We start from the raw sequence: 43,099 nt of genomic DNA on the forward strand, positions 1-43,099 counted from the left end.
GGGGTTTCCCCCTGTGAGAGTAGGACGTCGCTAGGCACTGAGAAAGGACCGTTACCAAAAAAGGTAGCGGTCCTTTTTGTGTTTAATTTATTAATTTAAAGCTTTCTATTTTCAATAAAAATATTGACGGGGGAAAGAACTGTTTCCAAAAAATGCATTTAAAAATTGACTCTATAAAATAATGTTGTTAATATTCAGTCTATTGTAGGTTTTTTTCTCTGTCATCCTCATCCCAATAGTCTACTAATTTATTGAAATTTTCTTCGCTAAGACGATTCTTGACTTTGGTGGTTATTTACTTTTTTTATTTGATATAGACCTCTTACTCGGCCTTTGTCATCTGATTGTAAAACGATAATATTTTATTCCTTTTTCAGTTAACTTCTACAACAAAAAAATCCTGCAAAATGCAAAATTTTTGTCCAAACCCATAATTCCATAACTAGTAAATATAGGTTTTTATTAAAGTAGTGTAAATCTTAATGTTGGCATGACACTGAGCCTTTGCGGCCTAATTCTACTCCCAAGAACCCTGTTTAAATTATCCGTATAAGGAAACAATGCCCTCCACATCATGTAAAGGCTGTTTTTTGACTTAATAAAATCTTTGAGTATTTTTTATCAATCAGTGCTTGACCAATTTCAAGTGAATTAAAGAATGATAAGTATTTGGGAACAACTTCAACTTGCTAGAAAACTATCAAATTTATTAAAAATTAGGGGGAAGTGAATAAGGTGCCGTTTCCTGTATTTTAGAAAAAGTGTTCTCGATGTGGTTGAACTAACGAATGTGTGTCAATTACTTACGAGAACATATCATCTCTAAGTATTATGATTATCGGCACAATTTGTGATACACAATAGATTACCTTCTTTAGATTTGTCACTATCCCATTTCTATCTTTAATAGCATTTCTTTAAACACACTCTCTTAATACTCCACACACTTATTAGCTCAAACAAATAGCATGAATAAAAAGTACTGACGAAGTGCTTTTTATGAATAAAATGATCGTTATAGGAAGCGATTACGATTCAAAAATCCAAATGGCCAACACATTACTGCATAATGCAGCTATTCATATTAGAAGTTCAATATGCGCGCTTGCGCATTCTTATGATCAAAGAGCATAAAATGAGGAACTATCGGGAAAATTGTAGATGATATAGGTAATTAATAATGAGGTGATTTGATGAATCCAAAAGTAGAAGTCAGGAATGTTTCGAAGATTTTCGGCAAATCCCCTAGAGCAGCAATTGATTTACTGAAGCAAGGTAAATCAAAGAAAGAAATTTTGAAAGAAACGGGACAGACAGTTGGTGTTAATAATGTTAATTTTAAGATTTACCCAGGTGAGATTTTTGTCATTATGGGTTTATCCGGAAGTGGTAAATCAACCTTAATCCGCATGTTTAACAGGCTGATCCATCCAACGCTTGGAGAGATTTTTATTGAAGATGAAGATATCGTTAAGATGAATGCCGCCAGACTAAGGGAAGTCAGGCAAAAAAAAATCAGTATGGTCTTTCAAAATTTTGCCTTATTTCCTCATAAAACAATAGTGGAAAACGCTGAATATGGTCTTGAAATCCAAAAACTCCCTGTTAATGAACGGCGAGAAAAAGCGATGAGTGCGCTTAATGCCGTAGGTTTAAAAGGCTACGAAAACCAGCTTCCATCACAGTTGAGTGGTGGGATGCAGCAGAGGGTAGGCCTTGCACGGGCTCTCGCTAGCGATACAGATATCTTATTGATGGATGAAGCTTTCAGTGCTCTTGATCCGTTAATTCGGAAAGATATGCAGGATGAATTACTTGAAATTCAAGAACAATACAAAAAAACGATTATTTTTATTACTCATGATTTAGATGAAGCTCTGCGCATTGGGGACAGAATTGCTTTGATGAAAGATGGCAGTGTCATTCAATTGGGAACACCTGAACAAATTATGATGAATCCAGCAAATGAATTTGTCGAGAAGTTTGTAGAAGATGTTGACCTATCAAAAGTACTCACAGCTTCTCACGTGATGAAACGGCCAGAAAAGGTCGGTGTAGATCGAGGCCCAAGGGTTGCACTGGAGATTATGCGGAAACAAGGATATTCCAGTATATTTGTCGTTGACCGTAAGCAAAAATTATTGGGAGCGCTGACTGCTGAACAGGCACGCCAGGCAATTGACCAGAACAAATCTATTTCTGAAGCAATGTCAACCGATATCCCGACTGTTACAGAGGATGCATTACTTGGAGATCTTATGGATGTGATGGCAACCTCAAGTTTGCCAATATCGGTAATCGATGAAGAGAAAAGAATAAAAGGAATTGTTATTCGCGGAGCGGTAATTGGTGCTTTAGCAGGCAATAAGGATTCTTTGAATGAAATGGAGGGTAATTGATTACGTGAATATGCCAAAAATCCCGCTAGGAGAATGGATCGATTCACTAGTGAATTGGATAACCATTACGTTTACTGGATTATTTTCATTTTTAAACAGTACAATTGAAGGGCTATTAAATATCTTAGTTGATGTATTAAGTGCAGGTCCTCCTGTCGTAATAATGATGATCTTAGCCCTTTTGGTTACATATACGAGCAAATGGCCATTAGGAATATTTACGATCATTTGCTTACTGTTAATTGATAATCTTGGTTATTGGGAATCAAGTATTCAAACACTTGCCATTGTTATATTATCAGGAATACTCACTGTCGTAGTAGGGTTACCGATTGGAGTATGGTGTGCTCAAAGAAAATCAGTGCGAAACATCATTACGCCTATTTTAGATTTTATGCAAACCATGCCAGCATTTGTTTATTTAATTCCTGCCATCTTATTCTTTGGCATTGGAGTAGTCCCTGGGATTATTGCATCGTTTATTTTCGCAATTGCTCCAACAATCCGTATGACCATTCTTGGAATTCAAGAAGTACCTAAAGATTTAATTGAAGCATCAGATGCGTTCGGTTCAAATAGCAGTCAAAAATTGTTCAAAGTCCAATTACCTTTGGCAACTCCAACGATTATGGCCGGGGTTAACCAAAGTATTATGCTCGCTTTATCGATGGTCGTGACTGCTTCATTGGTTGGAGCTCCTGGACTTGGGGCGGATGTTTACCGGGCAGTTAGTCAAATCAACGTGGGTCAGGGCTTTGAGGCTGGATTATCCATTGTCTTCATCGCGATCATTCTCGACCGCATCACGCAAAACTTACGTAAACCAGCGTATGAACGTATCGTTAGCCGGAAAATTGTTTTTTCAATTTTAGCTATTCTTGTGGTGTTCACTGCACTCATCTCGGAGGTTAAAAATGAAGAAGTTGAGGAAGGGAATCCAAGTGGTGTCGGTGCCCAAACCGAATATGAAATCATCGGAATTGAACCGGGAGCTGGAATCATGACGCAGGCTAGAAACGCAATGAAAGATTACGGGTTGGATAATTGGCAGCTTGTTGAGGGATCTTCAGCAGCGATGGTTGCAGAATTGAAAAAAGCCTATGATCAAAAAGAGCTCATTATTATTACTGGATGGTCACCACATTGGATGTTCTCTTCTTTCGATTTGAAATATCTTGACGACCCGAATGAAACCTTTGGTGGATCTGAAGAGATTCATACGATCGTAAGAAAAGGTCTTGATCAGGATGCTCCCGGTGCTAATACTATACTCGATCAATTCTTCTGGGAAACAATTGATATGGAAGAAGTAATGGTCCAGATTGAAGAAGGGACGGATCCGGCTCAAGCAGCTGAAGAATGGATTGCTGCTCATCAGGACAAAGTAGCGCAATGGACAAACGGAGCTCAAGAAGGAAATGGTAACCCGATCAAGCTTGTTTATGTAGCCTGGGACACAGAAATAGCTAGTACACATGTGATAGGCAAGGTTCTTGAGCAAAATGGTTATAATGTTACACTGAGTCAAGTTGAAGTTGGTCCAATGTTTGCAAGTGTAGCCAACGGGAGTGCAGATGCAATGGTAGCTGCATGGCTGCCCAGTACCCATCTCGAATATTACAATACCTATAAGGATGATATCGTTGATTTTGGACCAAACCTTCAAGGAACGAAGAATGGATTAGTTGTACCTGAATATGTCGATATTGATTCAATTGAAGACTTAAAATAAAAAAAACAGGACTGTCTTCTAAATGGACAGCCTTAAAAGGTCATTTCTGTTACAGAGGCTGCAGCAGCTTTTTTGCTTCCAAGAAAGTAACAGCAGCACAGAGGAGAGAGTTCTGGATTACAGGTTTATGTAATGGTAAAGTCGCAGAAGTAAATGATGTTAGAAAAGCTTAATTTAAATATCGAGCCTCACTTGGGTAAAGTGGTCAAAACCTCTGTCCAATACGTTAGGATGTAGGTCTTTGTATTATCCTTAATAATTCTTTATTCTCAAATTATTCCTTTTGGGTTTTGGATAAGTTTGATTGGGAAAAGAAATCACTATAAAACCAAAGTTCAAATCTACAGAGGGGGAAATTAAATAATGGCTAATAAAAAGGGAATAGGAACTCATGAAGAAACGGTAGTTATCCCGGAGAAAGGAGATGGATGTTTTGCAGCAGAAGCTAATTCATTACGAAATTGAAGAGAAACGTCAACTGATGATTGATATGACCAAGAATAATACATTCACGAGCGAATGTGTATTAAAGGTATCTCACGAATTGGACACTCTAATTCTGAAGGTTCAAAAATTATACGTTGGTGGAGAACGATGATGATGTGTTTTAATTTTTTCAGTATTAACTTAAGATATGTAAGGTATTATCTGAGTTCCTCCATTTCCTTCAGGCCTATCCGTATACTTTAGAAGGTCTGTCTGGCAACATGATTGATTGTATAATCCTTTTAAGGGGAAATTAGTAATTAATAATATAGGCTTTTTAAGCTTCTTTAGCCTGTCTACCTGAAAAATAACCAATTCATGAATTTTAATGTTACATCCTAAACATGGTGGTTGGGATTTTCATATATCTGGATTTCGATCAAATCTCTTTTTGGGAAGTAGAGAGAATGCTTCATAAATTCATTTCTACCAGTGCCTTTAATTCATTAGAGAAAATTTTGAAACTCTAAGAGGGTTTCCACCAATCATATTGGTTTGGGCATCCTTATTGTATGAGAGGGAAACAGTTATCCTCAGTAATAATAGTCTATGTCCTTCATTTAAATACCAAATAGGTTTTTTATTGAATTTATCGGGATAGAAAGTAGAGTAGAAGATATCAAATTAATTTGTGTTAAAGAGAGTGAAAAGCATAATTAATACCCTAAAGTAGGCGATCATATAGATAGATTTATTGACGTATGTGGTCAGCCTGCAGCCGAATCAACCGAGGATCTTTATGTTTTTGATATTCCAGGATTCAATGCACGTCCAATGTGTTCTGTAGATAGCATCAAAAAGGTTTTTAATATTTCAAGTGCTGTTGCAGCGGATGAACATACTGCGATGGGGCTAGGGAAAAGGTTTTTAACAGAAGATGCTAGACAGTTAGAACGAAACCCCAAAGAAATTTCGGATTTGGACGCAGATGTTCCAGGATCGATCGAAAATTATTGGGTTACCATTGGAGGAGAAGAAAGTACCATCATGCTTAATGCGGATGAGACGGGAGTATTTACTGTACATCACTATATTTTGAAGCAATAACACGGGGTGAAATATAAATTTAATTATGTTGCATTAAACCACCTTAGATTTTATTCATCTAAGGTGGTTTATCAATTTTACTAAGCTGAAAATAATTGTGTTTTTTAAAATGCACCGCACGATACTTATAGATCCTTGAGCTTATACTTTGTGTTCTAGTGTTAATCAGTAGATTATAAAATAATTAAAAACTTTTAAAGCTGAATCGAATACATAAACTGTAATTTAAAAATTATAAGGGACTTTAACACTTTGAAATTCTTTCTATTTAGTAGTAACTCCGATACGTCATATTGGCACTGGAATAACTTATCAAACCGTCCATAACGCATTTACTGCCAATTACGACAATGTGTTTCACATTAAGAATTATATAATTTATGCCATTTTAATAATTGTATTTTACATTCATTATTTATTATAATAAGCAGATATGACGAAAGTAGGTGGATGCTACTAATGTTGGATATTTTAGATAATGTGAATATCTATCAATTAATCAATAAAATCGATGAAAATATATTTATAGCAAATGCAGACCAAAAGATTGTTTGGGTTAATGCAAGTGCAAAAAAATTATTGCTTAAGGTTGGACCACATGTCAGCATAACTAATCCTGATGACTTTATAGGGATGAATATTTCTCGTTTCCATGGAGAAAGACAGACCAAGATTTTAAAAGAAGGTCCATTTCCGCATGCAGCCCACATCACATTATTTGAAAAGTTTTCTGCTAATATTTTGGTGGATGAAATAAAGGATATAAAGGGGAAGCCATGCGGATTCATCCTTACCTGGAAAGATGTGACGGAATATGATGAAACCATCAAGGAAGGGCAGGATCTATTGCAAGAGGTTGACACGCCCATCATTGAGTCGATTATAGACTCCGTTATTCTTGTGCCAGTTATGGGGAGAATGAAAAAAGACCGGTTAGAATCCATGCAAAAGAAAATCTCAACCTATTGTTCAGAACACCAAATAACCAATTTAATTATTGATTTTACCTCATTTAAGTATTCGCTTGCCCCCTACGAAGTTGAGGGTCTGAGTAATCTGATTAATATATTAGAATTAATGGGTGTTGAAGTTTTTTTTGTTGGCATTGGGCCGAATATGGCGCAATCCATAATTCTAAAACAAATCAATTTTAATGTAGTCACTTTTAATTCCTTTAAACAGGCACTGAAACATATTATGAAGCAGAATGGGTACAAATTTGTTAAAGAACCTGCCAAATAGTTAGATACTCCTTAGTTGCTTATTGTGGAAATAATGTAAATTGAAAATAATTTTCAGCAAAGGATGAGCTTTAGATGAAGAACGGCTGCCTTAACAGGGCAGCTTTTTCTAATTGAAATGAGGACATCCTTTTTTCTTGCTTTTTTTAAAGATAAAATATTTTAATCATTACGCCCCCATAAAGAAGATACCTCATTAGCCTTACTTTTCTTTGATCTGGACCGCTTTAAAGCCATAAATGATACCTATGGTCATTCTGTAGGAGATTCACTGTTGCAGAAAATTGAGAACGTTTGAAATCTGTTTCTAAAGGTCGTTTTTTATTTCGAGATTGGGCGGAGATGAGTTTACCGTTTTGTTGGGAAACGTCCAAGATAAAATGGAACTTGAAAGGATAGTCCAATCTATACAGCAGAATCTAGCTCACCCATTTTACGTCGAGGACATTGAAATAATTTTTTCAATTAGTATTGGTATATCTTTATTCCCATCTAATGCTTCCAGTGCAGAACAATTACTCAAGCAGGCTGATTCAGCCATGTATCAAGCCAAAGAAGCAGGTAAAAATAATTATCAGTTTTATTCACTTGATTTAGATCATGAGTACACACATAAATTAATGATTGAAAATGGGTAGAGGAAAGCATGGGAGTCTCATCAATTTATTCTTCATTATCAGCCTCAAATTAATATAAAAACAGGAAGAATATCTAGTATTGAAGCGCTGATCAGGTGGGAAGATCCAGAAGTGGGGATTATCGCATCCACCGAATTTATCCCGATTGTAGAAAAGACAGGTCTCATTATACCGACTGGGGAATGGGTTCTTCGTACAGCCTGCCAGCAAATGAAGAAGTGGCATGATGCAGGCATTCTTCGCTGTGAATAGCGGTTAATATCTCACCTAAACAATTTCAACATAATAATTTTGTACACCTTATTCAACAAATATTGAAAGAAACCGGGCTCGACCCACGTTGTTTGGACCTTGAAATTACAGAAACACTTGCGATAAATCATATCGAAGAAGTCATGGAAAAACTATTGTTGTTAAATGAAAACGGGATCCGTATTTCCATTGATGATTTTGGTACAGGGCATTCATCTCTTGCCTATTTAAAAGATTTTCCGATACAAACATTAAAAATTGCACGCGAATTTATCCTAGACTTCCAGGATCCTGCAAACCAGGCTATTATTACAACAATTATATCTCTGGCCAAAAACTTAAATTTAACCGTGATTGCCGAAGGTGTCGAGACAGGAGAGCAGATACAATTTTTAAAACAACAAGGGTGTGACGAAGTACAAGGGTATTATTTCAGCAAGCCTTCACCCTCTTATGTTTTAGAAGAATCCTTTATTAGGTTGAAGGAAGTAGCAGCTAGTCTTGATCAATAACGGTTTCTCATTTGATTGAACAAAAAGGAAGTTTACTAATGTTGCTTTTGAATAAAGTTTGATTAAATTAATACTAATAACCTTGATATATGAACAAACAGAATGAGCGGGTTTTGAAAAAAGATGAGAGTATAAAATATTTTGTGTAAATAACTAAAAACATAGAAAAAGGAAGACCTTTTCTTGGAAGAATCAAGTCACCACAAACAAGATATTACCGAAGTTTTTCGTGCGCATTTAGAAACAGCTGTGAATACGCTGCTGGAAACAGAACGAACAGAATTCCTAGATTATGAAAAATATGACCGCATCGGTTTTAACTCAGTCCACTCACGCAATGGGGCTTCTTCACGCACATTTCATACGGAATACGGCGATTTGAACATCCAAGTCCCTCGTGATCGCAATGGTGATTTCAAACAACAGACCGTGGCACCCTATAAACGTTCAAATGATACGCTTGAAGCAACGGTTATTCATCTTTTTAAAAAGGGAATCACGATGGCAGAAATCTCGTCATTAATCGAAAAAATGTATGGGCATCACGATACACCTCAGACGATTTCGAATAGGACAAAAGCTGTTTCTGAGACAGTTAAAGCTCTTAATAATCGTACTCTGCACCAACGCTATGTTTGCGCTTATTTAGACGCGACCTATATCGCAGTGCGTCGTGACACGGTTTCAAAAGAAGCTGTCTAGATTGCAGTTGGTATTCGTTAGGATGGCTCAAAAGAAGTACTAGCCTATACCATCTCTCCAACTGAATCTTCCTACAATAGGCACGAGCTAGTAGAAAAACTAAAAGAACGTGGTATAGAAGACGTGTTGTTATTTATTTCAGATGGTTTAAAAGGCAGTGCAGACGCCATTCAAACGGTTTTTCCAAAAGCCAAATACCAGACATGTTTCGTTCATGTTGCACGCAATATCTCGCACAAAGTTCGCGTGGAAGATCGCCAAGCAGTGTGTGATGATTTCAAAAAAATCCATCAAGCAGTGAGTCGTGAAGACGGTCAAAAAGCGTTTGATACATTTTGTGACACCTGGAAAAAGACATTCCAAAAGTCGTTAAATCATTAACAGAAAATGCATATCTACTTACGTTTTATAGCTTCCCAAAAGATATTTGGCGCAGTATTCACTCGACAAATTTAATTGAGTCTTTTAATTAACAAATCAAGAAATATACGAAACGCAAAGAACAGTTTCCGAACGAAGAATCACTAGGACGTTTCTTAGAAACGCAATTCGAGGACGACAATCAACGCCTTGCCACACGCTGCCACATCGGGTTTAATAAGGCCCGTGCAGCGTTAGCAGAGATGTTTGAGAAAATACATGAATCGGCAGAATAAGAGGGACGCTCCGGCGTGAAATGTTGATGTTTAGGAAAGGGCTAGCCCTTTCCTAAACATCAACAAAATCAATCCTTCGAACCAGCCCATTTTAAATACAGCGTGATGATCTACCTGAAAAGGTTGTAAAGTCATTTACACAAAAATATTGACACTATCTTTTTTCGATAATTAACATTAATAGTAAACAAAATAAATCCTATATAGATAGATTATTTTACTGGAATGTATTCACATACGAAAATATAAGACAAAAAATTGTCTGTTTCTCCAAAAGCATCTTTTCTTCTCTCATCAAATTTTAATGCGACACTCATTAAATACTAGTCTTTTAAAGGTATCCTCCTAAGTAACCACATATTACGAGGAGGAAATTTAAATGAAGGTTATTATGATACCATCCGGTTTTAAAGAATGTCTTGACGCGGAAGAAGTAGCTTGCGCAATGGGAGAAGGGGCGAAACGTTTTGACCCGTTTATTAAAACAGAAATGATTCCCATGATCGATGGAGGAGAAGGTTTTACGAAAGCGATCGTCAAGATTAAAAAAGGTGAACTGATTTATAAAGATGTCACGGGTCCTGTAGGTGAAAGAATCAATAGCTATTACGGTATTTTTGCAGAAGGACATACGCGGACTGCTGTGATTGAAATGGCAGCTGTGGCAGGATTAAAGCTGGTGCCGCGTCATCAAAGAAATCCATTGAAAACCACCACGTATGGTGTGGGAGAATTGATCCTGGATGCTTTAAACGTAGGGGTAGATAAAATTATTATTGGTTGTGGAGATTCTGGTACGTCTGATGGCGGTGCAGGTATGGCCGAGGCGCTCGGCGTTCGCTTTCTTGATGATCAACAGCATGTGGTTAAAGTAAGGTGTGGTGAAAATTTAGTAAAAGCAGCAACGATTGATCTAACGCATTTAGATAAACGACTGTGTGATGTTTCCATTGATGTTGCTTGTAACTGGAAAAATGTATTGTGCGGAGAGCGGGGAGTGGCAAGAGTTTTCGGTCCGCAAAAAGGTGCTTCTGCCGAGCAGGTCGATAGGCTTTCAATGGCACTGGAACATTATGCGGATCTGATTGAAAAGTCAACGGCGATGGATATCCGTCATTCTCCAGGAAGCGGGGCATCGGGAGGACTAGGAGCCGGACTGCTTGCATTTACGGGCGCCAAGCTGCATCCGCGTTTTGATTTAATCATGGACTTTATCCAAATTGAAGAAAAAATAGCTTCTGCTGACCTTGTCATCACGGCGGAAGGAAGTCTGGATTTTCAGACTCCCGATGGCAAAATTCCCTGTGAAGTCGCACGCATTGCCAAAAAATACGGCATTCCTGTCATTGCCATAACAGGAACAATTGGGCGAGGAGCTGCACTTAATTATGACAGGGGAATTGATGCGTATGTAAGTATTATCCAAAAACCCGTAACGTTAGAGAAAGCGATGTTCAAAGCACCTCAATGGATTGAAGAAAGTGTGGAAAGTATCCTTCGTCAAATTACCATTGGCTTGAAAATGGCCGATCAAAAAAATGCTGGAGAAAGGATTGTATCATATGGCAAAGAGAGTAGACCGATATGAGAGACAAGAGAAAAAACGGGTTCTTCTAATCAATAGATTTTCCACCAGAACTTTAGCTATTTTAGCCATTCATGTTCTATTTTTTCTCTTTATTGTCATGGCGGACGGTCTGAATTATTCAGCAAAGGTCTCGCTATTTGCTTTTCTTTCTGCCATGACGCTCTGGATCACCACAAAAATCCCGGCTGGTTTTGTAGCCATTTCGCTTATTGTTTTTATTGTGTTCATGAAGGCTGGGGAGCCGGAATTGCTGTATCATTCATTCGGTGAAGACGTGGTATGGCTTATGCTCGGTTCTTTTGTGATTGGAGAAGCGATTAAAGAGTCGGGACTCGCTGAGCGGTTTAGCCACGCTATGGTGAACCGGGCAAAAAATAAAAATTTTATTGTGAGAGCTTTTACATACACGTTAGGCATATCAGCTTTTTTTATTCCGTCTACTTCAGGAAGAGCTGCCCTATCCATGCCAATCATCAAACAGCTGGGTGTTTATTTTTCAGATAAAGAAAGAGAGGTACTGGCTGTTTTAGCACCCGTCATTATCTTAATGAGCACATCTGCCACCTTGATCGGCGCCGGTTCTCATTTAATCGGAGTCGGTCTTTTGGAAACTGCGTCTGGAGAATCGATCTCATTTATCCAGTGGCTAATATGGGGAGTCCCTTTTACCATTACGATTACCCTATTGACGATGTATATAATTAAGTTACTGTTGTGGCCAAAGACCGCTGCTACGGACAGACAGTTGACATCTTTAAATCAAACTGCTGCCCAACTAAAACGGCCTATGTCCCTAAAGGAAAAAAAGACTGTAGTGCTGTTAGTTGCTTTGATTATCGGATGGGTGGCTGAAAATGTCCATGGATATGAAATCGCGTTTGTTACCATTATCGGTTCTCTTTTATTTATGCTGCCTCATTACGGAGTAATCAGCTGGAAGAAGGGGATAAATGCTGTTTCCTGGAACTTGCTTTTATTTGTGGCTGCCGCTACAGCTCTCGGAAAAGTATTGGTGGATTCGGGTGTTGTTGGCTATATTGAAAAAGAAATGATCGGGGTTCTGCATTTATTTATGGGCGTACCAGAATGGGTGATTGTGCTGTTAATTTTATTTGTGACTGTGACAAGCCATTTATATATTACATCACACACAACACGTGCTATTGTTTTTGTGCCTAGCTTGCTATTATTTGGGCAGACAATAGGTGCAGAACCAGCTGCTGTTGTCTTTTTAAGTTTAATCGGCATGAATTATTGTGTGACATTCCCTGTCAGTTCAAAAGCGCTGCTTCTTTATTATGAAGAAGGTGAAATCACCTATGATGCCCGGCATTTGCTAAAAATTAGCATCGTTCTTATGCCGCTTTATATGTTGGTTATGCTTCTATTTTACTTTACTTATTGGAAATGGACAGGACTATCCATATAAATTAAGTTGGAAAGATGGATAGTCATGATTCTTGAAGATGACAACAGCATGGGACGTGTTATTCAGCTTACAACAAGCATTGCAAAAAAGCGGCAATGAATTCCAATAGGGAAGCAGAAAGAACGAGACTTTTATTAGTTGTTTATTCTATTAATGTTATGGAGCTAATGTTTTTTCCTTATTAATAACAATACCATTTTTAGCATTGTAGGAATCACGATATAAATAAAAACAATATCAACTACCTGATAGCTGGTGACAGTAGTTAAGTCGGCATTGACTTCATATGCAATGATGCCCATCTGATCCAATCCGCCAGGAGCTAAACTTAAAAAACTTGTAATAGGGGATAAATGATAGTGCTGAGCCAGAAAGAAGCTAAATATTTCGGGATTAGTAACAGAAAGAAGTTTATCTTACTTAGCTAGCTACGGAAGGTTAGTTCAATTCGGGAATGTAAGTGGTCAAAGCGTTACCATACAAACAATAGATTTACACTTTAGTTGTCGATCTGTTCTTGGATTCAGTTTGGGGACAACTCGAAAGTATCGACCGGATTTGTTGCGTCATACAGCATAGAAAGTACTGGGTTATATAGAAGCCGGTAGTCTAAAAATGGTTATCACCAAAAAATTTAATCTTTTGAAGCCAAAGAAGCACACGAATTAATCGAAAACAGAAAAAGCACAGGTAAGCTTATCTTGTCTCCTTTTTGAGTTGACAATAGTCTGAAACATCCAAAAGATGCTGACAAATTATTAAAGAAGGAAAATTGATGAGGATATACAACCACAGAGGGAGTTGTTCTTTTTTAGGAATTATATTCTAAAAAATATATTTGATTGTTAGAGAACGCGATGACAAGTTAAGAACTATTATTTAGAGAGAATTCATTCTTAAATAACTGTCCAGTTCGTTCAGTAAACTAAAAAGCCCATCGAAGCGGCTATAAGCTTTTGTTTAACTATTGCCCCGTTTAAGACGTGGAGAAAAGGCTGCCAAGTTATTAGGCAGCCAGTTTGTTATATTCAATTCAATCTAAGATCTAAGCTAGAGCTTCAGCAAGAGTAGATTTAATGGATATTTTATCAAATTGTAGCCCTAGCTGAACGATCGTTTGAGCTATTTCAGGTCTAATCCCTGAAAGGGTCGTTTTAACACCGATTAAACTTAATCCGTCGACAAGATGGAAAATTTGCTGCGCAACCATCGTATCAATCATGACGACACCGGATAAATCAATAATAAGGTTGTTAACCCTTTTTTGGGAACATTGCTCCAGGGTATGTTCTAGAATGAACACCGATCTTCGTGTATCAATGTCGCCTACAAGTGGAAGCAATGCTGTGTTTTTATTAAGTATAATGATTGGGGAACTTAACTCTTGTATCATTTCCTGTTGGGCTAATAATTTTTGTTCTGCAAATTTTTGATGCTCTTCTACAAATTTAACCATTACATTATTAAAGACTTTAATAATCATGCGATTCCATATATTGTAGGTTTTACCGCTAATTTCACCTTCATGCAACGAAACAAATTCCATAATAAAATCAAGGTACTGATCTTGGACCCTGAAAAATTCTCTTATAGTAAAATGAATGGGTGTATTGTAATGCTGCTCATCTTGTGCAATGGATAGGATCCATTGCTGAAAATCGTTAAAGAATTTTCTTTCCTCTTCTATAAAAACCCCACAAAGATGTAAGTGAAAATCATAGTTTTGTTTTTTTAGTGTACTGATTACTTCAGGATCTGTAGATGCATATACTCCAGACGGATCACTTTTATCTAGAGATTCATACCATGCCTCTGTAAGATTTTTTGCCCTATCTAATAAAAATACGTGTAATTCTTTACTTCTATGCAAATGGACTCCCCCTGTTATTTCTTATAAAAGTTTAGTTGATCTTTTATGAGCTAATTTTAACCTATCTATTACCTTAAAGTCTTGTTAAATGACTAATTTTTGTTGGTTATCCAACTTCGAAAGCAATGTTGAACGAACCTGACTTGTCTTTTTAGTGGAATGGGAAAATTAAGAATAAGTTTTTAGGTAGGGGGATATAGCACTATTCTCGGTAAGCCTATGCCCATATGCTCGTTATTTCAATCAGGAATACTTGTAGCTTTGATACTCAAAGGATGATAACCCCATTTCTGTGACTTGCGTCTACAGCTGTTGGGATCCTGTTCTGTTACCCTATAAACGTATTGAACGTAAGCATAAAAACTGAAGATCCAACCATGGAAAGCAGTCAAATGGCTGTTATTTTTATCTCCTTTTTTCTATTTTCTTCCGCATCGTAGCAATTACGTGTATATCATCGGTTTCTCGTTGGATTGGCCTCGTACTCTTCCAAACGATCTCCCGTGATATAACGTGCCCTTGAAAAGGGGGCATCAAAGCTAAGGCTGGTAAAAGAAAAGGGGGAAAAAAACATAACTAAAAAACGAAATGTATACGAGATCGTCACAAACCGAATGATGAACAGCTAGAAAAAGTTGTAATCCTTGGACCAATGAGAATGTAAGCCAATTGGAACACACATAATGCTTATAGAGGAATCAATATAAGGTTGTTAGACCAAGGAGAATATGAAACATTTATGCAATTAAAAGAAACAGGAGGAAAAGTGAAAAAAGGCGAAAAGAGCCGAATCGTTGTTTTTTGGAAGTGGATTGAAAAAGAAAATAGAGAAACAGAAGAAAAAGAAGTGATCCCATGTTTGCGCTATGATTAGTGGTTGATATTAATAATACACAGGTCGAGGGGCTAACGAGTACAGGAGAGTCAGAAGCGTTTGAGTATGATCCAATCGGAAAAGCGGAATGGTTAACGGTTCTTACATGGTCGGGATTATACGTTCAAACCGGTGAGAGCTGTTTATCTCCCAGTATTAGATCTAATCAATTGCCCTCCTATTTGTGATTTTAAGGTTGCTAAAGAGTATTACAGCACGGTATTCCATGAAATGATTCATAGTACTGGGCACTCATCAAGGCTAGCCCGTACAGGAATTACAACTGCAGGCGTAACTTTCGGGGATGAAGTGTATTCCAAAGAGGAATTAGTCGCTGAAATGGTCGCAGCGATGTTGTGCAGGGTTGCCGAAATTGATAACAATATTATCGAAAATAGCGCTAGTTATATAAAGTCATGGTTAAGATAAAGGATGATTGTCGCCTTGTCGTACAGGCAACAGCCCAAGCACAAAAAGCAGCTGATTACATCCTAAATATAAAAATCACATTTGAATGAAAAACAACACACAGAGGAGAGAACTCCTCTGTGTGTTTGTTCTAAGCCGCCTAATGGCACTACTTCAGTATATTGCAAAGGAGGGTAAGGAGATCCCCCCCTTACCTATTATTTTCAAAAAACCAAGTATCTGATTTATAAAAATCTTGATATTCACTGTGTTTAATTTAATGAAATAATTGATAGTTGGAAACAAATAAAAATAACAGTCTTACTGATAGTGAGAACTTGAAATATGGTATTAAAAATCCCCTTACTTTTCCTTAGGGAATTTGGATGTACGATCCATTACAACGAAATTTATGTTTAGAAAAAATACAGAATATTTTTATTTTAAGAATAATAGAATTACATTAATTTAACGCTAGTGATAGAATATAAAAACCTTCAGCTCTTTTTTAACGATATTAATGGCATTGACTTAAAGACATGGATAATGGACAGAAGAATCTGTTCAGATGATCACGTGTCTCGAACTTCCGGATGATTTGATAGAAATACTATTGAAGGTTTGGGGCACAATTCAAATTCAATACAAAGTTTAATAGGGGAGGAAATCATATGCGCTTCGCAACCATTAAAAGAAATAATAACGAGATGGGGGCAATTGTCGTAGAAAAAGGGATCATTCTTTTGAAAGCGGTTAATAACACATTAGGGAAAAATTGGCACACTTCTTTACTTGAAATAATTCAATCTCGTCAGCTAGAAGAGATCATAGACTGGTATCAGATTGAGGGGAAAAGAGAACTCGAAAAATGTGAAGCTATTGCAATGGATAATGTAGATTATGCACCTTTATACCGCTTTCCTCGGAAAATTTGGGGAATTGGCTTAAATTATGCAGAACATGCTTCTGATCTAAGTGAAACAGCACCGAACACAGAACCAGCAAGCTTCATGAAGCCAGATACGACTATTATTGGTCCAAATGACGTAATTAAAATCCCTCTACAATCTGAGAGAACAACAGCAGAAGCGGAATTAGGCATCATTATTGGCAAGGAATGCAAAAATGTCTCGGAGGAAAATGCAAAAGACGTAATTGCAGGTTTCACAACGATAATCGATATGACAGCAGAAGATATCTTACAACGGAACCCAAGATATTTAACTCGTTCAAAAAGCTTTGATACCTTCTTTAGCTTCGGTCCCGAACTCATGACGAAAGACGAGGTAGAGGAAGTACTAGACTTACATGTTTCTACCGTTATTAATGGACACTTACACCGAAAGAATGTGATATCAAACATGACCTTTCGACCATGGAATCTCGTGTCCTTCCACTCGAAAGTCATGACTCTCTTGCCAGGAGATATTATTTCTACAGGAACACCTGGTGCAGTCGTGATTCGTGACGGTGATGTAGTAGAATGTCATATTGACGGTTTCGCGAAGCTTGTTAACCGTGTTGAAGATTTAAAACTGAAGAACAGTTCAGCTTGAAGACGTATACGATGATACAAATAAAAAGGAAACAGCCATAAGATATAGGGTTAGTCACACTGAATCATTGACAAAGGCACAAAAAAGTATAACGTCTGCAATGCTCCATCACTGCAGCAAGCGGCGTTTGAAACTCATCGAAAGTAGAAAGATCTACCGGTAAAAGGTGATACATAAAAGTAAAAGGGAGCTGTAGAGAATGGATTTAGGACTAAATAGGAAATCAGTGTTAGGTGATTTTCAGTGCAAAAAGTGCCCCTTTTTCATCACCAGACTTAGGATTAAAGCATGGGAAGCAGGGTAAGCCGGATAGCTAGATGGGGGCGATAGCCAAATGATATGGTATTATTTTCTCTCATACGGGCATTGACATATCGGCATCCTTTCTTACTAAAGGACTATTTTCACCTGCAAGTTTACGTTCCAGTTCGTAAACATCTTCCCAAAATTAATATAAGTACTTAATTAAACTTTGCCCACAAAACTATATTAACTTTACAACCAACTTTGTTGTTAGTAGGGGGAGAAACCAATTAAACTTTTATCATTTCAGTAGGTTTGAGGATTTTGCTAAGACTACTTACGATATTGCTCTATCCATTGAATTGGATAGAGAGGAAAAAATGAAACAAGTCACCTAACTGCAGTTGAACTAACTATACTAAAACAACCAATTGCATCGAATGTGATTTAAAAAATTATAAAATTAATGATTGAAAATAAAAAATTTTTTAATTATTATAAAAATAATTATAATTTTTATAATAAAGCTTGAAAGATGGTGCGCGAAATCAAAAAAAATGTAAAGGCCGAAAACACACAACAGCAGATTTTAGATGATCTTGATTTTGAAATTATTACACGACTACAAAAAGACGGAAGAACTTCGTATACGGAAATAGCCGAAGAGTTGAGAATCACAGTAGGAACAGTGAGAAACAGAGTTCAAAGGCTTACAGAAAACGAAATACTTAAAATCGTAGGTGTTGTGAATCCTTTTAAGACTGGGAATCCTTCAGTGACAATGTTTGGAATAAAAGTTCAACTTCATTTACTTGAAGATGTTATAAGTGAACTTGTGAAAATTCCAGAAGTCCGTTTTGTCGCAGCAGCGACTGGTGTTTATGATATATATGCAGAAGTAATCACATCTTCAAATGAAGAACTGTATAAAGTTTTTAAATCACAAATGAGTAAAATTGAAGGTATTGAATTAATGGATTCTTCGTTGCTCCTTGCTATTTATAAACAAACATATGATTGGGAAGTAGGAACATAATCGTACCCGTTTTATACTACATTATTTCTGAATTTTCAGAAATATGTTAGCGACACTTTGATAGAAAAGGTTAAAAAATTTAAATTCGTTAATAAGATTTAGGAGGGAAAGGATGAGTAACATCACAGCAGGCAGGATAACAGATTTTCTCCAAAGCAAACAGTCTGAAATGATTGAGATGTTAAAGATATTAGTAGAAAAAGAGTCGACTACGGTTGATAAAAAATTAAATGATGAATTGGGAGCCTATATCGCCGAATTATTTAGACAAATGACTGGCGGTAAAACAACAACAATTCAGAATGACCTTTATGGAAATCACATTAAAGGCGAATTCGGAAGTGGTACTGAACAGATTCTAATTTTGGCGCATTTTGATACAGTGTGGCAAAAAGGAGACATCCTTGAAAAAATCCCTTTTAAAATAGTAGACGATCAAGCATATGGTCCAGGCACTTTTGATATGAAAGGCGGCTTAGTTCAGGGCTTATACGCACTGCATGCACTTAAGGAGCTTAATGAAACGCTTTCTAAAAAAGTTGTGTTCCTATTTACATCTGATGAGGAATTGGGAAGCCCCACTTCACAGCATTTAATTGAAGAGGAAGCGAAAAAAAGTGTTTGTGTACTTGTATTGGAACCTGCTATATCGACAGAAGGAGCATTAAAGACATCCAGAAAGGGTGTAGGGATGTTTAAACTGTCTATCCAGGGCAGAGCTGCTCACGCTGGAGTGGAACCGGAAAAAGGGTTAAGCGCCATCCATGAACTTAGTAAACAGGTATCCTACCTGTACAAGTTAACAGATTTAAAAAAAGGGACGACTGTTAATGTAGGAACCGTTTCGGGAGGAACGACCATTAACGTAGTTGCTGCAGAAGCGAATGCGGATATTGATTTGCGAGTAAAGACACAGGCTGAATTCGACCGTGTCATTCCTATTATTAAAAATTTAAAACCAAATATAGAGGGACTTCAGGTTGAAGTTTCAGGCGGTGTTAATCGGCCGCCCTTGGAAAGAACAGAAGAAGTAGTTAACCTTTACAATAAGGCTAAAAAAATTGCAAAAGAAGATCTTGGTTTTACGTTACTAGAAAAAGAAACGGGGGGAGGAAGCGATGGAAACTTTACAGCTCCTTTTGCACCAACCCTTGACGGATTAGGTGCAGTTGGGGACGGAGCCCATGCGCTGCATGAGCATTTGTTTATTTCTGAGATGCCAAAAAGGAGCGCTCTACTTGCTTTGCTGCTTAAAGAATTGGGAAGCTAAAAAAGGGGGAAACTTACGTGGGGAAACATTTGAAATCTATACAAAATCAACTGATTGAGGAAGTTAATCAAGAACTTTTAATGGAGTTTACAAAAAACGTTGCTTCAGAGGTTCGCTTATCAGGAACGGAAGAAGAACTTCGTGCTTTTGATTATGTGAAAGCCAAGCTGGAGGAATTCGGACTAGAAGCAGAGTTAACTTTAAGTGATGCATATATTAGTCTGCCTGGAAAAGCATTGCTGAAAATAGAAGGCAGGAACTTTCCTTCTATTACCCATTCGATGGCTGTTTCGACGGGCGCTGAGGGGTTAGAAGCTGAAGTCGTTTATGCAGGAAAATCGATATCAGCAAATTATGAAAAGCAACCGGTAAAAGGGAAAATTGTTCTATTAGATGGCCTTGCCATACCTGGTGCAGTTCTTGAAGCACAGCAGGCTGGAGCAAAGGCTTGTATTTTTATTAATGCTGAGCATACTCATGAAATGATTGTATCACCTGTATGGGGGAACCCAACCACTGACACCTTTATTCTATTACCTGCTATACCAGTTATATCTGTAAATTATCATGATGGCGAAGTGATTAAAGAGATCGTTGAAAATAAAAATTCCACCAAAGGATGGCTTCATACAATTGTTGATACTGGCTGGAGAAAAATACCTACACTTACTGCTGAAATAAAGGGCAATGTAGAACCAGAGAAATTTGTTTTGTTTAGTGGTCATATTGATTCTTGGCATTATGGGGTAATGGATAATGGAACCGCAGATGCTACGATGTTGGAAGTGGCGAGGATACTATCCAGCCATAAAAAGAAGCTTCGCCGTACGTTAAGGCTTGCCTTTTGGTCAGGACACTCCCATGGACGTTATGCTGGTTCCGCGTTGTATTGTGATGCACATTGGGAAGAATTGCACGAAAATTGTGTTCTTCATATTAATGTTGATTCTGTTGGAGGCAAAGGGGCATCAATATTAACAGAGGCCAATTGCATGGCGGAAACAAGGGATCTTGCTAAACGATCGATTAGGGAGTTAACAGGCGATGAGTTTGAGGGTTCTCGCTTTGGTAGAGCTGGGGATCAATCGTTCTGGGGTCCAGGAGTTCCTTCACTTTTTATGGGATTATCGGAACAGCCTCAGTCAAACAACCCGGCATCAGAAGCATTTTCTCAATTATTTGGCGGTGGTAAAGCAGGAGGATTTGGCTGGTGGTGGCATACAACCGAAGATACAATAGATAAAATTTCACCTGAAAATCTTGAGCGTGACTGCCAAATTTACTTATCAATCGTGTATGAGGCATGCTCTGCTGTTTTGCTGCCTATCAATCAAATGGCAGCCGTCAATGAGCTTGATAAATTTATTAAGGACTATCAGTCAAAAGTCGAAGGAAGATTGGATTTAAGCCTTACTTTAAAACGTACCGATAAATTGAAACAACTCATTAACGAATTAATGAATCTAGCAGAAACACCACTGTCAGAGTACGAGATTAAAGAGTTTAATGAAACGATAATGTCCCTTTCTAGAATCTTAGTTACTCTTAATTATGTACAGGGAGACCGCTTCCACCATGATCCTGCAATGAAGCTATCCCCACTGCCGCTGCTGTCAGGCACTGAAAAGCTGGCATTACTCCAAGAAGAAGGCCATGAATTTAACCTCCTTTTAACCGAATTAAGAAGGAATCTCAATAAAGTCAACTATTCATTTTTACAAGCGATACGTACAGTTAAAAAATCAATTGAAAAACTTAAAGGCTGATAATATTAAAACCTCTGAAATAAGTATGTATTATTGATATTTGGAATAAAAGGAGGAGAGAGATTGTTGGCTGTGTTAACTATGATTATAGAAATAGAGCTTGGAGAACGACGATAGTCTTATGAAAAACCGGAATAACTGAATACATTTTTTGGAAAATGACGGTTTAATACATTACAGAAGAAAGAGCTGGTGTTCATTACTCCCTTCTTTTTAAAAGATGATTGGTAAGAATTTATTCTGGATTGGGGTGAATATATGTAAGTGGAAAATGTTAATCGTTTAATAGATGAGAATAAACAAGATTACCTTAATGATCCGTTTCGTTTGTTGAAACAACTCAGTATAAGTGCTCAAAATATTGGTATGACAGAATGTAAGGATGTACTTACTGAGCTGATGCAAGAATCCGGTATCATTACAAAGGGGTTTATAAAACAGATGGGTATTCAATTGTATATGGAGAAGTTATCTCTCTGGAGAATAATTTTACTATTCTCATTTATGCTCATTATGATGTGCAGCCTCCTGAGCCATAAGAGGAATGGAATAGCCCGCCTTTCGAACCTGAAATAAGAAATGACAAGATATACGCAAGGGGTGCAGGTGACACCAAAGGCCAGTTAATGGCCCATGTGTTAGCGGTCAAATCCCTTCTTGAAGCAAACGGAAAGCTACCTGGTAATGTGAAAAATGGTGTTTGACGGGGAAGAAGAAAGCTTAAGTAAAAACTTCGAACCTTTTGTTAGAAAAATAAGGATTTGTTAAAAGCCGGTTTAGTCTATACATCTGATGGTCCACTCCATAGTGATGGTATACCCATGGTAATGTTAGGATACTGTGAAATGCTGTGTATCAATCGCCGCAGGTTTTCTCACATATTTATAGAAACCCTCTATTAATACAGGCCCGTCAGAAGACCGCATAGATTCCAATATCTGGTGTTAAAGTAAAGTGCCTTGGAATGGTAGAGCCCTCAAGAACTCCTCTTTTGACTTGGAAATTGTACAAATGATCATTCAGGCAATCAGAAAGTCATATGATTGGAACCAATTGTTATGCCAGCCATTGGCGAGACATTTCCAGACTACGTATTTACGAAGATTTTGGGACTGCCTTCTGTCCTAGTGCCATATGCCAACGCAGACGAAGATAACCATTCGCCAAATGATAATATAGGTATAGAATATTTTTTAATGAAATAAAAGCAATATGTCAGGTATTAACCGATTTGAAATCAATTGGTAAATCATGATAAAAAAGTAGAAGGGGGCTTTCAATAAGCCATCTTCTGCTTTTTTAGTTCTGGCTAGCATTCGATGAGTAAAAGATTCCGTGAATTAGATAACACCCTAACTATTTCCAAACCAACCCTAAAAGAACCCTCTTCATACTTATACTTGTATCACAAATAAAAAAATATATAGAAGTTTCCTGAAAAGTTTATTTTTCTAGCTCATCTCCTAAACTTGGCATAGTTCTTGCATCTATATTTGAAAACAAAAGGAGGGATTAAATTGAAGATAGTGTATGTACTTCCTGGACCGATTAGCAGAAATGAACAAGGGCGTCTAGAAATGGAGAGGCGATTAGAAATCCTTCGGTCCTATGCTGCACCAGCTACTATTGTTGATATCGTAGATGTGGAAGAAGGCCCAGCTTCAATCGAATCATTGTATGAAGAGTACTTAAGTATCCCAAGCACTGTGGATTTGATGCTGGAAATGGAGAGAAAAGGTTATGATGCGGCCATATTAGGATGTTATGGTGACCCAGGGCTAGATGCAATCAGAGAAGTGACAGAAAAAATGGTGGTAGTTGGTCCCGGAGAAGCAGGGGTGATGGCTGCTGCTATGTGTGGATACAGATTTTCCATCATAACCGTAACAAACAGCATTGTAAATCCACTGCATCATTTAGTGGAAAAAGCAGGAGTTGGGAAAAAACTTGCTTCCGTTCGTGCTATTGAAACACCGGTTCTTGAGTTGGCAAATGATCGGGAAGGAACAATCCGTAAACTTGTTGAAGAGGGAAGAAAGGCGATTACGGAAGATCGTGCAGATACTCTAGTGTTAGGGTGTATGTCTATGGGGTTTCTTAATGTAGCTGAAGAAATGACAAAGCAATTAGGAGTTCCGGTCATAAATCCAGGAAAAATCTCTTTGAAAATGGCAGAAGCACTTGTTGGTGCCGGAATTAGCCATTCGAAAGTTGCTTATCTGACTCCTCCAAAGCTTTCATTAGGGAAAGTCAATTCCTCAGCTGGACTGTTGGTGAGGAAAGAAAGTTCTACTTCATCCTAATAAAACCTAATCATTATACCAGAAAATAAATTCACCAAAAGAATATTAATAAGGGGGAGAACTCTTTGAGAATTGCCAAGATTGAGGCAAAAGTTATCCGAACACCCTTGAATGTCAGTTTTAAAACATCATACGGAGATTTTCCTTCATATCAATCCCACCTGATTGTACGAATAACAACAGATACTGGGCTAACAGGATTAGGAGAAGCATCAGAGCTGCCATTTTTCACTGGTGAAACAGCAGAAACGATGAAGTTGTTAGTTGAAAAAAATCTTGCACAGGCCATTATTGGAAAACCTATTTATTCCTTAAAAGATCTTCATCATATCATGGGGAATGTCGTTGGCCAGGCAACAGGGGCCAAGTCGGCTATTGATATGGCATTATGGGATCTTCAAGGGAAAAGGCTAAATACCCCAGTGTTTGAATTAATGGGTGGCGAAAATAAAGGGCCAATCCGTGTCGCCTATGTTTTAGGAGACGATTCACCAGAGATTATGTCTAGCCTCGCCAAAGAGATGACGATCAAGGGATTTGATACAATCAAGATTAAAATAGGAAGTGACTTTAGGAAAGACATTGAAGCCGTTGAAGAAATTCGCAAGGCAATCGGTCCTAACGTGCATTTAAGAGTAGATGCCAATCAGGGATATAACGTAAAGACGGCAATTAAGGTAATCAATGAGATCCAGGAATACGATATTGATTATGTCGAACAGCCAGTTCAGGGCTGGGATATTGACGGATTAAAACAAGTAAGAGAGGCTACTTTCATCCCGATTATGGCGGATGAAAGTGCCCACACACTTAAAGATGTTTATCAGCTTGCTAAACATCAAGCGGTCGATCTTATTGGAATCAAACTGATAAAATGCGGAGGAATTACACCTGCTGTCCAAATCGCCCAATTTTCAGAAGCAATTGGTCTGCAATGTGTTTTAATTAGCCCTTGGGATACACTGCTTGCAACAAATGCAAGTCTGCATCTTTCCACTATATTGCCGGGGAATTTTTCCCATGAAATGGTAGGTCCGTATTATTTGAAGGATGATCCTTTTGGAGAATTAGTAGTGAAGGGGGAAATGGAAATCCCTGATGGCAGTGGATTCGGAATACAGGATATATTCGATGATATAACAGAGGTGTAAGAGAAGTGACTAACAGACAGTGGTTTATCGTTATTTTTGTCAGTTTTATTCACTTTCTCGCTTTCTCACACCGTATGGAGGTTGTTCCTTTCCTAGTTGATCTAAAGAATCAGTATGGTGTTGGTTATGCAGAAGCAGGCGGTCTTGTATCTGTTTTTCTACTGGGTTATGCTGTTTTTCAGATTCCAGCTGGTACGCTTGCAGACAGATATTCACCAAGGGGCTTAATCATTATTGGGTTAATCACAATGATGATTTCTTCAATTATATTTTCATTGACTTATTCATTCTATTTGGCTCTAGTACTACGGTTTATTATGGGTGCTTCATCTGCAATGCTTTTTTCGCCAGGGATCAAATTGATATCCACATTTACTCCTAAAGAAAAACGCGGAGTAAGTATTGGCGTATTAGAAGGAGCAGCAGGAATGGGAATGCTGTTAACCTTAACTGTCTTTCCGATCTTTTCTGCACTGATAGACTGGCAATGGTTATATTTGGTTCTCTCGTTTATGCTTTTACCGGTATTGTTTTTGTTCTTAGTGGTTCCCATGAAAGACAACGGTACGGAAGGTAAACAAGAAGAAGACATGAAACCGGGCAGCTTCTCGGAGTTACTCAAAAATAAGAAAATCCAGCGTTTGTTGGGGATTGCTTTTTTTGGTCTATTTGGTCTATATGGTTTCCTCGCATGGATGCCTACCTATTTAGAATCTTCATTGGGGTACACAAAACAAGAAACTGGCTGGGTAATGGCAATCATGATGGTGGCACAAATATTTGCAGCCCCGTTATCCGGCAAGTTTTCTGATTTCCTTGGACAAAGAAAGTCAACTTTACTGATAGGGAGTATCTTAATGGCTGTTAGCTCTTTATGGCTTTTGCTCCTGGATGATTTTTGGATATATATTGTGGCAGTTGTCATAGGAACCGGTATTTCATGGTCAATGGCACCCATGCTTGCACTGGCGACCGAAATCGTGCATGTGAAAATTGCGGGATCCGTTATCAGTATAATGAATACTGTTGGCCAGATAGCTTCGGCTATTTCCGGGTATGTTTATGGAATGCTTTATGATATATTTGGCAATTTCCAAATCATTTGGGCAGTGTGCTTAATTGCTTTTATTTTAAGGATAATATTTACACTTGGTGAACTCGAAAACCATCAGAATAACGAGATAAAATCTAGAGAGCCTAAAGCATCTATGTGAATTTTTTCTTTTGAAAGATTATTGAAAATTAAGAATTTTAATAATCTACGACGGTCAGGCAGATGATACGCTTAAGTATGTAGCTTCTTGCGAAATATTAAGTCTAAGGGGGAAAGAGTAAAAATGAAAAAAGTTTTGATGCTTCTATTAGCCATTTCGTTTCTTTCTGTGAATGCTGTTTCAGCTGAAGAAGCAACACCAATTTTAAAGACTGGCAATATTAATGTTTCTTATGAGGATGCGGTCAATGTAAGGGAAGAAATTACTATAGCAAATGCAGAAACGATTCCCGATGCAAAACTAGAGCACATTGTAACAAAAATTGAAAGTGCAAAACTAGAAAATTTGATTATCACCTCGAATAATAAGCACCTGGAGTACCAAACACAGGAAGGAAATTCTGTAGATAAAATTTATGTGAACCTTCCGGATGAGATTCAAGGGGATTTTACTTATGAAATCTCTTACCAATTACAAAACGTTGAAATAGAAAAAATTCCTATACTTGTTCCAGCGTTTAGTACAGATGGGAATGGAAACGTTATATCACTAAATATAGATCTGCCTGAAGGGATCTATATTCATGAATCATTTCCAATTATTGATTCTGGAGATTCCGGATCTGTAGAAGAGCAGATGATGAATATTCCAAGCTTTGTTGGTCTTGAAACAGGTGCTTCGCCTGCAGGATTTTTTACTACCTCAAATATTTATACTATTTTCGGATTAGCAGTTATTTTGGCCATTATTTTGGCCTGGCTTTTGAATGAAAGAAAAAATAAGGCAGGTGAAGCGGCAAATGTTTAATCTTGGAACTCCTTTTACCTTATTTATTATTTATACAATTGTCTGGATTGCAGGATATTTCATGTGGGCTGTAAAAAGTGAAAAATAAATTCTAGGGAGGGGGAGGGGAATGGGAATGTTTGATGTTAGTACTACATTTTATGTGGTTTTAGTGTTATATTTCGCAGTCATTCTTGGAATAGGCATATGGTCTGGAACCAAAAACAAAGGAACAGAAGATTTTTTGGTGGCTGGAAGATCAATTGGTCCATTAGTAGGAGGGGCCGCATTTGCTGCTACTCAAATGAGTGCAGGTACGTTTGTAGGGACTCTTGGAGTACATTATTTAACTGGTGGAAGCTTCCTTTGGATTTGGTGCGGTCTTTGGTTTGGCTGGCTGGTGGCTGCCACACTTGTTGGGCCAAAATTTCAGGCATTCAAAGGCTTGACTGTTCCTGATTATGTGGGAACAAGATTTAACAGTAAAGCTGCGCGCGCAATATCAGCTTTATTAATCTTAATTGCATATACAGTCTATTTGACAGCGCAGTACCAGGCTGGAGGCAATATTTTCCAAACTCTTTTCGGAATTCCATTTATCTGGGGGGCCGTTATTACTGTAAGTATTACATTGCTATATACAATGATCGGCGGTATGCGTGCGACAGCTTATAGTGATTTTGTTCAAGCAATCATTATGGCTGGATGTTTCTTTGCAGCCCTTCCATTGCTTTTTAATCAGGCAGGAGGAACTGAATTTGTCGGGAGCTTCTTATCTGAATTCAGTCCTAATATGTTAAGCTGGCATTTTGGATTTAAAGAGTTGCTAGGCTTTGGAGCAGCATTTGGGTTTTCCATGGCGGCAGCACCATATGAATTAGCAAGAATGTATACTCTCAAGGATCGTAAAACCGTAAAATTGGCAATTGGATACTCCTTTATTTTCCAGGCGGTAGTTGGAATTTCTGTTGCTGCATCAGGCATGGCTATCCGTTCACTTTATCCGTATATGTCAACACCGGATATTGCATCAACAATCATGGCAATCAATATTCTACCGCCAGTTGTTGGATCACTCATTATATTAGCAATACTTTCAGCGATCATGAGTACAGTTTCTGGAATCATGATGGTATCAGCTTCGGCATTTTCACATGATTTCTATGCAACAATGATAAAGCCGAATGCAACAGAACGGGAAAAAATGAACGTCAACAGGCTGGCCGTTTTAATTTTAGGAATAATCCCTATATTTCTAGCATTAAAAAAGCTCGATATTGTTCAATTTATTGTAATCCTCCAGGCGTCTTTAACAGCCAGTTTTTTCTTTGCAACAGTTATTCTTGGCCTTAACTGGAAAAGAGGAACGGCTGCAGGAGCTATAGCATCAATGATCGGCGGATTCTCTACTGCATTAATCTGGTATTTAATAGGCAACCCATTTGGGCTCAATGAAGTTATTCCGGGAGTATTTGTAAGTTTTCTTTTATTCATTGGGGTTAGTCTTATTACAAAACCAGTTCCAAAAGGATCATTGCAGCCCTTTTTTGAGGATGAAGCTGTTTAGTGGTTATGACTCAGTTGGTTTTGATGCAATCCCCTACCGAACCCTAAAACTATGATTTCGTCAAGAAAGATTAAAATATGAATAAAAAAATTAGAATAGATCTTCATTATCAAATAAAAGAAAGAGGTACAAAGAATGGAAGACATAATCAATAAAATAGTGGAATCTATGAGTGATGAAATTGTAGGATTCTTGCAAAATCTCATTCAGATTCCGAGTGAAAATCCACCAGGGAATTATGAGGAAATATCGATATTTCTTCAGAATGAATTAAATTTATTAGGCTTTGAGACCAAGGTGGTCAATGTACCTGAAGAGGAGACTCATAAAGCGAAGCTGACAACACCTCGCCAGAATGTCATTGCAATAATGAAGGGAGAAGGGGGGGGGAAAAACTTAATCTTTAATTCGCATATTGATACCGTTCCGATTGGCAACGCTGACCTTTGGACATTCCCTCCATTTTCTGGAACGATTGCAGATGGTAAAATTTACGGAAGAGGAGCTACAGATTCAAAAGGAAGGTTAGCTGCGTATATTATGGCAGCTGTTGCCTTGAAGAGGTCCGGGATTTCATTAAAAGGTGATATTATCATTGCAGCCACCTGTGATGAAGAAACAGGTGGCGTATTAGGAGCTGGCTACGTTACGAAACAAAATTTAGTATCTGGCGATATGGTTGTCGTTGAGGGATACAGTAATCACATCGTTCGAGCAATGGCAGGCGTCCTTCAGCTAAGAATAAAATCAACGGGTGTTCCTGCTCATGCGGCTTTTAAATGGAAAGGGAAAAACGCAGTTGAAAAAATGGCAAAAGTCATTCTAGGGCTTACTGATTTACAAAAGCAATTAGAGAATGAGCCTTCAGAGATTGAAGGCATGAGATATACCACGGTTAACGTTGGAATGATCAACGGTGGAACCAAAGTCAACGTGGTGCCAGGCTCATGTGAGATAGAAGTTGATTTTAGAGTCATTCCTGAGCACCCCCTTGTTGAAATTTATAATAGAGTAACGACAATGATAGAAAAGCTTCAGCTTGAAGATCCGGAAATGGATATTCAGGTTGAGAGATTACCAGACTTTCAAACCAACCCAACGGTTACCGAAGAGAATTCATCGTTAATAAAAGAATTGCAATCCGCGATTAAGGAAGTAACGGGAAGAACTCTGCCTGTAGTTGGGATGCTGGGGCAATCCGATACTCGCTGGTTTATAGAGCAAGGCATACCAGGCATCAATTTTGGACCTGGCACGAGTGACAATAATCTACATAGCTATGATGAGTTTATGGAAATTGAAGATCTCATACAGACAACAAAAATATTAGCTGTTCTTGCCAAGAACTATTGCGTGGCTAAGCAGTTTGTTTGAGAGGTTCTCGTACAGTAATAGCAATTGTGTACACAATTGCTATTACTTATAAAGTGGTTCTTTATATCATGGTATTTGCAGTAGGACTTGATTTAATCCCTTTTATAATGCAGCACTTTCTTCAATTGATCCAATTATACAAACTACGTTGTTGAGGTTGTTGGGGCATCCGGAGGGCTTGGATCTGCGCAGGTAGAAATAGCTGTAGCTGCTGGCGTCATAGTGATTGGAACAGCAAATACAGAGGGGAAATGTCAAAAGGCTCGTGAAAAAGGGGCAATTGAGATGTTTGACTCCAAAGATGACTGGGAAACGGAAGTTTTAGTCTGGACAAATAATCAAGGAGTTTTCGTTGATTTTGATGCAGTAGGAGCGCCGACCATTCGCCATAGCTTGCGATGTCTTGAAATTGGTGGCAAATTAGTTCTTTCCGGAGCAACTGCGGGAGATTCACCAGACCTGAGCATAAGGGAAATTTATCAGCGGCACCGTAAAATACTCGGGGTGCCTATGGGGAATTGGGAAGATTTCCTGTAGGTAACTGAACTTATGTGGAAAGGTAGGTTATTCCCGTCCATCCATAGGGTTTATATGTTGGATGAAATTGCTGAAGCTCAGCATGCGTTAGAAGAACGACAGCAGTTTGGAGAAATCGTCATTAAAATGAGCTGAAATGAAGAATTAAATTTACAACAGCCTTTCCATAGGTTGTTTTCTATTTTTTTTGAATATTCTTATTGATTAAACAGTGGAATAACTTTACAATACCCTATATTAAATCTTTTAGGGGGATTAGGTTGCCAAGAATATTAGTACTTACTAAAGATGATCGAACCTTTAAACTGTTCAATGACCAAATTACTGCTTTTTTCCAGGGGGAAGTGACAACCTTATCCAGCAAAGAGCATGAAAATGATGAAGAAGCAGACTTAATTCTTTTATCCAACAAAGAACTTCTACTCGATACATACCCCTCTGATAAAGTTTTAATAGCAAGACGGACGATCAATGTTGCCAGGCTGGAAAAACTTATCTCTTTGCCCCAAGGGAGTGAGTGCCTTGTTATCAACAATTTAGCTGACACTGCATCAGAAACAATAGAATTATTGGAGAACTTTGGTTTTAAGTTTAAGTTCTTTCCTTATTTTCCGGGATTAAAAAAATACCCCAAGATTGATATCGCGATAGTACCTGAAGCCATTGAAATGGTACCTAAAGACATAAAGAATATCATTAATATTGGGCTGAGGCCTTTGGACTTCTCCACTTTAATTGAAATAGCGCTCATATTAAATATTAATATTGATCGAGCGAATATCCAATCTGCAAGGTATATACAGGAAATTATTAGTTTAAGCAGACAGCTTTCATATTCCTTCAACCAAGTTAGCCATCTAAATCAACAACTGGATGCTATCTTAAATACTGTACACGATGGAATTCTGGCTACAGATGCGGGAAAGAACATAATAAAAATCAACAACTCTGCAAAAAAAATCCTCGGAATAAACAGTTCTGAAAAAGAAATACTTGGCAGGAACATTGCTGATATACTGCCAAAGCTATCAATTAACAGTGCAAGTACAAAAGATCAGGTCTCTGGCGAAAATCATGTTATCTCTTTAAATGACAGGAAAATAATTATAAATAAAAGCTCCTTTGAAGTAGAACAAAAAAATATAGGTGAAGTGACTGCATTCCAGGATGTTACAAGAATACAGCAGTTGGAGAGGGAGATTAGAAAAAAAATACAAAGTAAGGGCTTTTCTCCAAAATATTCAGTTGGTGATATCATAGGGCAAAGTCCAAAAATTAGAGATATCCAGCTTGTTATGCATAAAATAGCGAAAACGGATAGAACAGTCTTAATTTTGGGTGAAAATGGTACTGGCAAAGAATTATTTGCTCATTCAGTTCATCAGCTTTCGTTACGGAAAAATGGTCCTTTTATTCCTGTCAATTTTGCCGGCTTGCCCGATTCATTGGCAGAAAGTGAGTTGTTCGGGTATGAAGAAGGTACTTTTACTGGAGCAGTAAGGGGGGGCAAACAAGGACTTTTTGAATTAGCTCATAATGGGACGATTTTCCTTGACGAAATTGGTGATGCTCCTAAAAGCCTGCAAACATTGCTTTTGAGAGTGTTACAGGAAAAGCAGGTAATGAGAGTTGGAGGAAGGAGTATTATTCCAGTAGATGTGCGAGTAATTGCTGCAACCAATAAGGATTTAAAGAAGCAGGTCGAGGAAGGAAGCTTTCGAGAGGATTTATATTATCGCTTGTTCGTACTTCCATTACGCATACCATCGCTTAAAGAAAGAAGAGAAGATATACCTGATTTAATAAATCACTTTATCAGAAATTTCTCTTCTGCTATACCCGTTATAACCAGTGAAGTAATGGATACTCTGATTTACTATGATTGGCCTGGAAACGTAAGAGAGTTGGTGAGTGTTGTTCAATACATGACAACCGTTATGGAAAACAACATAGTTACAATGGAAGATTTGCCTGAGCAATTCAGGTATGAGGAAAAGCCACCTCCGGAATCGGACGAGCTTGTGGTTCGATTGGTAAAAGAATGGGATTTGGTAGATTTTTATACAATACTTACCTGTCTGCTTGAAGCGAAAAATGAGCGGAAAAGTATTGGAAGAGGTAAAATCGTTTCTTACTGTTCTGATAAAGGAATACTTCTAAGTGACCAACAGGTTCGGCACAGAATGGAAATATTAAGAGATTTAGGATTAATTTATTCTGGAACAAAAGGACAAGGGAGCAGAATATCTCAATTGGGCTTAAGTACATATCCAATAATCGAGAAGACAATGAGACAAAATGAGTTATATTTTCAATTGTAGGTTGTGGGCTGTCCTTATAGGCAGCCTTTTTCATCCTAAACAACCCTAATGACAGGGTATTTGTTTAAAAAAAGTCCCATATTTTTTATTCTATAGATTGAAAAAGTTGGCACACAACTTGCATAAATAATTAATGAGAAACAATTGTATTAGAAAGGGGAAAATAAAAATGACAAATGCAACAACTAATGCCCTGGAGAAAATTTTGCTTGATGAAATTAGTACTGAAGTGCCCCAAGCAGTTCTTGAAAGATTCAGTACATTGGTGCGTGAGTCTGGTAGTGAGGATGAAAAAATTGCAGCACGATTTTTAACAGATTATCTGGATAATTGGGGGGTACCACATAAGGTTCATCAGCCTGATTTATATTTGAGTGTTCCCAAAAGTGCCCAATTAAAAGTGACATCACCAATTGAAAAAGAATTCCGCGTCAAAACGCCGGCTTTTTCTGTTATAACGGGAGATCAAGCCGTTAGTGGGGAGCTAGTCTATATATCTACTGGTTACGCCAAAGGAATTAATGATATTTTCGGAACAAAAGTACCAGAAAATATCGGGAATATGGAAGGGAAAATTATCCTTACTGAAGGATATCCTATGCCAGGAAAAGTTCAAGAATTTGCTGAAATGGGTGTAAATGCAATGATTTTTATCAGCCCGGGAAATAATATTCACGAGGGGATTTGTACAACCATCTGGGGAGCGCCTGACTTGGATAATATGAATAATGAACCGAAAATTCCGGTGCTCGCAATTAATAAACCCGATGGAGAAGAACTTAAGAATCTAAGCAAAAATGATAAAGTGACTCTTGAATTTAAAACTTTTCTAGAGAAGGGTTGGTTCACCTGTCCAGTTATTGATATTTTTATTGAAGGAACGGAAGAACCAGAAAAATATGTACTTCTGCATGGCCATATCGATTCCTGGCATGAAGGTATCGGTGATAATGCAACAGGAAATGCTTCCTTGCTTGAAATGGCCCGTATTTTTTACAAGCACAGGGACAAGTTAAAGAGGAGTATTCGTATAGCTGTTTGGCCGGGCCATTCAACTGGAAGATATGCAGGTTCGACTTGGTTCGTTGACCAATTCGGGTTAGATTTAGACAAGAACTGTATCGCTCAGGTTAACTGTGATTCTCCTGGGTGCCGTTGGGCCACTTCCTATGAATATATGATGTGGATGAGTGAGGTAGATGAATTTTGTTCTAGTGTAGTAAAGGATGCAGTTGATCAGCCTGCTAAAGGTACAAGACCTCTTCGTGCGGGAGATTACTCCTTCAATAATATTGGGATTACGTCATTCTTCATGCTTTCTTCCAGTATTCCAGAAGATGTTCTAAAGGAAAAGGGCTACTATCCTGTTGGAGGATGCGGGGCAAACATTGAGTGGCATACTGAAGAAGATTTAATGCATGTGGCCGATATGGACATTCTTGTTAAGGATCTGAAAGTATACATTACAGGTGTTCTACGCGCAGCAAATACGACTGTTCATCCATTTAATTTTGTTGGCACGGCTGAGGAATTTGACAAAACAATTAGAGCTTATCAAGACGCTGCTAGTGAACATTTTGACTTTACTCCGGCATTAGAGGAAACTGCAGCACTACGCCAGGATTTAATATCTTTCTATGAAAAAGTAGATATACTGAAAGATCAGGGAATTTCTGAACCGGAAGTAAAGAAAGTAAACGAAATTATAGAGAAACTGGCAAGGATTATGATTCCAATTAATTTCGCTAAGAAAGGAAAGTTTTGGCATGATTCTGCCTTAAATGTGCCTGCTCTTCCGGATATTGCTCCGGCTCTGAACTTTAATCAATTGCAGGAAGGCTCACATGAATACAGAGTTTTAAGAACACATTTAACCCGTGGCCAAAATCGCGTCATCTGGGCGCTGCAGCAAGCACGTGAATTACTAGTTTAAAAGAAATAACTTTAAGAGTGCCAGCATTATGCCAGCACTCCTTTTTTAAGTCTGAGAAAGAACTGTTAACTGTTAGACAGCCAGTTTTCTAATAGAGTAAAATGGATGATGGTATTGTAATTTACTCATCTTGTGCCAATGTGATGATCCAATGCTGAAAATCGTTAAAGGATTTTCTTTCCTCTTCTATAAAAACTCACAAAGATGCAATTGAAAATCATAGTTTTGTTATTTAGTGTATGTATTACTTCAGGATCTGTAAATGCATATAATTCTGACTGATCACTTTTATCTAAAGATTCATTTCATGCATCTGTAAGGTTTTTTGTTCAATCTAATAAAAATCTAAGTATTTCTTTCCTTCTATGAAAGTTGAATCCCGCTGTTATTTCTTATAAAAAATTTAGTTTATCTTTTGCGTTCATGGGACACTAGGCTATGTAAGCCCGAGTGAATACAAACAGTCGTCCTTTGAAAAAGTTGTCTAATTTAGTGTTGACAATCCATATTAGGTGTTGTAAATTTTGCCTTTTGTAATATAAGATTAATCATCCTATTGAGTTAATTCTTCCATAATAAACTTGATCTTCGTATTCATTTTCTTTCCTCACATGGTCAATTAATATCCCTTCTTTTTTCATGCCTAACTTTTGCAAAACTCTTCCTGAAGCTGGATTTGAATGAAAGTAACGAGCAAATATTTTATGATATTGGTTTTCATCAAATGCAAATTGTAATATCGCTTGTGCTGCTTATGTAGCATATCCATTTCCCAAAAATTCTTCACCAATCCATTGACATAAGTCCAAATTACTTCCAAAAGTTATACTTTTCAATCCTCAATTACTAACCGCATCACAAAATGCTTATTATACTTTTATATAAAAAATGCAATACAGAAAATGGTTTGATCCATATAAAGCGTCATTGCTGCTGCTAAGCTTTCTGGTTTATACGTTCTAAGGGCAACTAACTCTGAAACGACTGCAACTTTAAATGGGATGAAGTCGCTGAAAAACCGTGGGAGGAACACCAAGCGATCGTCCCCATGGAACGGTATTTAGACAACCTGAAAAAAATTATAACGGATATCCATCAGAATGATATTACTCCAATCATACTCACTCTGTCCCATTGGACCCGGTCTGCTATTATAAAAGCATATCCGAGAGATATAGCCCTGCTATTAGCCACTGGATCAGTAAGGTGGGAGGTATAGAACATTGGCATGGCCTTTATAATCGCATCTTAAATAGTCTTGTAGACGAATTAAACGTAATGAAAATGGACGTCAGGGCAGCTTTCAAGCAAGCAGGTGATCTGGAGGATTTGATCAGTGATGATGGCATCCACCTTACAGCGGAAGGCTATAAAGCTCTTAGTATGGAAATATATCAGAATCTTACACAATGGACAAAGATCGAAAAGGTACAACACATTTAAGTGTTGTGTCATTTTTTTTTAACCCGATTTTCATGCAGAATTGAGGAATGTCTTTCAGAGGCACCATTATATGCGGTAAATAATCAAGAATAGGCTTTGGTATATCAGGTATTATATTATTTATTTTTTTAAAATCAGAAAAATTTCTAAACCTATTATCACTCCCACTATTTTCTTGTTTTCACCTACCAGTTGTAGTTCTTAGTTATCAGGGAGAAGAAATTCCTTTGTTTCTGCCTCAGATGTATTTTCTTTGTACTTTATTGATTGTGAAATATGATAATTATCACCATTGTTTTAAAGAATAAACTCACTAATCTAACAATTTAAAAACATCTTGTATCGAGAACGCTTACAATAATACAATTAATTGTGAAAAATTTCACAAAAAATAACAAATAAAATTTTATCAGGATGGTGTACAGTTTGGAAGGTTCAACAATACAAAAATTAGTAGATACGGCCGTTAATAAAAGAGACTTGCTTGTTCAGCAGCCCAGTCACTATATGGTTCGAGCAATGCTTGCGGGAATGTATATCGGGATGGCGGTGGTTATGGCTTTTAGACTTGCCCAGCCTTTTTATGAGGCCGGTTCACCTGCAACGTATATGATTAATGCTATCTTTTTTGGTGTGGCTTTTTGTATGATTATATATGGTAAAACAGAATTGTTTACCTCAAACACGATGTTCATGACTGTTGGAGCGATGAAAAAGGCGACATCGTTTATGGATACGCTCCGTGTTTGGGGAGCTTGCTACGCAGGTAATTTAATAGGGATTCTCTTTTTTACGTGGCTAATCATGATGACGGGTCTTTTTGCTGCGATTAATCCGAGTGAATCCTATTTAATTAAAGCAGCTGAAACAAAAATGAATTTACCTTACTCAGAAATGTTCTTTCGTGCTGTACTTGCAAACTGGATTGTTTGTTTAGCAGTATGGATTCCGCTGCAGGTTAAAGATGATATCGCAAAAATTGCGTTAATGATCTTATTTGTCTTTACCTTCTTTATTTCTGGTTATGAACACAGCATTGCAAATATGTCGTTGTTCGCAATCGCTCTTACATCACCGCATACTGCGCTAATTACTATACAGGCAGCTATTGAAAATCTTGTCATCGTAACACTCGGAAACATTATCGGCGGAGCCTTCTTCGTTGGCGCCCTTTACACCTACTTGAACACAGCAAAAAAAGAAATGCCCCATAAGGAATCGGTTTCGGCGAAAACCACAGCTCAAAAAACTTTGTAGCACTCCTTGCACTCAATTTGACATTCAAAAAAACAAAACTGTATTGAATAACCGTACAGTTTTGTTTAAGAAAGAAATACCCCCCTTTAATAAAAAATAATGGACTTAGGTCAATATTTTACACACAAAAAAGTTAACTTGTTAAGCCGATTGATTTAGCTGATCTTCGACTTCCCGCGGGGTTCGGAACTGAAGCTGACGATGAATTCTACCAGCCCTCAATAATCTGGAATAAGGCAAGCGCGGCTGAATCATCATCTAAATACGTTTTGTGATGCACATCTTCTTTTGTTAAAAAAGATGCTGTGCGAATGACGTATAATAGTAATCTTTATGTGAGATAGTCTTTTAAATATTTTGCAGGAAACATTCTTTTTTTAGCGAATTATATGCTAAAAGGGGAATGATAAAATGCCTGAAGTTTATAGTGATTTCAGAAAGTTACTACTAACAAATAGTAGTCCGGCATATAGCCCATTTTATAAACTGATTAAAAGCGTTGGGAAATTTTATGAAGAGGATGAAATTATTTATTCTTATGGTAACACTAGTGTTGCATTAAAGAAAATGTATAAATCACGCTTTGCGATCGAATTGTTTTTCAATTGGATAAAGCAGCCTCTCAACATCAAAAAGTTCTACGGTCAAAGTGAATGGGCGATTCAAAATCAAGTGTTTATCGTACTCATTGTTTTTTGCCTCCACGTGCTCGTTCAACTTGAGACAAAAAGCAAGCGCAAAACCTTACAAATAGCCGTTATCTAAGGGCTGCTTTGTGGGAGCCGGCACATATTTGGCTTCGGAAAATTGAAGGAAAAGCCATTCCTTAATAAACAAATTGTCGTCGTTTATGCATAATTGTAAATACAATCCAAATGGATAGAGCCACCTTTATTGGGTATTTACCTTTGACAGAAGATTCAGTCATTATGTAAAAAAGCACGCTCAATTTAACGTGCTAAAATAAAAATATTTCAACGCTATATTTTACTCAACTGGTCACAGATCTATACTGTTTTACTCTTTTAATGCCTAGTAAAATTGAAATTACTTCAGGTTAAGCCCAATCATTATTAAGAACAATTTCTGTGTGTTTGAATTGGTCCATGATATGGAAAATGCTAATCCTGAGATTGCTCCTTTACTCGCAAGTGAAACTCCTAAAGAAATCTTTTTCTTTAGATTTTGATCCCTCACTTCAGACATCCCACTTATAATTATTCCTCCAAGAGCTCTATCCGCACAATTCAGCAAATACTCTAATACAATAGAGCCGCCTGTTGAATACCCGGATATGAATGCTTTTTTTATTTTTGGCTCTGTTATTGTTTAATGTTGATATTTGATACCTTGGGTTAAACGTTATGTTGAACCTTCTTCCTCTGTCGGTGGTCGTCTAATTAACGAAATGCGAGAAACTCGCTTTAAGGAAGGGTTTGTATGCTCTCATTGTGCGTCTGGAGACGTAGTTATGTTTGGAAAATATAATGGTCGCCAACGTTATCGTTGTAAGTGTTGCAGTCAGACATTTACTGATACAACAAATACTGTTTTATACCGAACACGAAAAGGTAACGAGTGGATTACATTTGTTGATCGTATGTTTAAAGGTTATTCCCTACGAAAATCCGCCGAAATCGTATGGGTTACTTGGGTTACACTTTTTTTATTGGAGACACAAACTATTAAGTGCCTTAAAACAATTGGATTTTGAGCAATTCGAAGGTATTTTTGAAGTTGACGAGACTTATTTCTTGTACTCCGAAAAAGGTAAGCGTGGCATTTCTGACAGCAAACCTCGTAAGCGTGGGGGAAAATCAAAACATAGAGGTATTAGCCACGAACAGGTGAACTAAAGCAACCGTCTCCAAAGTTGCTTGTATGGGTCGAGTTGTGAAAACTAAGGTTGATAATATAATTGGGTCTAAACTTTCAACAGAAAATGTGCTTGTAACAGACGCTTGGAGAGCTTACAAAACCTATGCAAAAGAAAAGGGAATAGCGCATTATCGAATTAAATCGAATGATGGGAAGCACGTTATTAAAGGTTTGTACCACATTCAGAATGTAAATGGGCTACATTCTCGTATGAAACAGTGGTTAGACCGCTTTAAAGGTGTGGCTACAAAATATCTCGATAATTACCTTTCTTGGTTTTTGTTCATTGATAGTCGTAGTAGTGAAAGTATAAAACACAATATCAAAGAATTCTTGTTAGCATCATTTGTATTTGAAATTACAGATACTTATGATAGTTTGCGTCTATCAAAGTTTAGTGTGTAACACTTGTTATTTCAACGAATGAAAAATATGGGGGGAATATAATGAAATATATTTATGCTTTTGAAGGTATAGAATAATATGAAAAACATCAGGATACGATACAACTATTTAATGAGAAATTGAAGGAATACCAACAGGTACTCGAAAACGAATATGCTTTGAGGGATTTGCCATAGGGAATTTTATGGACTAATGAAGAATTAGCCACTACTGTGTTCTCTGAAATACCTATTCCTGCCTATACAAATAAAAGTTTGATATATATGTCGCCAGATATAGTAACGTGGAGAAATATCCTTGTAAAACAATTAGACGGCAAAGAACTTCCAGATGTTCGAAAGTTTTACGAGAATTTTTCCGAGAACCAAGTATTTATCATATTAGCACACGAACTAACACACCATTCAGATTTATTTTTAGATGAGTTTGAAGACGAAAGAGAAAATAGTATTTGCTTCGAGGAAGGAATATGTTTTTATCTACCTCGAAAAATACTATTAAGCGAGAAAGAATTTAATGAAATAACTTTTACAGAAATGAAATTAGTAGAAATCTTGGAAGATAAATACGGAAAACATTCAGTAGATAACTTTGGTAGTAGTTCATATCAATGTAATTTATCAAGTATTATGTTTGATTATTGGCGAAGTTATATCGCTGTGAAGCATTTAATAGAAGTTCGTGCGAACAATAATCCGAATGCTGTGTTTAAGGAGTATCATAATTGGCATAATGAAGGTCGAAAAGTACCTTTAACACAGTATTTTGGATTAAACTCCTTCTTTGATTAACATATTAAAAATTTATTAAAATTAACGAAAACCTTCGTAGCATTGGTTTCCGTTAATTTTGAAAAAAACAACATTATAATTTAACAGAGCCTAATATTAAAGCCCTTTGGCTGAGGGCTTATTTTTGTTTTGAGAAATTCAAGGTCCAAACATAACACACTGCATCAAATAACTTTCTTCAAAAGCATTTCTACGTAATTCCTCACTCTCATAAAACATATCACTAAAAACATCCAACATCATTAAGACTTCAGTGTGTTTCTTTAATTGGTCTATCGTCGATAAAAAGCTAAACATGTCTCCGTTTTTATTCGTTACATGCAGGTAAACATTACTTATAGTATATAATCCTTCATTGTACAAAAATTCATAGGTTACTTTAACCGAACAAAAATTAAAATGTGTTTGGATTTTTTTCTGCAATGGCATAGTTTTGCGGATGACTGTTTTGAAAATAGTTGAATTCCCTTGGGGATCTCTCCTATCAGTGGATTATTGTGATTTGTGCATTAGACGAGACCAACGTAGAATTTAGATAAGTTTTTGTTGCAGAGGTAAGGGTATAATGGATCAGTTACAATATACCTAATTATCTGATAATTATCAATGATATTATTAATTTTTTACAATTGGACGGAAAGTGTAAAGGATAATATGAGCCCCTTTCAATTTCAACAATTGGGCCAGATTGTGGAATTACTTCTTCAAATAGAATTGGATAAAAATAAGTGAGATTGTGAAGATTTATACTTAAACTAACGCGGCAGTTTGTTAAAGAAGATGTTACTATCATAGATATAAGGAGGAGAGAAAAGTGATTCCGACATTAGAGACAAAAAGATTGTTATTAAGAGAAATCTCAAAAGAAGATGCTGGCAGTATATTCTCTTGCTTTTCCAAGGAAGATGTTACACGATATTATGGACAAGAAACATTGAATAATATTGAACAAGCTGAAGCTTTTGTTGATTTTTTTTTAAATAGTTATAAGGATAAAAGAGGAGTACGTTGGGGAATTAAGTTAAAGGGACATCAAGGGATAATTGGGACTATTGGCTTTAATGCTTGGTCTCCAAAACACAAACGAGCAGAAATAGGATATGAAATACATCCTGAACACTGGAGAAAGGGCTATACCTTCGAAGCTGTATCTAGAATTATACAATATGGTTTTGATGAATTTGGTCTTACTCGTATAGGGGCAGTTGTGTTTATGGAAAATGAAGCATCTATTAAATTGCTAACTAAAGCTGGATTTGAAAAAGAGGGTATTCTAAGGGATTATATGTATCAAAATGGAGAGGCAAACGATACATATGTTTATTCAATCCTTAAAGATAATAGATAGCACTTGCAAGGTGAAAGTTTGTGAATAAATGTACTTAAAGTAACGGGGGCGTTAGCTGAAGATCGGAGCTGTCTTTAAGGCAGCTTTTTCTTATGGAACTAACGAAGCAGGTTAGTTGAAGAAGATATTTATACCGAGTATGAATAATGATAGATAAAAATTAAGTGATCTTCCTTATAGCTTTATGTGTTTTCCACTAACTGAGTAGTATAAAGTACCAAAGAATGATATGATTTTAGATGGCCGTTAACCATTATAGCTGTGGAGGGGAAAAAAATGAAAAATAAGTTCTCTAATCTATGTAAAGAGAGCCATGGTGCCCATATTTTTTATTATGTGACCGAGGAAGAAACCTATTTAAATAATATTGTTTCCTATATTGGTTCTGGTATTGAACAAGGAGATCACATTTTGTTGATAGAAAGTGAAAGATTACTTACCTTGTTAACACAGAAATTAACAGCAGTTTTAACCCCAGAAGAGCTTACACATTTACATACCATTAATAACTTCGACTACTACTTTTCAAGTGGAAGTTTTCATCCTCCCGCAATTTTCGAATATCTCTCTAAAACGTTAAAACCTTTCGTTGAAAATGATATTTCATATCGTATTTGGGCCCATGTCGAATGGAGCGAAAAAGAAGCAATTCTTAACTTATTAGAAGAATTTGAAAAAGAAGCGGACAGATTGGTGAATGATCAGGAATTATGTTTAGTCTGTGCTTATGATGCAGTAAGAGTACCAGACTCACTAAAAACTGCATTATTGAAATGTCATAAATACTTCCTGACAGAGGATGAAATTATCCCTTCTAAGTTATATGAGAATAATTTAGTTAACAACAAATAATGAGATTCTACTTATTGTTTTTATCATTTAACTACTTTTTCATGGTCAAGTAAAGGATGCTTGAGTTGAAATTCGGAGCTGCTCTTTTAGGCGGCTTTTTCTTGTTGAACTAAAGAGGCAGGTTAGTTGAAGAAGGAAATGTTTTTCAATGCTTGATTAACTTAAAGGAGGATGAATATGGTTAAGTACCACAGACCAAGAAAAATATTTTTAGATTTAGCAGTAACTTTAGAT

General features: G+C 37.2%; 35 protein-coding genes and 7 pseudogenes. 39 read left to right on the forward strand and 3 right to left on the reverse strand.

Annotated features, from left to right (window positions below; translation table 11 throughout):
* Positions 1–1,193: 1,193 nt before the first annotated feature.
* From KP78_RS07255 to KP78_RS07295, 12 genes and pseudogenes are all read left to right on the forward strand, one after another.
* Positions 1,194–2,399, forward strand: coding sequence for a quaternary amine ABC transporter ATP-binding protein (locus KP78_RS07255; RefSeq protein ID WP_041087683.1), 1,206 nt, complete (start codon positions 1,194–1,196; stop codon positions 2,397–2,399).
* 10 nt (positions 2,400–2,409) lie between these two features.
* The gene (locus KP78_RS07260) at positions 2,410–4,131 is read left to right on the forward strand and encodes a glycine betaine ABC transporter substrate-binding protein (protein ID WP_041087715.1); all 1,722 of its coding nucleotides are present in this window, start codon (positions 2,410–2,412) and stop codon (positions 4,129–4,131) included.
* A 490-nt stretch (positions 4,132–4,621) separates the two neighbouring features.
* A complete protein-coding gene (locus tag KP78_RS21170; RefSeq protein WP_422723697.1) occupies positions 4,622–4,729 on the forward strand; it encodes an aspartyl-phosphate phosphatase Spo0E family protein in 108 nt (35 codons plus the stop codon).
* Between the two features lie 662 nt (positions 4,730–5,391).
* Positions 5,392–5,664: a hypothetical protein gene (locus tag KP78_RS07265; RefSeq protein ID WP_041087685.1), complete on the forward strand. Its 273-nt coding sequence runs from the start codon at positions 5,392–5,394 to the stop codon at positions 5,662–5,664.
* Positions 5,665–6,123: 459 nt separating this feature from the next.
* Positions 6,124–6,906, forward strand: coding sequence for a hypothetical protein (locus tag KP78_RS07270; protein WP_041087687.1), 783 nt, complete (start codon positions 6,124–6,126; stop codon positions 6,904–6,906).
* A gap of 189 nt (positions 6,907–7,095) precedes the next feature.
* Positions 7,096–7,203, forward strand: a pseudogene (locus KP78_RS21175) (diguanylate cyclase domain-containing protein); the annotation flags it as partial.
* Positions 7,204–7,237: 34 nt separating this feature from the next.
* Positions 7,238–7,543 (forward strand): diguanylate cyclase domain-containing protein, encoded by a 306-nt coding sequence (locus KP78_RS07275; protein WP_157841460.1) that lies wholly within the window; start codon positions 7,238–7,240, stop codon positions 7,541–7,543.
* A gap of 15 nt (positions 7,544–7,558) precedes the next feature.
* Positions 7,559–7,795: pseudogene (locus KP78_RS20935) on the forward strand (EAL domain-containing protein); the annotation flags it as partial.
* Between the two features lie 50 nt (positions 7,796–7,845).
* Positions 7,846–8,307 carry an EAL domain-containing protein gene (locus KP78_RS18555; protein ID WP_327063166.1) on the forward strand — a complete coding sequence of 154 codons (462 nt, stop codon included), beginning with the start codon at positions 7,846–7,848 and terminating at the stop codon, positions 8,305–8,307.
* Between the two features lie 183 nt (positions 8,308–8,490).
* Positions 8,491–9,665: pseudogene (locus tag KP78_RS07285) on the forward strand (IS256 family transposase).
* 379 nt (positions 9,666–10,044) lie between these two features.
* The gene (locus tag KP78_RS07290; protein WP_041087690.1) at positions 10,045–11,253 is read left to right on the forward strand and encodes a glycerate kinase family protein; all 1,209 of its coding nucleotides are present in this window, start codon (positions 10,045–10,047) and stop codon (positions 11,251–11,253) included.
* A complete protein-coding gene (locus tag KP78_RS07295; RefSeq protein WP_052474684.1) occupies positions 11,228–12,682 on the forward strand; it encodes an SLC13 family permease in 1,455 nt (484 codons plus the stop codon). Before KP78_RS07290 ends, KP78_RS07295 begins: the two co-directional genes overlap by 26 nt.
* Before the next feature lie 164 nt (positions 12,683–12,846).
* Here the strand turns inward: KP78_RS07295 and KP78_RS19060 are convergent, their stop codons facing one another.
* Complete coding sequence (locus KP78_RS19060) at positions 12,847–13,068, reverse strand: AbrB family transcriptional regulator (RefSeq protein ID WP_084219832.1); 222 nt, start codon at positions 13,066–13,068, stop codon at positions 12,847–12,849.
* Here KP78_RS19060 and KP78_RS21055 point away from each other — a divergent pair.
* Positions 13,064–13,398 (forward strand): annotated as a pseudogene (locus tag KP78_RS21055) (zinc-binding dehydrogenase); the annotation flags it as partial. The gene KP78_RS19060 and the pseudogene KP78_RS21055 sit on opposite strands and share 5 nt — an antisense overlap.
* A gap of 329 nt (positions 13,399–13,727) precedes the next feature.
* Here KP78_RS21055 and KP78_RS07300 read toward each other — a convergent pair.
* Positions 13,728–14,552, reverse strand: coding sequence for an STAS domain-containing protein (locus tag KP78_RS07300; protein WP_041087692.1), 825 nt, complete (start codon positions 14,550–14,552; stop codon positions 13,728–13,730).
* Positions 14,553–15,261: 709 nt separating this feature from the next.
* Between KP78_RS07300 and KP78_RS20590 the strand changes: the two genes are divergently transcribed.
* The 19 genes and pseudogenes from KP78_RS20590 (at position 15,262) to KP78_RS07375 (ending at position 34,891) form a co-directional block, all read left to right on the forward strand.
* Positions 15,262–15,426, forward strand: coding sequence for an ArdC-like ssDNA-binding domain-containing protein (locus KP78_RS20590; RefSeq protein WP_235420869.1), 165 nt, complete (start codon positions 15,262–15,264; stop codon positions 15,424–15,426).
* Positions 15,426–15,614 carry a hypothetical protein gene (locus KP78_RS20595; RefSeq protein WP_235420874.1) on the forward strand — a complete coding sequence of 63 codons (189 nt, stop codon included), beginning with the start codon at positions 15,426–15,428 and terminating at the stop codon, positions 15,612–15,614. Before KP78_RS20590 ends, KP78_RS20595 begins: the two co-directional genes overlap by 1 nt.
* Positions 15,559–15,855 carry a zincin-like metallopeptidase domain-containing protein gene (locus KP78_RS20600; RefSeq protein WP_235420870.1) on the forward strand — a complete coding sequence of 99 codons (297 nt, stop codon included), beginning with the start codon at positions 15,559–15,561 and terminating at the stop codon, positions 15,853–15,855. Before KP78_RS20595 ends, KP78_RS20600 begins: the two co-directional genes overlap by 56 nt.
* Before the next feature lie 650 nt (positions 15,856–16,505).
* The gene (locus KP78_RS07310; protein WP_041087694.1) at positions 16,506–17,390 is read left to right on the forward strand and encodes a fumarylacetoacetate hydrolase family protein; all 885 of its coding nucleotides are present in this window, start codon (positions 16,506–16,508) and stop codon (positions 17,388–17,390) included.
* Between the two features lie 781 nt (positions 17,391–18,171).
* Positions 18,172–18,669: an Lrp/AsnC family transcriptional regulator gene (locus KP78_RS07315; protein WP_162835580.1), complete on the forward strand. Its 498-nt coding sequence runs from the start codon at positions 18,172–18,174 to the stop codon at positions 18,667–18,669.
* 112 nt (positions 18,670–18,781) lie between these two features.
* Complete coding sequence (locus KP78_RS07320) at positions 18,782–19,939, forward strand: M20 family metallopeptidase (protein WP_041087698.1); 1,158 nt, start codon at positions 18,782–18,784, stop codon at positions 19,937–19,939.
* A 17-nt stretch (positions 19,940–19,956) separates the two neighbouring features.
* Entirely contained in the window at positions 19,957–21,705 is a 1,749-nt protein-coding gene (locus KP78_RS07325; RefSeq protein WP_052474685.1) for a M28 family peptidase, read from the forward strand.
* 587 nt (positions 21,706–22,292) lie between these two features.
* Positions 22,293–22,409 (forward strand): M20/M25/M40 family metallo-hydrolase, encoded by a 117-nt coding sequence (locus KP78_RS21180; RefSeq protein WP_422723698.1) that lies wholly within the window; start codon positions 22,293–22,295, stop codon positions 22,407–22,409.
* 339 nt (positions 22,410–22,748) lie between these two features.
* Positions 22,749–22,910 (forward strand): hypothetical protein, encoded by a 162-nt coding sequence (locus KP78_RS19985; RefSeq protein WP_157841462.1) that lies wholly within the window; start codon positions 22,749–22,751, stop codon positions 22,908–22,910.
* A gap of 321 nt (positions 22,911–23,231) precedes the next feature.
* Positions 23,232–24,008, forward strand: a complete 777-nt coding sequence (locus tag KP78_RS07335) for an aspartate/glutamate racemase family protein (RefSeq protein ID WP_235420873.1) — start codon at positions 23,232–23,234, stop codon at positions 24,006–24,008.
* Between the two features lie 65 nt (positions 24,009–24,073).
* Positions 24,074–25,159: a mandelate racemase/muconate lactonizing enzyme family protein gene (locus tag KP78_RS07340; RefSeq protein ID WP_052474688.1), complete on the forward strand. Its 1,086-nt coding sequence runs from the start codon at positions 24,074–24,076 to the stop codon at positions 25,157–25,159.
* Between the two features lie 5 nt (positions 25,160–25,164).
* The gene (locus tag KP78_RS07345) at positions 25,165–26,373 is read left to right on the forward strand and encodes an MFS transporter (protein ID WP_041087699.1); all 1,209 of its coding nucleotides are present in this window, start codon (positions 25,165–25,167) and stop codon (positions 26,371–26,373) included.
* Between the two features lie 123 nt (positions 26,374–26,496).
* Entirely contained in the window at positions 26,497–27,180 is a 684-nt protein-coding gene (locus KP78_RS07350; RefSeq protein WP_041087701.1) for a hypothetical protein, read from the forward strand.
* 109 nt (positions 27,181–27,289) lie between these two features.
* A complete protein-coding gene (locus KP78_RS07355) occupies positions 27,290–28,726 on the forward strand; it encodes a sodium/proline symporter (RefSeq protein WP_041087703.1) in 1,437 nt (478 codons plus the stop codon).
* 135 nt (positions 28,727–28,861) lie between these two features.
* Positions 28,862–30,100 carry a M20 family metallopeptidase gene (locus KP78_RS07360; RefSeq protein ID WP_041087705.1) on the forward strand — a complete coding sequence of 413 codons (1,239 nt, stop codon included), beginning with the start codon at positions 28,862–28,864 and terminating at the stop codon, positions 30,098–30,100.
* A gap of 186 nt (positions 30,101–30,286) precedes the next feature.
* A pseudogene (locus KP78_RS07365) lies at positions 30,287–30,637 on the forward strand (zinc-binding dehydrogenase); the annotation flags it as partial.
* Between the two features lie 12 nt (positions 30,638–30,649).
* On the forward strand, positions 30,650–30,772 hold the full coding sequence (locus KP78_RS20940; protein ID WP_268747509.1) for a hypothetical protein: 123 nt from the start codon (positions 30,650–30,652) through the stop codon (positions 30,770–30,772).
* Positions 30,773–30,837: 65 nt separating this feature from the next.
* Complete coding sequence (locus KP78_RS07370; RefSeq protein ID WP_131272609.1) at positions 30,838–32,958, forward strand: sigma-54 interaction domain-containing protein; 2,121 nt, start codon at positions 30,838–30,840, stop codon at positions 32,956–32,958.
* A gap of 169 nt (positions 32,959–33,127) precedes the next feature.
* Positions 33,128–34,891 (forward strand): M28 family peptidase, encoded by a 1,764-nt coding sequence (locus tag KP78_RS07375; RefSeq protein ID WP_041087708.1) that lies wholly within the window; start codon positions 33,128–33,130, stop codon positions 34,889–34,891.
* A gap of 548 nt (positions 34,892–35,439) precedes the next feature.
* Here the strand turns inward: KP78_RS07375 and KP78_RS19070 are convergent.
* The gene (locus tag KP78_RS19070; RefSeq protein ID WP_327063167.1) at positions 35,440–35,631 is read right to left on the reverse strand and encodes a GNAT family N-acetyltransferase; all 192 of its coding nucleotides are present in this window, start codon (positions 35,629–35,631) and stop codon (positions 35,440–35,442) included.
* Positions 35,632–36,097: 466 nt separating this feature from the next.
* Between KP78_RS19070 and KP78_RS20380 the strand changes: the two genes are divergently transcribed.
* From KP78_RS20380 to KP78_RS07420, 7 genes and pseudogenes are all read left to right on the forward strand, one after another.
* Positions 36,098–36,334 (forward strand): SGNH/GDSL hydrolase family protein, encoded by a 237-nt coding sequence (locus tag KP78_RS20380; protein ID WP_052474690.1) that lies wholly within the window; start codon positions 36,098–36,100, stop codon positions 36,332–36,334.
* Between the two features lie 426 nt (positions 36,335–36,760).
* The gene (locus tag KP78_RS07390; protein ID WP_041087710.1) at positions 36,761–37,591 is read left to right on the forward strand and encodes a formate/nitrite transporter family protein; all 831 of its coding nucleotides are present in this window, start codon (positions 36,761–36,763) and stop codon (positions 37,589–37,591) included.
* A 558-nt stretch (positions 37,592–38,149) separates the two neighbouring features.
* A pseudogene (locus tag KP78_RS19555) lies at positions 38,150–38,421 on the forward strand (transposase); the annotation flags it as partial.
* A 521-nt stretch (positions 38,422–38,942) separates the two neighbouring features.
* A pseudogene (locus KP78_RS07400) lies at positions 38,943–39,874 on the forward strand (IS1595 family transposase); the annotation flags it as partial.
* Between the two features lie 212 nt (positions 39,875–40,086).
* Positions 40,087–40,665: a hypothetical protein gene (locus tag KP78_RS07405; RefSeq protein ID WP_235420871.1), complete on the forward strand. Its 579-nt coding sequence runs from the start codon at positions 40,087–40,089 to the stop codon at positions 40,663–40,665.
* 814 nt (positions 40,666–41,479) lie between these two features.
* A complete protein-coding gene (locus KP78_RS07415; protein ID WP_041087713.1) occupies positions 41,480–42,013 on the forward strand; it encodes a GNAT family N-acetyltransferase in 534 nt (177 codons plus the stop codon).
* 276 nt (positions 42,014–42,289) lie between these two features.
* Positions 42,290–42,865 carry an MEDS domain-containing protein gene (locus tag KP78_RS07420; protein WP_041087714.1) on the forward strand — a complete coding sequence of 192 codons (576 nt, stop codon included), beginning with the start codon at positions 42,290–42,292 and terminating at the stop codon, positions 42,863–42,865.
* The last annotated feature ends 234 nt before the right edge of the window (positions 42,866–43,099 follow it).

Origin of the sequence: Jeotgalibacillus soli (genome assembly GCF_000829435.1) — a bacterium.
Lineage (GTDB): Bacteria > Bacillota > Bacilli > Bacillales > Jeotgalibacillaceae > Jeotgalibacillus > Jeotgalibacillus soli.

Coding starts and splice junctions, on each gene's coding strand:
- KP78_RS07255 (WP_041087683.1), top strand. CDS start 1,194: ATGAATCCAAAAGTAGAAGTCAGGAATGTTTCGAAGATTTTCGGCAAA.
- KP78_RS07260 (WP_041087715.1), top strand. CDS start 2,410: ATGCCAAAAATCCCGCTAGGAGAATGGATCGATTCACTAGTGAATTGG.
- KP78_RS21170 (WP_422723697.1), top strand. CDS start 4,622: ATGACCAAGAATAATACATTCACGAGCGAATGTGTATTAAAGGTATCT.
- KP78_RS07265 (WP_041087685.1), top strand. CDS start 5,392: ATGTGTTCTGTAGATAGCATCAAAAAGGTTTTTAATATTTCAAGTGCT.
- KP78_RS07270 (WP_041087687.1), top strand. CDS start 6,124: ATGTTGGATATTTTAGATAATGTGAATATCTATCAATTAATCAATAAA.
- KP78_RS07290 (WP_041087690.1), top strand. CDS start 10,045: ATGAAGGTTATTATGATACCATCCGGTTTTAAAGAATGTCTTGACGCG.
- KP78_RS07295 (WP_052474684.1), top strand. CDS start 11,228: ATGGCAAAGAGAGTAGACCGATATGAGAGACAAGAGAAAAAACGGGTT.
- KP78_RS07310 (WP_041087694.1), top strand. CDS start 16,506: ATGCGCTTCGCAACCATTAAAAGAAATAATAACGAGATGGGGGCAATT.
- KP78_RS07320 (WP_041087698.1), top strand. CDS start 18,782: ATGAGTAACATCACAGCAGGCAGGATAACAGATTTTCTCCAAAGCAAA.
- KP78_RS07350 (WP_041087701.1), top strand. CDS start 26,497: ATGAAAAAAGTTTTGATGCTTCTATTAGCCATTTCGTTTCTTTCTGTG.
- KP78_RS07355 (WP_041087703.1), top strand. CDS start 27,290: ATGGGAATGTTTGATGTTAGTACTACATTTTATGTGGTTTTAGTGTTA.
- KP78_RS07360 (WP_041087705.1), top strand. CDS start 28,862: ATGGAAGACATAATCAATAAAATAGTGGAATCTATGAGTGATGAAATT.
- KP78_RS20940 (WP_268747509.1), top strand. CDS start 30,650: ATGTGGAAAGGTAGGTTATTCCCGTCCATCCATAGGGTTTATATGTTG.
- KP78_RS07375 (WP_041087708.1), top strand. CDS start 33,128: ATGACAAATGCAACAACTAATGCCCTGGAGAAAATTTTGCTTGATGAA.
- KP78_RS07420 (WP_041087714.1), top strand. CDS start 42,290: ATGAAAAATAAGTTCTCTAATCTATGTAAAGAGAGCCATGGTGCCCAT.